The organism is Lacibacter sp., from assembly GCF_057361365.1.
This window is the reverse complement of record NZ_JBMQSG010000011.1, coordinates 403,701-461,371: the sequence shown is the minus strand read 5'-3', so window position 1 is coordinate 461,371 and position 57,671 is coordinate 403,701. Positions and strand designations below refer to the sequence as shown.

The following is a 57,671-nucleotide window of genomic DNA, read 5'->3' as shown; positions in this document are numbered from 1 at the left end:
AAATAACGGACCTCGCTCCTGAAATGGAAACCGGTTTCAACGAACTTATGACAACCGACCAAGGTGTAAGGATAAACGACGATCATAATTCATTAAAGGCGGGCGAAAGAGGTTCAACTTTAATGGAAGATTTTATACTACGGGAAAAGATAACCCACTTCGATCATGAACGGATTCCTGAGCGAGTGGTGCATGCACGTGGTTCGGCAGCTCACGGCGTATTTAGAGTATACAAAACAATGGGTGATCTTACAAAGGCAGGCTTCCTAAATGATCCTTCTATTGAAACGCCGGTGTTTGTTCGTTTTTCAACGGTTGTTGGTTCGAGAGGTTCAACTGATCTTGCCAGAGATGCAAGAGGCTTTGCAGTAAAATTTTATACACAGGAAGGGAACTTTGATCTTGTTGGAAACAACATACCTGTATTTTTTATCCAGGATGCAATGAAGTTTCCGGATTTAGTGCATGCAGTAAAACCAGAACCTCATCATGAAATGCCACAGGCAGCTGCTGCACATGATACCTTTTGGGATTTTATTTCGTTAATGCCTGAATCGGCACATATGATCATGTGGGCTATGAGCGACAGAGCTATTCCCAGAAGTTATCGTATGATGGAAGGTTTTGGTGTGCATACTTTCCGGCTGATTAATGAAGCAGGTGAATCTAATTTTGTAAAGTTTCATTGGAAGCCATTGTTAGGCGTGCATTCTGTAACATGGGATGAAGCACAAAAAATTTCAGGAAAAGATCCTGACTTTCATAGAAGGGATTTGTGGACTGCTATTGAAAACGGAGACTTTCCCGAATGGGAATTGGGCATACAGGTAGTGCCTGAAGCAGATGAACACAAGTTTGAATTTGATCTGCTTGATCCTACTAAATTAATTCCTGAAGAGTTAGTGCCAGTGCAACGTATTGGTAAGATGACACTCAATCGTAACCCTGATAATTTTTTTGCTGAAACAGAACAGGTAGCTTTTCATGTAGGCAATATTGTTCCGGGTATTGATTTTACAAATGATCCGCTGATGCAGGGACGATTGTTTTCCTATTTGGATACGCAGCTCATTCGTTTGGGGGGACCAAATTTTCATGAGCTACCCATTAACCGGCCAATAGTGCAGGTGCACAATAATCATCGTGATGGGTTTAGTCGTCAGCAGATCAATAGGGGCAAAACAAGTTATTCTCCTAATTCATTGGGTGGTGGTTGTCCTTTCCAGGCGAAGATGAGTGAAGGTGGCTTTACATCATACACCGAACGAATTGATTCAAAAAAAATAAGAGAAAGAAGCCCAAGCTTCTTTGATCATTTCAGCCAGGCTAAATTATTTTATGATAGCCAAACCGATGCTGAGAAAAATCATATCGTTGATGCATTATCATTTGAACTCGGTAAATGCGAAACTGAAGCAATACGACAGAGGATGCTTGGTATACTCTCGAAAATCGACAAAGGTTTAGCGTCCGAAGTAGCTTACAATCTTGGCTTGCATGTTCCTAATCCTCCGGAACAACCGATGAATCATAGCATACCTGCCGATGGAAAAGTAGAAGATTATCAACCGACAAAAGTTAAAAGCAGTTTGCAAAAGTCAGAAGCATTAAGCATGGCCAATACGATAAAAGACACCATACGTACCAGGAAAATTGCCATACTTGCTGCAAATGGAGTAGATGAAGATTCTTTATTGCCGGTAAAAGAAATGTTGGAAGCAGAGGGAGCAATGACAGAAATCGTAGCGCCGAAGTTAGGGGTGATAGTTGGCGAAGCAGATACAGAATTTACTGTGCCGCAAAGTTTTTTTACAACAGCATCTGTATTGTATGATGCAGTATATGTGCCCGGTGGCATTAGTGCTGCTACACTTGCAGGCGAACCTGATGCAATTCATTTTTTAAATGAAGCTTATAAACATTGCAAAGCAATAGCTGCCGATGTTAGTGCTATGCCTTTGCTACAGGAAACTTATTTCTATAAAAAGTTGCCCGAAGATCATTCAAAAGAAACTGCATTAACGGAAGGAATTATTATCCATGATGACATAAATGAACTTGCAAAACGATTTGTGGCCGCAATTGCACAGCATCGTTTTTGGGATAGAGAAAAGCCAAAGAAAGTCCCTGCCTAATTAGTAAATAGTTTTTTCGATGAATGATGTAATAATGAGTATGCTAAGGTTTGACTAAACGTTATTGTTGTTTACAATTGACCTTTTCTTCTTGAAAATGTGATGGACTAAAAACCATATACAGTTTTAATAACAGCACGATTAAAGATTTTGGCTTCAATCGAATAAATTATATGCTCTTGCGTAAAAAAACTGGGGAATAATTTGGACATATTTTTCAAACATTGATATTAACTGCCTTATCCACTCATTATCAAGCATTCATCTTTTCGAATAAATCGGATGTATTATTACTTAAATCGGTAAAAACACAACTGGTGGCACAATTTTGTATTTGTATAACATAGCTAATTCATTCTTCAAAGGGAAAACTTACCGAGTATGGACATTATTTGCTTTTGTCATTTAAGATGGAATTTTGTGTACCAACGTCCGCAACACCTTATGAGCAGGTTTGCAAAAGATAACCGTGTGTTTATTATTGAAGAGCCTGTGTTTGATGTTGAAAAATCTTTCCTGGAAAAAATTAGTAAGAGCGACAATCTGCAAATACTTGTTCCGCATTTAACTCAAGGATTATCTGAAGAAGAAAATATCAATGAACAACAAGTTTTATTAAGCAGTTGGTTTTCCGGAGAAAACATTGGCGAATATATTGCCTGGTATTATACAGCAATGTCGCTGCCTTTAGGTAATTCTTTACCAGAACCCGCATTAACGATCTATGATTGTATGGATGAACTTTCTGCATTTAAGAATGCACCGGCTGCCATGAAAGAAAATGAACAAAAACTTTTGGAGCAAGCTGATATTGTTTTCACCGGGGGGCACAGTTTGTATGAAGCAAAAAAACATTTGCATCATAATATTCATCCGTTTCCAAGCAGTATTGATAAAGCACATTTTTCAAAAGCAAGAAATATAACAAGCGAGCCTGCTGACCAGGCTGCCATACCTCATCCACGCATTGGTTTTTTTGGTGTAATTGATGAGCGTATGAATATTGATTTGTTACACCAGGTAGCAACCTTAAAACCTGATTGGAATTTAGTGCTTATCGGACCGGTTGTAAAAATTGATCCGGCAAGTTTACCATCAGCACCAAACATTCATTACCTGGGCTCACGTTCATACGATGAATTACCGGCTTATTTATCCGGATGGGATGCAGCTACCATACCTTTTGCATTGAACGAATCAACTCAATTCATCAGTCCAACTAAAACACCTGAGTATTTAGCTGGTGGTGTTCCTGTTGTATCAACTTCTATTCAGGATGTAGTTAATCCATATGCTGATGAAGAGTTGGTATTTATTGCAGATACTCCTGAAGATTTTGTTGTTGGCGTTGAATGTTCTTTCAACTTACGAAATGATCCACAGTGGATAAAAGAAGTAGATGAATTTTTAAGCAACACTTCATGGGATATCACGTGGAGCGATATGATGTCACTAATTCAAAACAAACTGGATTCGTCTTCAACAGCCGAACCGGTAAAAAAAAATAACGAATATGTTTGATTACTTAATTGTGGGAGCAGGTTTTGCCGGATCTGTGCTGGCCGAGAGGCTGGCTTCACAGGCAGGAAAAAAAGTTTTACTGATTGACAAAAGAAGTCATATTGGTGGAAACACTTATGATTATTATAACAGCGCCGGTATTTTGGTGCATGAATACGGACCGCATATTTTTCATACTAATTCAAAAGAGATATTTGATTACTTGGGAGCCTTCACTACATGGCGTCCTTACGAACACCGTGTGCTGGCGAGTGTTGATGGAATGATGGTGCCGATACCCATCAACCTTAATACAATCAACACGCTGTATGGTATGAATCTTAACAGCGACCAGGTAGATGAATTTCTTGCGTCAAAGGCTGAACAAAAAACAAGAATACTTACTTCTGAAGATGTGGTGGTAAGCAAGGTGGGGCGTGAGTTATACCAGAAATTTTTTCAAGGCTATACAAAAAAACAATGGGGGCTTGATCCCTCTGAATTAGATGCCTCAGTTGCAGCACGCATCCCCACACGCAACAACCGTGATAACAGGTATTTTACTGATACTTACCAGGCGATGCCTTTACACGGATACACAAAAATGTTCGAAAATATGTTATCGCATCCAAACATAAAAGTGATGCTTAACACAGATTATAAAGAGATTGAAAAAATGATTCCGTATAAGGAAATGATTTATACTGGTCCGGTTGATTATTATTTTGATTATTGTTACGGTAAACTTCCATACCGTTCGATCGAATTCCGTTTTGAGACAATGGAAACAGAAGTTTTTCAACCAACCGGTACAGTGAATTATCCTAATGAGCATCCTTATACAAGGTCAACTGAATTTAAATATCTCACCGGTCAGAAACATGCAAAAACAACAGTGGTATATGAGTATCCAAAAAGTGATGGTGATCCATATTACCCTGTGCCAACATTAGAAAACGCAGAGCTTTATAAAAAGTATCAGCTGCTTGCAAACAGCATGAAGAATGTTTACTTCACCGGAAGACTGGCGACGTATAAATATTATAATATGGACCAGGTGGTGGGACAATCGCTGAAACTTTTTAAAACTTTGATTAATCAAACTAAAACCGAGCGACCTGTCAATGGAAGCAAAGTTACTTCATTGCACTCCTGAAGTTTGGGCTGGAGTGGAGTGCACAATAAACCGGGTTCAAAGTAATTACTTTGATCAATTGAATATGGCGGGCCATTACGAACGGCCTGCTGATATTGAACGGTTTGCTGAATTGGGTATAAGCAAATTGCGTTACCCGGTTCTGTGGGAAACGCATGAGCCAGAAGAATCAATAGAAATTGATTGGAGTTGGACCGAGCAACAATTACATTCAATTCGCAAAAATAAAATTGTTCCTATTGTTGGTTTGGTACACCATGGTAGTGGTCCGGCATTTACAAATTTGCTCGATAAAGAATTTCCGCTCAAGCTTTCGAAATACGCTGCAAAAGTTGCTGCAAAATTCCCCTGGATAAAATATTATACACCCGTTAATGAACCGCTCACAACAGCAAGGTTCAGCGGCCTGTATGGTTTTTGGTATCCTCATATGCAAAGCGAATTAAGCTTTGTACAAATGCTGGTGAACCAGCTAAAGGGAACAGTTATGTGCATGGAGGAAATTTGGAAAGTAAATCCATTTGCAAAACTTGTACAAACCGAAGATCTTTCTAAAACACATAGTACGCCAGTTCTTGGTTACCAGGCAAAGTTTGAAAATGAACGTCGTTGGTTAACAAATGATTTGTTATGCGGCAAAGTGAATGAAAAACATTTTTTCTGGAAATATTTTATTTCATTGGGAATTGATAAAGCAGATTTGCAGTTCTTTTTAGAGCATCCTTGTCCGCCGGCTATTATTGGGTTTAATTACTACGTCACTTCGGAAAGATGGCTCGATGAGCGAATTGAAAATTATTCACTCTTTACACATGGCAGCAATGGCAAACATGTATATGCAGATACAGAAGCTGCAAGAACGGGAACCAGTATTGGTTTAGGTGAATTACTGAAGGAAGCATGGCAACGTTACCATCTTCCACTTGCAATTACAGAATGTCATTTAAGTTGTACAAGAGAAGATCAGTTGCGGTGGTTGAAAGAAACATGGGATACTTGCTGTGATTTGAAAAGACAGGGAGTGAATATCAGGGCAGTAACTGCATGGTCTTTGCTGGGTGCATATGATTGGAACAGCCTGGTAACATGTAATAACAACTATTACGAATCAGGTGTGTTTGATGTCAGCAACAATCAATTAAGAGCTACTTCATTGGGGAAAATGATTCATTCAATTGCAACAACAGGAGATTTTGATCATCCATTGTTTGCGGGGAAAGGGTGGTGGCAGAGACAAGAATTGTTTGCAAACGCTGAAAATAAACCGATGTCGAAAAAGATATCTCCTTTAATGATTATCGGTAAGACGGGCACACTTGGAAATGCATTTGTAGAAATATGTAAGATGCGTTCCATTCCATATGTAGCTGTTGGCAGGGAAGATGTTGACATTTTAAATGAGCAAAGTATAAACGCATTAGTGAATGAATACCGGCCATGGGCAATGATCAATGCAACAGGTTATGTGCGGGTTGATGATGCTGAGCAACAAAAAGAAGAATGTTTTGCTATCAACACAACTGCAGCATCTCTGTTGGCGAAAGTTTGTTATGATCATGACATTCGGTTTATGAGTTTCTCATCTGATCTCGTTTTTGATGGTGAAAAGCGAGCGCCGTATCATGAGGATGATCAGGTGTTACCGCTGAATATTTACGGCATCAGTAAGGGGCAAGCGGAGAAAATGATCATGACGGAAAATCCATCAGCACTCATCATACGTACCAGTGCATTTTTTGGGCCCTGGGACAAATACAATTTTGTGTATGCCGTGCTTGATGCTATTCAAAACAATCAACCTTATTATATGGCGGGTGATGTCATCATATCACCCACTTACGTTCCTGATCTTTGTCACAAAGCAATGGATCTTTTTATTGATGAAGAAAAAGGAATTTGGCATTTGTCGAATGAGGGTAATGTAACATGGGCAGAGTTTGGCGGCATTATTGCGGAGAGAAGTGGAAGTAAAAAGCATCAACTGATTTCGAAACCTCTTGCAGAAATGGGATGGAAAGCGCAGCGACCTCTTTACAGCGTTTTACAAAGCGATAAGGGTATAAAGCTTCCTCCATTGCACAATGCATTGGATCGGTTTTTCGAAAGCAGGCTTGCATAAAACGTTGTACAAATGGCAGGAAATAAATTCATGTTTGCCACTGGCATTGAAAACAGTTATCCCACAATTGTTTTGCCCGATGGTAAAACAAAACGAGTAGATGAAATGGAAAAGACAGATCATTATGCCCGATGGCAGGAAGATCTGCAATTAGTAAAAGATGTGGGCATCGAGTTCTTACGCTATGGCCCTCCCTACTACTCAACTCATTTGGGCCCCGATCGCTACGATTGGTCGTTTGCCGATGAAACATTTAACAGGTTAAAAGAACTACATATTACGCCCATTGTGGATCTCTGCCATTTTGGTGTGCCTGATTGGTTAGAGAATTTTCAAAACCCTGACTTTCCTTACTACTTTGCGGAGTATGCACAGGCATTTGCACAGCGTTTCCCTGATCTGCAACTCTACACGCCGATCAATGAAATTTTTATTACGGCAATGTTCTCGGCTCAGTATGGGTGGTGGAACGAACGACTGCGTTCAGATGAAGCGTTTGTTACTGCACTTAAGCATTTGTGCAAAGGCAATGTAAAAGCAATGAAAAACATTTTGAAGGTGCAGCCCGATGCTACTTTCATTCAAAGTGAATCATCAGAATATTTTCATGCAATGGATCCGCTGGCAGTTCCACGTGCACGTTTCCTCAATCAAAAACGTTTTCTTTCGCTTGATCTTACTTATGGTTATCCATTGAACGTAACCATGTATGAATATTTGCTGAAGAATGGAATGACACGCCAGGAATATGAATGGTTTATTCATAACCAGGTAAAGGCAAAATGTATCATGGGTAACGATTATTATGTTACCAACGAACATCTTGTTTTTCCGGATGGGCATACACAGGCAGCGGGAGAAATATTCGGTTACTATGTAATCACTAATCAATATTATAAGCGCTACAAGTTGCCCATCATGCATACGGAAACAAATATTAAAATGCCCGCATGCAAAGAATGGTTACTGAAACAATGGGCAAATGTCCACCGGTTAAAGCATGATGGAATTCCTATTGTTGGATTTACATGGTACAGCTTATTGCACCAGGTTGATTGGGATTCGGCCTTACGCAACGATGCGGGCAATATCAACGAGCTTGGCTTGTTTGATCTTGACCGCAAAATAATGCCCGTAGGTGAGGCGTATAAAACGCTTATTGATCACTGGAAAGATATTCTCAATGAAGAGGCCTATGGCTTAGTGTTCGATAACTGGTGATGCTAATCAACGAAGAAATACTTTTTCTTCCCTGATAATGTCTGCTGTAAATCTTGTAAACAGATCGAAAGCTTCTTTGCTGTTTGTTTCCCTATCGGCAGGCTTTTCGGTAAACGACTTTATGCCTTTTGGAATCAGCGATTTAGGTTGTTTGTCTGCACGCACTTGGTTCACTTTGTCTTTCATTTCAAGAGAGTTTAAAATGCATCACGAGGTGAGCATTGATTAGAAAATGATGCTTTTAAAGGGTCCTGATCATATGAAGGATATTATTCTACTTCAAGAAACATGCCGTTGATAGCGCAAAAGAACGCTCAGGCGGGCCAAAGGCGTCACTACAAATTTGAGTTAAAGAAATGTAAACAGCTTACAGCAAGCAGTTTATGACTTTTCCCCGTCCGTACTATTTTTCTTCGAAACAGTTTTCTGCTTCTGGTTGTGCCAGGTGTCAACTTCGTCGAGCGAATGCGAAGAGTGTAGATTTGTTTCCTCCTGGGCTTTCTCGGCCAGCTTAATGTAGAATTTTTTCATGAGCAGGATTTCCTCTTCGGTGAGGTCTTCAATATCAACCAAACGGTTGCTGGCTTTTTCATTACAGGCAATAAGTTCATTCAACTTCATTTGTATGGCAGCGGTATCCTTGTTTTGAGATTGCTGAATGATAAATACCATTAAAAATGTGATGATGGTGGTGCCCGTATTGATCACCAGTTGCCAGGTGTCTGAAAAATCAAACAACGGTCCGCTGACAGCCCAGATAATAATCACCACAAAAGCTGAAATAGATGCAAATGGGCTTCCGGTCTTTCGGGTGATCCAACCTGATATTTTATTAAACAGTCGGGCAGTGGCCAGCTTTTTTGGTGGAATGGAACTGCTACCGGTTTTTTTTTGCGTTTGATTTTTCATGCTCATGTGTTTACGTTTTACTTTCAATTGGGTTTTAAAAAGGCCAGGTGTCAACCCGGCCTTTTATGCTATACATTTCTAACTGTTTAAAAGTTATGCTTCTTCTTCTGCGGGTTCTTGCTCTGCTTCCCAATTAATATTGTTTTCAGCAATTTCAGAAAGCAAACCATCTGTTTCTTTTTCTTCTTCTAATGTAGAGTTCAAAATTTCAGCAATATCGGTTTTGCCCATGGTGTTTGCCAGGCTTACCAACGTGCCATAAGCTGAAATTTCATAGTGTTCTACTTTTTGTGCTGCCATAATAATACCGGCATCTCTTGTCATGCTACCAGGATCTGTTTCTTCCAGGATTGATTGACCTTCTTTAAGCAGACCTTCCATACCATCGCACTTTTTTGCTTGTGCTTTTTTATCCATTATTTCAAACACTTGTTCTAAACGTGCAACATGTTCTTCAGTTTGTGCTAAATGCTCATCAATTGCATCCTTCAGTTCCTGTGTGGTTGCTGCTTTACTCATTTTGGGCAATTCCTTCACCAAATGTTTCTCTGCCCAATAAATGTCTTTCAATGCATCATGAAACAATTTTTGAAGTTGAGAGTTTGATTCGGCCGCTGCCTGTCCATTTGACGATGACCGTTTACTCTTTGCTGCTGTCGGTTTTTTTGATTTTGCTGTAGGCATAGCTAATGTTTTAATTGTTTTTATAGATTGTATGTTAAGAGAAACAAAGCACATGCCATCTCTTACTCTGTTACAAATATGAATTTTCTTAGGTTTTTACAAAGATGCTGCAGTAGATATTGCACAGGGTGTCGAATTTTATAATGCATTACATCGTTTGAAAAAAACTGTTTTTGCTGATGCAATACAAAGGGAGAATCATGGTTTGGCAAAAATGAAAATCGAAAAGATCACAGTGTTCGGATGATGGAATTTTTTGATCATCACCGGAAAAGTAAAGAGGCTTCTGATTGGTTGAAAAGCGGAATCGACCGCTTGAAACTGCCTGATCATTTGGAGAACCGGGCCTTTTAATTTCTCCGCAAACGTTTTCTAACCGTGATGTATTGAAAATCATACCGGTTTTTTATTGTTGTTAGGCTATAAACCTCGGAATTTCACTATTTTACCGCCCAATTGTTGATTATGAAGATTCAATTCTATCTGCGTTTTTTTACGCAGTATGGCCAAAGCCTCTTTGTGTCGGGAAATTGTGAGGCACTTGGCAATAGCGACCCTGCTGCTGCTTTACCCATGCAATACTTAACAGATGAATTCTGGACGGTAAGTATTGATCTAGGAAAAGATTTCGAAAACGTTCTCCAGTATAATTATATTCTTAAAAATGAAAAAGATGAAGTGGTTGTTGAATGGGGTAACGACAGGTTAGTGGATGTAATGAAGTTGAATGTAGATGAATTAACGTTGATCGATACCTGGAACCATGCAGGTGAATTTGAAAATGCTTTTTATACACAGCCATTTACCAATGTGTTGCTTCCCCTGCACAAGTCACCCAAACAAAAACCGCTGAAAACCACAACGCATATCTTTAAAATAAAAGCTCCTTTATTAAAAAAACATGAAGTGCTATGCATCTCCGGCAGCAACGAAACTCTTGCAAAGTGGAGCAGCACTGACCCGGTGATCATGCAGTTGGAAGATAACTGGTGGACAGCAAAACTGGATTTCTCCAAAGAAAGTTTTCCTTTTGCATACAAATACGCTGTGTACAATACAAAAACAAAAAGTTTTGTTTTTGAAAACGGTAACAACCGTATCCTTTACGACAGCTATGGCAAAAAGAAGATCACATTATTACACGATGGGTTTGCGCAATTGCCGAATACAACCTGGAAAGCTGCTGGTGTGGCCATTCCGGTTTTTAGTTTACGTACGCAAAAGAGTTTAGGTGTTGGTGAGTTTACAGACATCAAAGCGTTGGTTGATTGGGCAAAGAAAGTGAATATGAAACTCATTCAGATTCTGCCCATTAATGATACTACTGCAACGCATAGCTGGCAGGATTCGTATCCTTATGCCGCCATTTCAGCATTTGCATTACATCCTATTTATCTCAATATTGAAACGGTCGCCGGTAAAGCCAATCATCCTGTTGTTAAATCATTAAAAAAGAAACAAAAGGAGTTGAATGAGCTCGTGGATATAGATTATGAAGCAGTAATGAAAGTGAAATGGGCTGCGGTAAAGGAATTGTATGCAGAGCAAAAAAAAGCATTGCACGAAGACACATTGTTCTTCGAATTTTTTGATTTGCATCGCCATTGGCTGGTGCCTTATGCAGCGTTCAGTTATTTGCGTGATAAATATAAAACGCCTGATTTCAGTAAATGGAAATCTCATTCGGTATATGATGAGCATGCCGTTCAGGAGCTGGTTGATCCCACTACAAAGCATTACGACGAAATAGCTTTGTATTATTTTATTCAATATCATCTGCATTTGCAATTGCAATCTGCAACGGCTTATGCGCATGTAAATGGTATTGTTGTGAAAGGCGATATTCCTATTGGTATATATCGCAACAGTTGTGATGCGTGGGTTGAGCCTGAACTTTACAATATGAGTATGCAGGCGGGTGCACCGCCCGATGATTTTGCAGTGAAGGGACAGAACTGGGGTTTTCCAACTTACAACTGGCAACGCATGGCCCAGGACGGTTTTAAATGGTGGCGTCAGCGTTTTGAGCAAATGAGTAATTATTTTGATGCATTTCGCATTGACCATATTCTTGGTTTCTTCCGCATCTGGAGTATTCCTATGCATGCGGTAGAAGGCATACTTGGATATTTTGTTCCTGCTACGCCTGTTCATATTAACGAATTTGCACAACGTGGAATGTGGTTCGATTACCAGCGCCTTTGTCGCCCATTTATTAATGATGATGTGTTGAGTGAATTAATGGCTGGCGATACAGAAACATTAAAACCATACTTGAATGATATAGGTGAAGGACGGTTTGATTTGAAAGAAGAATTCAACACGCAACGAAAAGTAGAAGCACATTTTGCAAAGCTTGAAGCAAATGATCATAACGATTGGTTGAAACATGGTTTATACGATTGCATCAGCAATGTCATCTTGTTTGAAGTGGAAGGAAGTCAGTCGCAGCAGTTTCATTTCCGTATCAGCATGAGTTCAACTTCATCGTTCCGTTATCTTGATGCTGATTCAAAAAGAAAACTTGAAGATCTGTACGTCAATTATTTTTATCGCAGGCAGGACGATGCATGGCGTAAAGAAGCATTGGCTAAATTGCCCTACCTGAAACGATCAACCAATATGTTGGTGTGTGGCGAAGATCTTGGAATGGTGCCCGACTGTGTTCCGGATGTGATGAATCAATTAGGAATGCTGAGCCTGGAAATTCAACGCATGCCGAAAGATCCTTCGAAACAATTTTTTCATCCTTCCACTGCACCGTATTTAAGCGTGGTTACGCCAAGCACGCATGATATGAGTACCATACGTGGATGGTGGGAAGAAAACAGAACACTTACGCAAAAATTTTATACGCACGAAATTCGGCAGCGGGGTGAAGCACCTTACTATTGCGAGCCATGGATCGTACGTACAATTATTGCACAACATTTATATTCACCTGCTATGTGGAGCATTTTTCAAATACAGGAATTGCTTGGTATGAATGGTGAACTGCGTAGAGAAAATCCAAATGATGAACGCATCAATGTTCCTGCAAACCCCAAACATTACTGGCGCTACAGAATGCACATTAGTTTGGAAGACTTGTTACATCAAGAAGAATTCAACGAAGAGCTGAAAGAACTGATTGTGGCGAGTGGGAGAGGATGAAGAAAGTCGGTGGGTTCTAAGTTTTGAGTTGTTAAGTTTTAAGTAGTAGGTTCTAGCTTCTTTGTCTTGCCTTAAACCTTCTGCCTTCTACATTAAACCGTGTAACTTGCAGCTGCTTATTCACCTTATACCTTTTACCTCATACATTTTTTTGATGCCTTTACAAGTACGTTATAAAAAAACTGACCTTCCCTTTCGTTATCCGTTTACAATTTCAAAAGGAACAAAAACACATCAGCCCGCACTCATAGTTGAACTTGAACATCGTGGTGCCAAAGGCTATGGCGAAGCTCCTGCAATTGCTTATTATAATTTGCCCGTTGATAAAATGGCGGAAGACCTTGATCGCAAAAAAATGTTTGTAGAAAAGTTTGCGTATACCGATCCTGGGCGTTACTGGCATTACCTGCACCATTTATTTCCGCAGAATAATTTTTTAGTGTGCGCACTCGATATAGCCAGTTGGGATATGTATGGAAAACTTAGAAACAAGCCGCTGTATCAATTCTGGAATTTAGATGATAACAAATCGCCAATCTGCGATTATACAATTGGAATTGATACAATAGAAAAGATGGTGGAAAAGATGCAGGAAAAACCATGGCCCATTTATAAAATAAAAGTGGGCGTGCCGGGTGACGTAGAACTGGTAGCTGCATTAAGAAAACATACCGATGCTGTTTTTCGTGTAGATGCAAATGCGGGTTGGTCGCTGGAAGAAGCGTTGGAAAAAATTCCGCAGTTGAAAGAGTTAGGTGTTGAGTTTATTGAGCAGCCGCTTGCAAAAGATAATTGGGAAGGAATGAAAGTGCTGTTCAACGAGTCGCCTTTGCCATTGATTGCTGACGAAGCCTGCGTAGTTGAAGCTGATGTAGAGAAATGTCATCAATACTTTCATGGCATCAATATCAAACTTACAAAATGCAGCGGCATAACGCCTGCAAAACGAATGATTGATAAAGCAAGAGAGCTTAATATGAAGATCATGATTGGCTGCATGAATGAATCAACCATTGGCTCAGCTGCTATAGCACATCTTGCTCCATTAGTTGATTATGTTGATATGGATGGTCCGTTGCTCTTGGCTGAGGATATTGCAACGGGATTAACTTATACGAATGGTAAAGTAAGTGTAAGTGAAAAACCCGGACTCGGAATTACAACAAACTTGTTTGAATAAAACAAATGCCGGGCTATTGCCCGGCATTTTATCTTGTAAGACTTTTTCAATCTTAATGTTCACTTTCCCACACTAATGCGCTTGCGCCAAGAATAGCAGCATCTGCTTCCTTCAGATCACTAAAGATTACTTTTACTTTGTTTTTGAAAATAGGGAGCAGGTTTGCTTCCATGGCCTGCACAGTAGGCTTTAAAATTAAGTCGCCTGCTTTGGTTAAACCACCAAAGAGAATGATTGATTCCGGCGATGAAAACATCACAAAGTTGGCGAGTGCTTCACCTAATACTTCACCGGTAAATTCAAAAATCTTGTTCGCAATTGCATCGCCCTGTATGGCACAATTGTAAACCGTTTCGCTTGTAAGATCATCTATAGAATAATTTCGCAACAAGCTCGATGTTTCAGGTTCGTTGGTGAGAAATTCAATGGCTGTTTCTCTAACACCCGTTGCAGAAGCATATGATTCTAATGAACCACGCATGCCTGTTCCTTTATGCAAACGGCCACCGGGTTTTACAATTACGTGGCCAAGCTCACCGGCAAAACCATCATGACCAACGACAATTTTTCCATCAATCACAATTCCACTGCCCACACCGGTACCAAGCGTAATAGTGATAAAATGTTTTAAGCCTTTTGCAACGCCATACATCATTTCACCCATTGCTGCGGCATTTGCATCGTTAGTGAGTTTGGTAGGCAAGTCAAATTTTTTCTCTATCAGTTCGGCCATTGGAATAATGCCTTTCCATTTAAGGTTTGGAGCATATTCAATTGTGCCGGTGTAATAGTTGCCGTTAGGTGCGCCCACACCAATGCCTTTAAATTTTTCGTTGCCGCCATGCGATGCAATCAGCTTCGTTAAGTTCGCATGTAATTCCTCAATAAAATCTTCTGCATTTTCATGTGCATCGGTACGCATGCGGCCCTGCTCCAGGATGTTTCCTTTACGGTCAACAATTCCGAATTTTGTATTTGTGCCGCCAATGTCAATACCTACTGCATAATCTTTGATCATAATTCGTTCTACTTTATTATAGCAAATATTTTTCCTGTTGATTAGTGCCCGCCACCACCTTCAAGTTTGTCGTAGTCGATGCCCTGCGATTTCAAAATCGATTTTGCTTTAATAGCATAAAATGCGAGGTAAGCAAAACATGCCACACCAACCAAATACGACCATTGAATACCAAGAATTGCGTCATCGGCTACCACACCTTGCAACAAGCTGATGATACCACCACCCATGATCATCATGATCAAAAAGCTTGCGCCTTCATTCGTGTGTTTACCAAGTCCTGCAATTGCCAGCGTAAATATACAAGGCCATAAGGTACTGCAGAACAAGCCAACGCTGATAAATGCATAAACACTTACCATTCCATCAGCCAACATACCAATAAACAAGGCAGCGATGCCCATCAATGAATAAATGAGTAATAAACGTGCAGGACTTCCTTTACTCATAATATCGCCCACGATCATAAATACAATAACGAGAGCATAAATAAAGAATTTAGAAAGATCGTGCTGAGCAATGGCGTTTACCAACAGGAATACACCAAATGCAATGTAAGGCATCAGGAAACGGAGAATTTGTGCCGTACTTTTTGTAACACCAAATGCACCCGTTGCCGATGTCCAACGGCCAATCATTAAGCTCGCCCAGAATAAGGAAACATAAGGAGCGATCTGATCTGTAGGAGTGTTGAGATGTTGTTTCATAAACTCCGGCAGGTTTGATGCAGTTGACACCTCAACACCAACATATACAAAAATGCCGATCATACCCAACACAAGCTGCGGGTATTGCAATACACTTTTCTTGTGTACTACTTTCGATGTATCTTCTGCTTCAGAGCTTGCAACAGCATCAAGGTCGATCTTATTAGGAACCGAAGACATTCTGAAAATAACGGCTGCTATCAGGAAAGCTGCTCCCAGTATCAGGTAAGGAGTTTTGATACTTTCAATACTGGCGGCATTGGATGCGCCAACAGAACCAAATATTGCAAAGCTTACGATCAACGGGCCAATGGTTGTACCAAAGTTGTTTACGCCGCCTGCCATGCTTAAACGTTGCGATCCTGTTTTAGGATCGCCCATTACAATGGCAAGAGGATTTGCAGCAGTTTGTTGCAGAGAGAAACCAAGACCAACAATAAACAAGCCGGTTATCATTAATCCGAACGATGCATTTTCAGCAGCAGGATAAAATAAAAGCGTTCCCAATGCAGAAATGATAAGACCTAACGAGATACCGTTTTTGTAGCCGATCTTATTCAGTACATCGCCACCCATTGCTTTCGATACCAAAAAATAAATTATTGAACCAACCGTGTAAGCAACATAAAATGCAAACGATACCATTTGCGATTGCCATTGTTCAAGATTGAGTTTCTCTTTAAAAACGGGGATTAAGATGTCATTTGAAGCAGCTACAAATCCCCAGAAAAAGAACACGGAGATGAGTACCCCAAATTGAGACCATTTTGTTTGCTGAGACATAAATCAATTAGTAGTTGTTTGTAAAGGCTGAAAGTATGCAAGAAATTGCTTTGCGAAAAATTATTTATTGTTTTTTGGTGTAAGCAAAAGTCCTTCCTATATTCAATGCAACAAATAGTTATAATCTCTTGCCAATGGAAATTCTTCATGTGAGTGCCGAGTGTTATCCAGTAGCCAAAGCAGGCGGTTTGGGCGATGTGGTTGGTGCTTTACCTAAATATCAGCAGGACGCAGGTCACCAGGCAAAAGTGGTAATGCCCATGTATAAAACCAAATTCCTTCTCAACAATGAATGGGATGTGGTGCACAAGGGTTATACAAATATTGGCGATTACTTCTTCGACTATACCATCATAAAAGAAAAAACCAACTTGCTTGGCTTTGGTCTTTACCTCGTTGATATAAACGGATTACTCGATCGGGAAAAAATTTATGGATACGATGATGATGTGCAACGTTTCACTGCCTTCCAGGTGTGCGTTGTTGATTGGATAGCTTCCTGGCAGTTTAAACCAGATGTGGTGCATGTGCACGATTATCATGCAGGGTTAATTCCCTTTATGATGCAACATTGTTACCGGTATAATCAACTTTCTTCCATTCCAACTGTATTAACAATACACAATGCACAATACCAGGGTTGGATGACCTGGGAACAAAGTACTCTTCTTCCGCCTTATGATGAATGGAAACGTGGAATGCTGGAGTGGGGTGCCAGTATCAATCCATTGGCAAGTGCCGTTAAATGTGCAAGTAAAGTAACAACTGTAAGTAACAGTTACATGGATGAGCTCAAGTACATGAGCAATGGATTAGAAGCTTTGTTTGAATATGAGAAAGGTAAATGCAGCGGCATCTTAAACGGAATTGATACAGAAGTATGGGATCCGGAATCGGACAAGTATATCAAGCATGATTATTCACTTAAAACAGTTGAAGAGGGAAAAGCAAAAAACAAAGCCCAGTTGTGCGAAACCTTCGGACTCGATATCAATAAACCTTTGTTTGTTTTCATTGGTCGTTTGGTGGGAGAGAAAGCAGCAGATCTGTTGCCCGGTGTAATTGGTGATTCGTTTTATTACATTGGAAGAAGAATGAATTTCCTCATTCTTGGCAGTGGTGAACCCGAAGTGGAAGCAAAGCTCAACGGCATGACAACCATTTCACAAAATGATTATAGTTGTTACATTGGCTATAACGAAGGATTAAGTCACCTGATGTATGCTGGTGCTGATTTCTTACTGATGCCGAGTCGTGTTGAACCCTGTGGTTTAAACCAGATGTACTCCATGCGATACGGAACAGTACCCATGGTTCGCAACACCGGTGGTTTGAGAGATACTGTAAAAGACATCCTGCTACCGGAAGGTTACGGATTGGTGTTTGATAATGCATCAGTAGGTGATGTTTGCAATGCCGTGTGGCGTGCATGTGAATTGTACAATAACAAAGAGAAATTTACTGCTGCACGTAAACGAATGATGCAGCTCGATTTCAGCTGGCAATCCAGCGTTCAACAATATCTTGCTTTATACCAAAGTTTGCGATAATTTTAGAACAAGACCCTTACACTTAAATTAGTCATATGAGTAAATCAGCTGCAAAAAGTACATTGGCTGTTATCCTTGGTGGTGGCGCCGGCACACGTTTATATCCGTTAACAGCAAGTCGTAGTAAACCCGCAGTTCCTATTGCAGGTAAATACAGGTTAGTTGATATTCCCATTTCAAACTGTATCAATTCGGGCATTAACCGCATGTTTGTGTTGACACAGTTTAATTCTGCTTCGCTTAACAAACACATCAAGAACACGTATCATTTCAGTATGTTTAGCAATGCGTTTGTTGATATTCTTGCAGCTGAACAAACGCCTGACAACTCTGGCTGGTACCAGGGAACCGCTGATGCTGTTCGTCAATGTATCCGCCATGTGCAGCAACATGAAGCAGATTATGTTTTGATTCTTTCCGGTGACCAATTATACCAAATGGATTTTCAGCAAATGATCGAAGATCATGTGGCAGGTGGTGCCGACATCAGCATTGCAACCATTCCTGTTGCAGAGCGTGAAGCACCTGAGTTTGGTATTTTAAAAGCTGATGATAAAAGCTGCATCACGTCATTCATCGAAAAACCAAAGAAAGAAATACTGGGAGAATGGGTGAGTGACACGGGTGAAGACATGGGGCGCATGGGTCGCATCTATCTGGCATCAATGGGTATTTATATTTTCAATAAACAATTGTTGATCGATCTGTTGCAGGAAGAATACAAAGATGCTACCGACTTTGGTAAAGAAATCATGCCTAAGTCGATTGAAAAATACAAAGTGGTAAGTTACCAGTACGATGGTTACTGGACTGATATCGGTAATATCTACTCTTTCTTTGAAGCGAATCTTGCATTAACTCAGGAGATACCTGATTTTAACTTGTTCGACAATACAAAACCTGTTTACACACGTGCACGTATGTTGCCTCCTGCAAAGATTAGTGGTACTACGTTGGAGAAAACAATTATTGCGGAAGGTTCAATTATTCTTGCAAGCCGTATTGAAAACAGCGTGATTGGTATTCGTACACGCATCGGTCATGGTACAACTATCGTAAGCTGTTATCTCATGGGTGGCGATTATTTTGAAACATTAGATGAAATGAATCATGCAACTGCTCGTGGTATTCCAAAGATAGGAATCGGCGAACGTTGTTACATTAAGAATACGATCATTGACAAGAACTGTCGCATTGGTAATGATGTGCGCATTAACGGCGGTCATCATTTGCCTAATACCGATCATTCTCTTTACACAGTGAAAGATGGAATTGTGGTGATCAAGAAAGGCGCTATTATTCCAGACGGATTTGTGATATAACCTTTCTCACCCGGGAAGAGGTTAATTATACTACTATTGATTATGAACCTAAACATCATCTTCTGTCCGGGACAGAAGATGATTTACTGTTATGCAGAATGTTTCTGTTTCGAAACCCAAATTAAGTCTTGTTGAGATCGTCAACATGAGTGTTGGTTTTTTCGGGATCCAGTTTGGCTGGGATTTACAACGTGCCAACATGGGACGTATTTACGAAAACCTTGGTGCCAACCCCGATGAAGTTCCCATTCTTTTTCTTGCTGCTCCTTTAACTGGTTTGCTTGTGCAACCCATCATTGGTTATTTGAGCGACAATACCTGGCATCCGAAATGGGGACGCCGTCGTCCGTATTTTATGATCGGTGCTATATTAAGTTCCATTGCATTGATAGCAATGCCGCACAGCAGTGCATTGTGGATGGCTGCTGGTTTGTTATGGGTGCTTGATGTGTTTGGAAATGTTTCCATGGAGCCTTTTCGTGCATTTGTTACCGATAAGCTGCCCGATTCACAAGTGAACAGGGGCTTTATCATGCAAAGTTTAATGATTGGTTTAGGTGGAAGCATCGCATCAGCATTGCCATGGATCATGCGCAATGTGTTTCACCTTGAAAATACTGCTGCACTTGGTGAAATACCACAGAATGTAAAATGGTCTTTTTATTTAGGTGCGTTCTTTTTTCTTTCAGCTGTATTGTACACGGTGTTTACCACAAGGGAATATTCACCGGAAGAGATGGGTATTCAAAAAGATGAAGAAAAGAAAGGTGGAATTGCTCACGGTGTAAATGAAATTTTACATGCGCTAAAGAATATGCCCAAACGCATGCAGATCGTTTCATTAGTACAGTTCTTCACATGGCCTGGTTTATTTCTCATGTGGTTTTATTATACCACTGCAGTTGCGGTAAATGTATTTGGCGGTAAAGATGCAAGCGATCCCGTATATGCAGAAGGGGCCGACTTTGGCAGCTTAACACTTTCTTATTACAGCGTTGTAACATTTCTGTTTGCATTAGTGTTGCCCTTTATTGCCGACAGGTTTGGAAGAAAATTAACTCACTCTCTTTGCCTGCTTGCGGGTGCCATTGGTTTAATAAGCGTGGCATGGGTCCAAAATAAATACATGCTGTATTTAAGTATGACGGGTGTAGGTGTTGCCTGGGCAAGTATTTTAAGCATGCCGTACGCAATGCTCAGTGGTTCGTTACCTAAAGAGAAAGTGGGCATTTACATGGGCATCTTCAATTTCTTTATCGTATTGCCCGAAATCATCGCTTCGCTTGGCTTTGGTTGGTTAATGCGCAATGTATTAAACAACGACCGGTTACTTGCTGTACAAATTGGTGGTGGGTTAATGATTTTAGCAGCCATCATCTGTTTTCTTTTTGTTCGTGAACAACGTCAGCGTGTTTAGTTTTTTTGCCTTATTATTCTTTTGATCTATTAAGATTTACATTATGAGAAAAACATTTTTAATATTCAAGTTACTGTTAACAGCAGTAACTTTTTCTTTTGCACAAAGCAGTTATGAACTTTATCCATCTAACTGGTGGGTAGGTATGAAGTATAACAAAATCCAATTGATGATCCGTGGCAATGATGTTGGAAAGCATAACGGCTTCGCTATTACTTATCCCGGTGTTACACTTAACAAAGTAAATAAGTTCAGTAACAGCAATTACGTTGTGTTAGACATCACGATAGCGCCAAGTGCTAAAGCCGGAACTATCGGCATTCGTTCGAAAAATGCAACGGGCAAACAATCAAATTTTGAATTTGATCTTGTTCCACGTCGTAAAGGAAATGGAACGGCATATGCAAACGGAGCTACTTCATCTGACCTGATGTACCTCATCATGCCCGATCGTTTCAGCAATGGCGATGCGTCAAATGATCGTGTGCCTGGCATGTTAGATCAAACACTTCGTAGGGATACGGTTTTCAATCGCCATGGCGGTGATTTGAAAGGTATTCAGAATAAACTCGATTACTTAAGTGATCTTGGAGTTACAGCTTTGTGGTTGAATCCTGTTATTGAAAATAATATGCCTGAGCGTACAGAGCATGGTTATGCTTTTACGAACCATTATCGCATTGATCGGCGTTTGGGCGGCGATCAGGCATATAAGCAACTAATCAATGCTGCTCATGCAAAAGGGCTAAAAGTAATACAGGATGCAGTGTACAACCATGTTGGACTGCAGCACATACTTTTTAAAGATCAACCCGATAGTACCTGGTTTCATCGCTGGCCGAAGTTTACGCAAACCAATTATAAAGATCAGACTCTCTTTGATCCTTACGCTGCCACCGAAGATAAACGCATCATGAGTGATGGATGGTTTGTGCCCTCGATGCCCGATTGGGATCAAAGCAATCCTTTTGTTGCAAACTTTTTAATTCAACATGCTGTGTGGACTGTGGAAGAATACGGCATTGATGGCTGGCGCATCGATACATACGCTTACAATGATCTTGCGTTTATGAATCGTTGCAATAAAGCCTTGTATGATGAATATCCTAAGATCAGCATCTTTGGAGAAACATGGGTGCACGGTGTGCCTAATCAAAGTTTCTTCTGTGAGAACAACTATACGATCAAATATAAAAGCAACCTGCAGGCCACAACCGATTTTCAAACGTTATTCTACGGAATACAACCAGCCTGCAATGAAAAGTTTGGTTGGACAGAAGGTGTAAATAAACTCTACACCACAACAGCGCAGGATTTCCTGTATAAAGATCCTATGCGCCAGGTAATCTTTTTAGACAATCATGATCTGCCACGTTTCTATTCAGTAGTGGGGGAAGATACAGCGAAATACAAGATGGCTTTCGCATGGATGCTTACTTTCCGTGGTATTCCTCAAATGTATTATGGCAATGAAATTTTAATGACGGGTTTAACTTCACCGAACGATGGATATGTTCGACAAGATTTTCCTGGTGGTTGGGAGGGAGATAAGACGAATAAATTTACTTCCGCAGGGCGCACAGAAAAAGAAAATGCAATCTTTAATTATATTCAACGACTGGCTAATTTCCGTAAAACATCATCTGCTATTAAAACGGGCAAGCTCATGCAATTCTTGCCAATCGATGGCGTTTACGTTTACTTCCGTTATGATGTAAAGGAAACGGTTATGTGTGTGATGAATACGAATGCAGAAGCAAAGACAATTGATCTTACACGTTTCGCAGAAAGATTAAAAGGTTTTCAAATTGCAAATGATGTAGCGGCAGGAGTTCAGTTTACGCTAGAAAAGAATTTGCAACTAATGCCCGTATCGAATTTAGTATTGGAACTGAAATAACGAAGTCTTTTATATTTTTATCTCAATAATCAAAAACCCTAAAAAACAAAAAATGGAAAATCAAGAATCTAACTTCAACCTGTTCGACTGGTGGAAAAAAGTAGTATTTCAAAATTACGCCAACTTCAGCGGCCGTGCCCGCAGAGCTGAGTATTGGAATTTTGTGCTGGTAAATATCATCATCTACATTCCCCTGTATATTGTGATTATTGTTGGCGGTGTCAACAACTCAGACTTGATTGGTTTTACCGGAGTGGGCATTATTGGCCTCTTCGCACTTGCAATGCTTATTCCCAGTCTTGCAGTATTGGTACGCCGTCTGCATGATCTGAATAAAAGCGGATGGAATTTCCTGATTTACTTTATTCCAATTGCCGGCCCGATTATTATGCTGGTATGGTTATGTACAGAAGGAAATAGTTATCCGAATAATTATGGCGATGACCCAAAAAATCCAGGCATACCTGAATTGGAATTTACGGGGAAGTAATAACGAAGTTGTTGTATATGCAAAGCGGCAGAACGAAAGTTCTGCCGCTTTATTTTGGATCAATCATTGCATTCTATAGCATACTATTCCACAAAACCTTTGCACCATATTTACCCCATTCGCTCATGGCCTTGTTCAAATCTTTTTCATAGCTGGCCCATGTTGCTGCTTTCCCTTTTTGTTTCGGCGTAAGTGCAGCTGCTGTTGGTTCTTTTAATTCAACTTTTGTTGCAAACCACGTCATTTGTAAACGGGGTACTGCAAGCCCAAGTATCATTCCTGGTAAACCACCAAAACTTTCGGGCCCGCTGCTAACAGTAATTTCTTCCGTGTAAAACGCAACAATATAAACCGAATCTGAAATAATGGTTACTGCCTTGCGGCATTCAAACCCGGCAATAGTTCTTGTTTCATTTGTCATGCGCCATTTGTAATTACGCATACTGTCTTTCACCAGGTAAGTCTGTTCAAATATGTCACGCTGCAAAGCAATTTGCCCGGTTTTAACATCCTTTACAGTGATATCGGTTTCACTGGGCTTTCTTCCCCAAACATATTTTCCTGATGGATCTTCTTTCATCATTTTGTAAACGCTTTTTTCTTCATTGAATTCCATCACATACGTTTCCGTTACCATTTTCGGAAATGATTTTTTCATTTCAGCTACCCAAGGGCTTCCATCATCTTCCTGGTCGTAGTAAGAGAATTGATTGCTGCGTTTTTCAAATTCAATTCGCCCGGTGCTAATAAATTTCACCTGTGCCTGAGCAATAAAAGATGCAACTGATAAAAGGCTTAACAAGAAATATTTTTTCATATTTATCTGCATTGATAAGGTTAGAAATTAGAAGGTGATCCGTTCTTGGTAAAATTCCAGGTGAAGCTTAGCAACCAAAAACGACGGATATTCTGGAATGTGTTTTCAGAAATGAAGTTGCTGTTGATGTTTCTCCTGATACCGAGGTTTTGATTCAACAGGTCATTTACGGATAGTTTTACTTCAAATGCATCTGTTTTACTAAATGTGCGACGTAGAGAGCTGTTTAACAGAAATACATTTCGTTGGTTAGCGAATGTTGAAGTTTTTTGATAAACATTCAATTCGCCGTTTAGATTGAAATATAACTTTTGTTTTTTGAATTTCGTTTCAATGTAAGGGTAGGCGTTTACGCTCCAGTATTTTGTAATAATTCCTTTGTTAATGGAAGAACGTGAGTTGTTATAACGTGGTTCAATGTTCAGATTAAAGCTGAGCCATTTATCGCTCCACTTGCCAAGGCCCAGGCCTGCACCAATGCTATAATTGTCACTGACATTTCGAATGCCATTCACTTCATTAATGAAACGACTTACGTTGCCATTCGCATTAAAGTTGAGGTTTACTCCTTTGTACACTTCAAATCCGTACATGGTCCAAACATTACCATTGTAATTTCCATTGCTGTTAATGGTTTTATTGGTCCGTTGTCCTGTGAGTACATTCAGTGTATTTGAATTAGTGATTGCATTATTCACAAAAGAGAAATTTCCTGATAGATAAAAATTCCTGCTTTTAATGATCTTGTAATCATTCATGTTGATCGAAAAGTTATGACGGAACGCTTGCTTCAGATCAGGATTGCCCACTGTTATGTTCAAAGGATCAATGTTGTCAATAATAGGATTGATCTGTTGTAAAGTTGGATTTTGCGTGCTGCCGTTATAAGATAAAGTAAAGCTTTTCTGCTTCTTTGGTGAGAATCGGATGCTTGCTCTCGGCAACAAATTGGTAAAGGCAATTGTGCGAACTTCTCTTTTATTCAATTCTTCAAGATTGAAATTCGTGCGACCAACCCCTGTACCAAATGAAGCCACAATTTTTTTACCATTATAGCGGAATGAAAACCCACCGCTATGATCAGTAGTGCGGAATAAGAAATGATTACTCAATGTATCTACGATATCCGTGTGTTTATCATTAGGAGTGGGACGTTCAAGTGTATTGCGTTCGGCATCATTACGACCGAAACTATTCTTATAAGTTAATTCAAGATTCCAGGTTTTGCTAAGCGGTTCGGTATAAATAATACTATTCTGTATTGTTTGCTGGCGCTCGTTGTTTGTTTTTTTCTGATCAATATCCAGCTCACCCGTTTGTGCCCCGGTGTTGTCGAAGAACTGGTTGTTTGAAAAGAGAAAACCGTCTCCGATTTTTGTGTTATTGCTGAAGTTGCCAGTATAACTAATGGTACGCCCCGCCTTTTTTAAACGCTTGCGGAAACTTAATTCCGAAGTGAAATCACGGTTGTCCGTTTGGGTATTGGTTGTTCGGCTTTGTTTGTTGATCATATTTCCGTCGTCACCAAAACTCTCTCCACTGAAAATGTTTTCTCGTTGACCGGTTACAAATGATCCGTTTGCTTTAAATTTCAAACTGCTGCTTGAATCGATATTCCAATCATAGATTGCATTCAGTTTGTGCCTTCGGCGGTGGGTATTAAATACTTCAGAAGTTGTATTGGTAAAACTGCTGTTCTCTAAAATACTTTGTGTAATGCTTCCGTTACGACCCGTTACATTTTGATCATTGAATTGGTAACTTCCGTTAATGCTGTTTTTGTCTTTATTCCATTTGTTGATATAGGAAAGGCCGCCAGTTGTTGCTACCGGTAAACCCTGGCCATTGGCAAATTCATCACCACCATCATTCCAGATCATAATTCCGCCATCCTCCATCACCATCATATTGTCGTTCGAAGAACTTCCAAAGTTGCGCTGCTCATTCCAGTTAAGCCCTTCAAATGTTGTGTTATTATGAATGATGTAGCCAGCAATTTTTTGTTTTTTCTTAAACGAATTGATCATTGCTTTACCAGTACGGTAATTGTCGAAGTCGGTACCTGCTTCAATTTTCCCGAAGTATCCTTTCTTTTTATCATCCTTTAATTCAAGATTAATTGTTTTTGTTTTCTGTCCGTCATCAACACCTGTAAATTCGGCTTGCTCACTTTTCTTATCAAACACCTGCACTTTATCTACAATGTTTGCACGAAGGTTTTGCGTAACAACTGCAGGATCGTCACTAAAAAATTCTTCACCATCAACCAATATTTTTTCTACTTTTTGTCCTTGGGCAGTTATCTCACCTTTTGAGTTTACCTGTAAGCCAGGCAAACGTTTTAATAACTCCTGCACATTTGAGTTTGCATCAACCTTAAAACTATCTGCTTTATATTCTGTAGTATCACCTTTAATTCGGATGGCGCTTACTTTTTGTTGTACAATGATTTCTTCCAACAGCTTGCTTCGGGGAATAATTGTAACAGTTTTGTTTAACGCAACATCCCCATTAATGTCTACTTCATCAACATACTCCGCATAACCCGGATAGCTGATCATAAAAATATATTTCCCTTGCGGAATATTCTTCAGTTCAAAAAAACCTTCCTCGTTTGTGCGTGTAAACTTTGCAAGAATGGAATCTTGTGTGCGGATGAGGCTCACAACCGCATGACTGAGTTTTTTTCCCGAACTCGTATCGGTAATGTATCCGGAAATTTTGTTTTGCTGACTGAATGATTGGAAAGAACAGAACAAGCAGATACTGATAAGCAGTAAGAGTTTGGGTGATTGCATGGTGTTGGTTAAGGGATGATGAAGGTTTTGGTTTTAATAATTGACCGCTATATTAGAATCTTTTTATTACAGATAATGTATGAAAGATGTTAAAGTGTTATATTTCCATACAAACGGCAACTCATTTTTTTACAAGTGTGCTTATTGATAAATAACTGTTAGCATTCAACATAAAAACCAAAGCCAATGGGAACTGTGCAGAAATACGAAGACCATCATTTCATTGATACTACAAAGCCGGTTTGGAATTATTCCCGTTTTGAGGGAGATGATATCGCCAATTTCCAAAATGGAACGAATTATCGTTGCGATGAATTATTTGGTTCGCACCTGATGGAAGTGATGGGTACAACAGGATATTATTTTGCGGTGTGGGCACCCAATGCCACTTTCATTTCCGTGTTTGGAAGTTTTAATGATTGGAATAAAGAAAGTCACCCGTTATTTGTTCGTCTCGATAGTTCAGGAATATGGGAAGGCTTTATTCCCAATCTTAAACAAGGCGAATCGTATAAATATCACATTCATGGTTATGCCGGGCAGAAATTAGATAAGGGTGATCCTTATGCTAATTATTGGGAAGTGCGACCCAACACTGCATCAAGAACATGGCAACTCGATTACGAATGGCAGGATACAGCCTGGATGGAGAAACGCAAAGAACATAATAAACTTGATGCACCATGGAGTGTGTATGAAGTGCATCTTGCCAGTTGGATGCGTCCTGATAAAAACAACGAAGAGATTTATCACTCTTATGATTTCTTTCGTGACAAGTTGGTGAACTATGTGAGAGAACTGGGCTTTACGCATGTAGAGTTGATGCCAATTATGGAACATCCGTTTGATGGCAGTTGGGGTTACCAGGGAGCCGGTTATTTTGCACCAACATCCCGTTACGGAACACCGCAGGAATTTATGCAATTAGTAGAGGCATTCCATAATGAAGGCATTGGTGTTATTCTCGATTGGGTGCCTTCTCATTTTCCTTACGATGCACATGGATTGTTTATGTTCGACGGCACACATACCTACGAGTATGCTGATATGCGCAAAGGCTATCATCCCGATTGGAACAGCTATATCTTCAACTATAAACGTGGAGAGGTAAAATCGTTCCTCATCAGCGGTGCCATGCATTGGTTCCGGAAATATCATATTGATGGAATAAGAGTGGATGCTGTTTCATCGATGTTGAAACTGAATTATTCCCGCACGGCAGGGCAGTGGGAGCCCAATGAACATGGGGGCGATGGAAATCTTGAGGCCATTGCATTTATCAAGGATTTGAACGAAACCATCTTTCGTGACTTCCCCGATGTGCAGACCATTGCCGAGGAAGCCACGGATTGGCCCGGCGTCAGCAAGCCAACATTTGGTGATGGCTTAGGTTTTGGCATGAAGTGGATGATGGGATGGATGCATGATACGTTGAAATATTTCAAACAAGATCCATTCTATAGGCAATACCAACAGGATCAGTTCACTTTCAGCATGATGTACTATTACGACGAAAATTTTATGTTACCCTTGAGTCACGATGAAGTGGTGCATGGGAAAAGCCCGATGTTATATAAAATGCCCGGCGATGAGTGGCAGAAATTTGCCAACCTGAGATTAATGTATAGCTATATGTTCACGCATCCGGGAGGTAAGTTGCTATTCATGGGCAACGAATTTGGTGCAACAAGCGAATGGAATTACAAAAGCGAACTGCAATGGGACTTGCTCCAGTTCGATTCGCATAAAGGCGTACTGGAATGTGTAAAGACACTTGCCCGTTTGCTGAAATCAGAGCCAGCGTTGTACGAAAATCAATTCAATAAATTCGGGTTCGAATGGGTGGATCTTAACCATGGAAAAGAATCGGTGATGGTTTACAGGCGCAAGGGCAAAAAACCTGACGACGATATTGTAGTGGTGCTCAACATGACACCGGTTGTTCGAAGAGATTGGAAACTGCACCTACAAGGCAAGAAAAATTGGACGGAGCTTTTCAATAGCAATGATCAGAAATTCTGGGGTACGGGGGATGTGTTTAACCCGGAAATTGACATGCGGGTGGTGGACGAAGAAGCTGGCTGGTACGAGCTAAATCTGCATTTGTCTCCTTTGGGTGCAATTTTGCTAAAGTAAACACTTAGTTACGTAAAAAATGGCAAGATTTATGCGAGTAGAAGTACGCTTGTAACTAAATTTATAATCTCTAATTTTACACAATATCCAAAATAGAAATCCCATGAAAACCCGGTTAATTATTGCCGCTACTTCACTACTTCTTTCCTACGGTGCACTTGCACAGAACAGGGACAGTTCCAACGCCGTTTTACAAAGAGCCATTACCGCCAAACAGGAGCGTCGTATCCAATTGGCTATCAATCTTTTTGAGCAGGCTGTAAAGTACGACACCTCCAACATTGAAGCCCTTAAAGCAATGGGTGAATATGGTATGGAAAGTAAGAACTATCGCCAGGCAGTTGATGCCTACACACGCTGGCACAGGCTGGAACCCAACAACGAAGCAACTTTTCAACAGCTGGCAAACCTGTATTTCAATCTTGGCCGACATAAAGATGCTTTAGAATTTACGTCAAAGTGGGAGAAATTGCATAAGGATAAACCCATGCATTATATCTCAGGTATGTGTCATTACTATTTAGAAGATTATCCACAGGCCATCAACCGCTTGCTGCATGCAGCTGAAACGGACACTTCAAATGCCGTAATGTTTTATACTATTGGCCGTAGCTATCTTGAAATGGAGCGCTACAAACAAGCGATTCCTTATTACCAGAAAGCAGCGAATGCCGATCAGAAAAATGCACGCTATCTCTACGAAATGGCAATGGTTTATTATGCCATACCTGATGACAAAAATGCAATTGCAACATTTGAGCTTGCAGCACAACGTGGCTGGCAACAAAATGCTGATTTCTTTGAAAGCGTAGCTTATTGCTATATGAACCTTGGCAATTTTGCTAAGTCAACCGAAAACCTTGAGAAGTCGTTGGAGAAACGTCCACACAGCTTAACAGTTCGCTATGCATTAGCTGAATCGTTGTACAAAGGGGGGCGTTACAAAGATGCCATCGACAATTGGGATATGGTGTTGCAAACAGATAATAAAAACGCAAGAGCTTTATATATGATTGGTATGGCCTATCAAAAAATGGGTCAAAAAGATAAAGGCATGGCTCTTTGCGATAAAGCAATTGAAATGGACCCATCTCTAAATAGTTTGAAGCAGAAGAAAATGGACATGGGTATGTAAGATTTTTTTGCGATTCCTTATAGACAACGGGCTGCAATTCTTTGCGGCCCGTTTTTTTATTCTACACATTTGTGGATAGATGAACGACTGTTGAAACATCAAAAAATCAATAAATTTGCCGTTTATGGCAGATGTAAAACAGGTGCGTGTTGCAATATTGGATATGTATGATGGCGTTGCCAACCAGGGCATGCGTTGTATACGTGAAATACTCAACAGCTTTGCTGATATGAATGTATTGGATCTTAGTTGGGATGAGTTTGATGTGCGGGGAAAATGTGAAGTACCTGATCCATCTGCTTACGATCTTTTTATTTCCACAGGTGGGCCCGGCAGTCCTCTGGAAAGTGAAGGAACTGTATGGGAAAACAAATTCTTTCAATGGATTACAGAAGTAAAAGCATGGAACGATAATTCGCTCAATGAACAAAAGAAACCGGTGTTCTTTATTTGTCACTCTTTTCAATTAGCCTGCCGCTATTTTACTGTTGGCAATGTTTGCAGTCGCAAATCAACTGCCTTTGGTGTTTTTCCTGTTCATTTTATTGGTAACGCTTCCGATGAAGTAATTTTTAACGGATTGAGAGATCCTTTCTACGCAGTGGACAGTCGTGATTACCAGGTGATACAGCCTGATCATAAACATCTTCGTGAAATTGGAGCCAGGTTGCTTTGTATTGAAAAGGAACGTCCGCATGTGCCATTTGAACGAGCTATAATGGGTGTACGATTTAATCAATACATGATCGGCACACAATTTCATCCTGAAGCCGACGCTATTGGTATGAGCATGTACCTGCAAAAGGAAGACAAAAAGAAAACAGTGATCGATAATCATGGATTTGAAAAGTGGAAGAGCATGATCGAACACCTGGAAGATCCTGATAAAATTCTATTGACTTACTCTCATATACTTCCCAACTTCCTGCACCACGCTGTATTTTCAATGGATGCAGTAGAAGCATAAAGTCTTTCTGATGTAAATAAAATCTGATACTTTTAGAAGACAAATCATCTTCTATGGTTCCGTCTATTCGCAAGGCATTTAACAGCAGCTTTACCGTTGAAAAATATGAAGCTTTCTTAACAGATCTGCACAGTAAACATCCGGGTGAAATTGAATTTCATGTTTGCGAAACGCCTGTGTTTATTGACAAAGAATTTAAACAAAAACTGATAGATGCCTGTGAAGGTATTGTCGATATCATATGCAGTGACAATTTTTTGAAGATGACCGAGCGTGCAATTCCTGCAGGCGAAAAAGTGCCGAATGAAAATAAGCAGTCACACATGATCGCTTTTGATTTTGGTGTTTGCATCAACGAAAGTGGTGAGTTGGAGCCACAACTCATCGAGATGCAGGGCTTTCCAACATTGTTTGGTTTCCAGGTTTATTATCCGGAAGTTATTGAACGACATTTTTCTATTCCATCAAACTATAGTCAGTACTTAAGCGGATACACGAAAGAAACATACATTGATATGTTGCGTAAACTGCTCATAGGAAATTTGCCAACTGAGAATGTAATATTGTTAGAAATAAAACCTGAAGAACAAAAAACACGCATCGATTTTTACTGCACCAAAGATTACACAGGAATTGAAGTTGTTTGCTTGACAAAACTGATTCAGGAAGGGAGAAAGCTTTTCTATTTTAAAGATGGAGTAAGAATAGAGATCAAACGAATTTATAACCGTATCATCTTTGATGACCTCAAAGCCAATAAAGAAAAGCTGGGCGATGTGGTAGACATAACACAGGACTTAGATGTAGAGTGGGTGCCACATCCTAACTGGTTTTATCGTATCAGCAAATTCACATTGCCGTTTATTAACCATCCTTATGTGCCGGAAACTTTTTTCCTGAATGAGATCAAACAATTGCCATCTGATCTTTCAAATTATGTATTAAAGCCTTTGTTTTCTTTTGCGGGACAAGGTGTGATCATTGATGTAACACAGGAAGATATTGATGCAATTAAAGATCCGGAGAATTTTATCCTGCAACGAAAAGTAAAATATGCTGATGTTATTGAAACGCCCGATGATCATGCAAAAGTTGAAATACGTATGATGTATGTGTGGCCCGATGGCGATGAAAGACCGCATGCTGCTATTAATCTTGCACGCATGAGTAAAGGGAAGATGATTGGTGTACGTTACAATAAAGACAAAACATGGGTAGGTGGGAGTGTGGCGTATTTTGAAAAATAAAAACCCGTCGTGCATGCGCATCAGACGGGTTGAGTATTTATAGGTAATTAATTAAGTTCCACTTAAAAACTCTCGACCTATATAATCAACTACTGAAGGAAGACTTTTCGTTTCTTCATATATTTTCAATTGTCTGTCTGCACCTGTTCCTTTGTTCAACATTTCAGGAATATAATTGATGGCATGGCGGCAACCTAAATCATCTACAACATCATCAACAAAATCGAGCAGTTCGTAAATCAGTGCACGTGTATTGGTTTCTTCTTCCTTACCAAAATCAATTAAATAGCCATCAATACCGTAGCGACTAGCTCTCCATTTATTTTCATTGATTAAGGCACGTTGATACTGTATGAAATTCATGTTTGTATTTCGCAGCTTGTAAAGCTTGGCAGTAATGGCCTGGAACAATGCAGTGATGGCAATAGTTTCTGCAACCGTCATTGGTACATCGCAAATACGAAACTCGATGGTGTTAAAGAATGGATGCACACGCAAATCCCACCATATCTTTTTCGCATTGTCAATGCAATTTGTTTTGATCAGTAACGAAACATAATTTTCGTATGCTTCAATACTATCAAATGATTCAGGAATACCTGTGCGGGGAAATTTATCAAATACTTTTGTACGAAACGATTTGTAACCCGTCATCCTTCCTTCCCAAAAAGGAGAGTTGGTGCTTAATGCATAGACATGGGGTAAAAAATAACGTGCACTGTTTGCTAAGTGAATCGCCATTTTCCTGTTCTCCATACCCACATGCACATGCAAACCAAAAATGAGATTGCTACGTGCTGCTTCCTGCAGTTCATTCACAATTTGATTATAGCGAACATGATCTGTAATTAACTGATCCTGCCAATGACTGAACGGATGCGTTCCACTTGCACCAACTGCCAAACCAAGATTGCTGGCAATGCTACTAATTGTTTTTCGCAGTAACGATACATCGGTAATTGCTTCATCAATATCCTGGCATATATCAGTGCCCACTTCCACAACAGCCTGGTGCATCTCAGCCTTTACTTTATCCCTGATAACTTTTTGCCCTTCGCTTACAATCTTCTGTTCATGGCTTTTTAATTCCCTTGTTGTGGGATCGTACACCATGTATTCTTCTTCAACACCGAGTGTGAACTGTTTATAATTAATGTTACCCATTTTTGATAATCGGATTAATAAAGCGGTTGTTTATTTGCACCACGTTTTACATATTCGCCCCAGGTTAAATTATCCGCACCTTCTTTTTGTTCCAGTGCACGTTCAATTGCATAAGATGCGGCAGCTTCCACCACCCAATCAAAATTTTCTTGGCCAACACTTGCAAGATCAGCATCGGGTGCGGGGTTGCAAAAGTCGATGGCATAAGGAACGCCATCTCTTAACGCCAGTTCAACAGTATTGAAATCGTAACCGAGATAATTATTAATGCGAAGTACAATATCGGTCATCATTTCTAACTTTTCAGGCGACGGTTGAAAATCTGCAACGTAACGAAGATGATGTGGGTTGCGTGGCTCGTAACTCATGATGCGCACATGCTTGCGACCAATGCAATAGCAACGGTAATATTCTTCAAATACAATTTCTTCCTGCAGCAACATCACCAGTTGATTTGTTTCAGCATGCTTGTCAAAAAAATCTTCTGCATTGCGAAGCTTGTAAACATTTTTCCATCCACCACCGGCAAATGGTTTCATGTATGCGGGAAAACCAATATAGTTGAACATACCTTCCCAATCCATCGGGTAAGCAAGGTTGCTGAATGATTCATCGCTTGTATCATCGGGGCGTTCTTTCGATGGCAGGATCACTGTCTTTGGAACGGGCACATCAATTTGTGTTGCAAGACAGTTATTGAAAAATTTATCGTCGGCACTCCACCAAAAAGGGTTGTTGATAACAGCTGTTCCGGTGATGGCTTCGTTTTTTAGATAGGCACGATAATGCGGCACATCCTGCGAAATACGATCGAGGATCACAGCATACCCGTTGTTGACACCTTGCACTACTTTTTTAATAAGTACAGGTTCGGCCATAATGCCGGGAACGTTCTTACTGTTGATTCTTTCCACAAAAGCAGTAGGAAAGGAGCGCTCTTTGCCATGAAGAATACCGATCTTTTTCATTTGTTTATTTTTTATTGGTTTTAGCCAAATAGTCTATCAACAAAACATAATCAATGCAGTTATATAAATTGCCTGATTATTTTTTATAGACATTTCATGTTAAGCATTTAAAGTCTTGAAATGAATATTGAAGTAGCGTAATCTCTTAATTATTGCTTTAATATAGTACACAATTCGGTAAGATTAACTTGCGCCGGAAAATAATTTTAACTGCATTTCCTTATTTTTGAAAATATGCTTAAGGAGAAAATGAAGCACGTGGTATTTGAATCGGTGCTGTTGAAGTCGGAGTTGCTGGAACGGGATGTAAAAATTGATTTGTATCTCCCTACATCGGTGCATGATCCATCCGAGCTAAGTTTGTTGCTCATTAATGATGGACAGGATCTTTCCAAAATGCCTTTTCATGAAATGCTCGAGGAGCTATATGTGCAGAAAAGAATAGCACCGATTTTCTGTGTGGGCATCCATTGCGGAGTTGATCGTAAGATGGAATACGGCATTGCAAAGCAGGCCGATTACCTGGGCCGTGGTGCAAAAGCAGGAGCTTATACTTCTTTCATATTCGACGAGTTGCTTCCTTTCTTACGCAGTCAATACAATGTTCCACAGTTTAAAGAAAAGTCATTTGCTGGTTTTTCTTTAGGTGGATTAATGGCCATGGATATTGTTTGGAATTATCCTCATGAGTTTAGCAAAGTGGGTGTTTTTTCGGGTTCGTTCTGGTGGCGACAAAAAGCGTATGAAGATGGGTATACCGATGATGCGGATCGAATAATGCATAACCAGGTGAGAGATGGCATTGTAGCGCCATGGTTAAAGTTTTTTTTACAAACGGGATTGCTTGATGAAAAGCTGGATCGTAATAATAACGGCGTTATTGATTCAATTGATGATGCCCTTGATTTGATAGCAGAATTAAAAAAGAAGGGATATACTGATGATGCGATCCGTTATCTTGAAATGGAAGATGGTAAACACGATGTACCAACATGGGCCAAAGCTTTTCCTGATTTTTTGGAGTGGGGTTGGGGCAGGTAGGGATGTTATTTTTTAAGGCATATAAAAAGAAAAAGCGGTTCCAGAGAAACCGCTTTTTCTTTTTATTCTAAGTAGTCATTAAAATATGTAACGAAGACCTACCTGTATACCCCATGTGCTGGATGTAGAATAGTTAGCCTGGTACACTTTTGATGCGCCTTTAGGATCAAAAGTAAACTTAGGATCAGTTCTGCTGAATGCTTCGTTTCCAGTGTTGTTAGTAGAAGAACCACTGGTTGGAACACCCAAAATCGGAATATCCTGGAAGCCTGAACCATAAGTATAAGAATAACGGTAGCCCCATTTGCTATTCAACAAATTCAGGAAGTTAGTAAAATCAGCATTTGCTTGTAAAGTGTGTTTCTTACCTGCAATGGTGAAGATAAAGTCCTGAAGAATTCTCAGGTCAAGAGAATGTGCCCACGGTAACACTGCGCCGTAACGATCCATATACCTTCCTTTATTATTTTTCAGGTAACGATCATTCTCAATGAATTTGAAGAATGCATCAGATTGTTGTGCTGCAGTATAGGTATTTGTACCCACTTTAAAACCTTCAACAAATTTAATTTCAGAAGGATCTTTCGGAATGTAGATCATGTCGTTTGTTGCAGCATCTCCGTTGATGTCAGCCGAATAACGATAAGAGTATCTCTCCTGAGCAGCACCTGAGTAGAACGCACTGAATGTAGTTGCGAAGTTTTTGCCGTATTCAATTTTCTTCGATACTGATGCAACAATGCGATGAGGAACAGCAAAATTAGATTGACCAAGTTCCGGATTATTAGGATTGCCGGCAATGTTGTTGGTCGTCCAACCGCTACCTGATTGATCAGATGAACCAATAGCAACATCTGTAGCCATTGTAAATGTATATGCAACTGCTGCTTCAAAGTTTTTAGCAAATGAACGTTGCAATCCCGTTGTGAACGCTGCGCTCCAACCTTTATTTGTGTTGTCAAGAACAGCCATACGATCTACGTTTGCATTTAAACGACGATTGTAATAAGGACGTTTGTCTGCAACTCCGCCGAGAGGTCCTACCAATGTTCCAAGATTTGCATTTCTGAAATAAACGTTGTTCAACATTTTTGTGTAGATACCTTCTACAGTGAGAGTTAAATTTTGCGCCAGCTTCTTATCAACAGCAAGGTTTGTTCTCCAAACCTGAGGCATTTTGAAATTCTTATCTACACCGCTATAAGTAACACTTGAAGAAGTAGATGTTCCTACTGCTGGTGGAGTAGTTGGGATATAGGTTGTTCTATCGGTGTTGTATTTGATAGAAGCAAGTGCTGCACCCGATGCCTGGTAAAGGCCACGGATCACACCATTATCACCCACCTGGTTAACCAGCCAGATAAAGGGTATACGACCAGTAAATATGCCAGTACCACCTCTTACTACTGTATTTTTATTTCCCATTACATCATAAGTAAAACCTGCTCTGGGTGAAAAAAGCATTTTAGAATCGGGCCATTTGCTTACATCAAACTGCTCATTTTTACCATTTTCATCCTGGAACACAACAGCTGCAAGGGCAGGGTTCTGTTGTGGCTTGTAAGGATAAAATGGTTGATCAACCCTTAAACCATAAGTGATCTTGAATTTTTCTGATACAGACCACGCATCCTGAACATACACGCCTAATTGGTTAAATTTCGCTTCAGGTACTTTAATGCTTTTAGGATTTGTTGGATCGTATGCTACTGCAAATACAGTAGGTGCGCTTTGAGCAATAAAAGCAGCCAATGATGCGTAACGATAATAAGCAGGACCGCCAGCACTTGTAAATGAGTTGTTGAAATACATTTTTTCAAAACTTAAGCCTGCAGTTAAACTGTGCTTGCCTAAGTTTATTGTAACGTTATCAGCAAAATTCCAAGCCTGGTCGTCGATGCTGTTTTTATAAGAAAACAGATCTGTACCAAATGAAATATAAACATTTGTGGGACTTCCATTATCCATAATATCAACAAATGGTACATTGATATTTGGGTCACGTTTTAACTGGTTACTTGTGTAAGAAACGAGAAGCTGATTGTTTATTTTGGAAGACAATGTTGAGTTAAGCTCGGCAACGCCAGATGTAACTACTACATTGTTTTTGAAATTTGAAGATTGGTAAGCCATACCACTTGTTCTGCCACCTCTTCTGCCATTGCTTGTGCCACCGCCACTAGGCAATGAAATACCAGTTGTACTTGTGTTATTGATCTGGTCATCATCATCAGTTTCCGACCTGTTAAAACGCACGGTAAACTTGTGATTTTTTGTGATGTTCCAATCGATTCGTGCAGTTGTTTTAAAATTCTGCGTTTCGAAATTGTAGTTTTCGTATCCACCTGTTTCAATACCGAAATTGGTTTTAAGGTATGTACTTAAGGCATCAAGGTCGGTAGCTAATACCGGAGTAACCTGTGGATTATTATCATTTACACCTGGACGTTTAGCAAACCACGTTTGGCCCGGGCTGGTACGTTTTTCAAACTCTGCGTTAACAAAGAAGAACAATTTGTTTTTAATAATTGGACCGCCAATGCTACCGCCATAGATTTGAGTTTTCCTTGGTTGATTCGCAACTTTGGTACCTAACACTTTTGTTCCGGTAAAAGATTGATCTCTATAAAAAGAGTAGGCAGTACCATACCAGTTATTAGTACCTCTTCTTGTTACGGCATTAATACCGCCTCCGATAAAGCCCGACTGACGAACATCGTAAGGAGCAATATTTACCTGTATTTGATCAACCGCATCAATTGACACAGCACCTACAGCACCACCTGGAACCAAACCGTCGCCACTGCGACCGAAGTTGTTGTTAAATAATGAACCATCAATGGTAATATTATTGTAGCGGTTGTTCATACCGGCAAAACTGTTACCGTTTGACTGAGGCGTACCCCTGGTTACTGCGGTTAAGCTGCGGTTTACGTTTGGCATATTATTAATCTGCCTTCTTGAGAAGTTTGTTGCCGCACCTGTTTTTTCTGTGCCTGAAGCTCTTGATCCTGAAACCACGATTTCAGAAAGCGTTACTTCCTGGCTGCTTAACACTACCGTCGATACGTCAAACTTGTCACCGAGTGGAACAGTAATGTCATTAATTGTTACTGGCTTAAAACCCACATAGGTAACTGTGAGTGTGTAAGGACCGCCAGGAATAATATTCACAAGATCAAAGCGACCTTCAGAACGGGTTCTTGTGGTATAAGTTGTGCCAGTTGGAACATGCGTTGCATTCACTGTGGCCCCACTAAGAAAGGCGTCTTTGTCATCTTTTATTGACCCGGTAATACTACCTGTGGTTACTTGGGCAGTTGCAGCCATGCTGAGTAAGATGGTTACAGCCGCCAGCAGTAGTTTTCTGATTTTTAGCATACTTGTATAGTTTTACGTGTGCAAATAAACAACAATCTTCCCTATGGAAAGCAAACAAATATTAACATTTCGTAAAGAAAGACAAGGGCTTTCAAAATGTTGCTGCAAGGCCAAATAATATCGTTTAAGAGTGGGGATGATTTGTGGAAAGCCTGTTGTTTTCAACTAACTTTGCGGCCTTAAATTAATTGAATGCTTCATACTATTGAAAGTGCAATCGAGGATATACGTAATGGCAAAATGGTGATTGTAGTAGACGATGAGGATCGTGAAAATGAGGGCGATTTTATAATTGCTGCCCGTCACACCACGCCGGAAGTGATCAACTTTATGAGCAAAGAAGGGCGGGGGCTGATTTGTGCCGCCATTACCGACGAACGTTGCAATGAACTTAAGCTGGAGCCAATGGTTTCGTCCAATACGTCGCTTCACGAAACAGCTTTTACTATTTCTGTTGATCTTACCGGGCCCGGCACCGGTACCGGCATTTCAGCCCAGGATAGAGCCAAAACCGTTCAGGCACTTATTAATAAGGATACTAAACCAGAAGATCTGGCCCGCCCCGGCCATATTTTTCCTCTTCGTGCAAAACCGGGGGGTGTACTCCGCCGCAGCGGACACACAGAAGCTACCATTGACCTTGCACGCCTAGCCGGTTGTGAACCAGCTGGTGTGTTGGTTGAAATCATGAATGAAGATGGAAGCATGGCTCGTCTTCCTCAACTGGAAATAATTGCAGAAAAATTTGATCTGAAAATTATATCCATAAAAGATCTTATCGAATACAGGTTAAAGACCGATTCGTTGATCGAAGAAATTGTTCGGGTTGATATGCCAACTGCTTACGGACACTTTAAACTGATTGCTTTCCGTGAAAAGGAAACAAAGCAGGAACATCTTGCATTAATCAAAGGAAATTGGGAAAATGATGAACCTGTGCTGGTACGTGTTCACTCATCTTGTTTTACAGGTGATATTCTTGGTTCACTTCGCTGCGATTGTGGTGATCAGTTACATAGTGCCATGCAAATGGTAGAAAAAGAAGGGAAAGGTGTTGTGTTGTATATGAACCAGGAGGGAAGAGGCATTGGCTTGTTCAATAAACTCAAAGCATACAAACTACAGGAAGAAGGATTAGATACCGTTGAAGCAAACCTGCATTTGGGTTTACCAATGGATGCCAGAGATTATGGTGTGGGAGCACAAATTCTTCGCACGCTTAATGTTACCAAGCTGAAACTCATCAGCAATAATCCAAAGAAGCGTGCTGGTTTATTGGGTTATGGTTTGGAAATCGTAGAAACTGTTCCGGTAAGAATTACTCCAAACGAACACAATCAAAAGTACCTGGAAACAAAGCGTGATAAATTGGGTCACGAAATTCTGAAGTAAGATCAGAATTCAAAATCTCTCACGTAAGAGAAGCTGATACCTGTGCGGTTGGCTGCACGCCATTGCACATCATACACGCTTCTGTAAAAACCAATCAAACGCAATTTGCCATCGGGAGTAAGCAACCATTCCAATGTAAAATCGGGGGTGAGCTGGTTGTTATTAGCGATCGGTGTGTTCTGACCAGTGTTTACCAATAAAGATCCACCCGCTTTCAAAATCAATCTTCCATTTAATAAACGTTTTGTTACGCCAAACCTGCTGGTGCCTCCAAAGTTTTGTGTTTCGGCATCAGTTCCTGAAATTAACCCAGGTGTAAATGTTACATAAGGATCGAGATTCAATTTATTAATCCCCGGAATATTTTTTAGAATAATACCAAGGCCCGATTGCACCTGCTGTGCAAGAAACTCAGTTAATGTTCCTGCTACACTTGTTCCAATGCCACCGATCGCATTCGCAGCACTTGCATTATTACTCAGGAATTGATTAAACACCAACAATGAAAACACCTGGTTATTCAATTCATTCGGGTTACTATACATGCGTTGAAAGCCACTAATCGTGATGGGATTGGTACGACAAGGATGACCTTGCGGTAACTCAAAGCGGAACGAAATAACAGGATTTGATAATGAACCTGAAAGATTGCTGATAACAGTTAATGAGTTTTGTTCATTGGTGCTGCAAAGATCTGCAGGCAGAGCAACTCTGTCAATTTCATAACGTGCATCAATATTAATGCGTGCATTGTATGGATCACCATTCCATTCTACAACACCGTTGTTGATGAGGAACTGCTTTTTAATCAGAGCTTGCCAGTTAAATGTGTAACGTCCACTTGTAATATTGTAACGGCCCTGCATAGACGTACCATCAGTAGTTGAAACACGAATATTTAAGTTGCCAGTTCCCTGGCCTTCAATAATATCATTTGTTGTTTCATCAAGTATCAGATAGATCTTCGCCAGTTCATTGGGAAACACATCAAGATCAACCGTCATTTCCGATGACTCCCTGATATTCGATTGAACCTTCATTTCTTTACCATACTGGCGGAACACAATAAAATCGGCTGTGCCTGTTACACGTGAATCGGAGGTAGGCAAATAAACTTTAGAACTGTCAGTTGGTGTTCCTCTTAATCGCATAACAATATTATCGACATCGCCTCTTATAGTACCGCTGGCATCTGCTACAACCTTCCCATAAAAAAGACTATTGTCTTTTTTTGTTGTATTCAACACAAGGAAGCCTCGCTTTGTATCATTAGCATGAAACTCCATATTGAAAGACATCTCTTTAAAAAATTGATGTTTCATTTTGCCGGAGAAAGTTGCTTTTCGGTTAGCAGTGTCTGTAAGTATGATGCTGCCAAAATCAATTTCACCTTCCTTAAAAACGATCTCCGTTCCTTCGTTCATTTTATAACGGCACTTGGTGTAATCAAGAATGAAAGATGCATCGCTTAATTTTACATTGCCTATAAGGTCGGGAGCCGTAGCCTTCCCTTTTACATTAATCACACCATTGGCAACTCCTTTCATATCGGTCATGATAACCGATAGATATTTTTGAAGTATGCTTAATTTTAAATTCTTAGCATCAATCACCTGGTCGATAGTGGGATTCTTTGGATCTTTTAGATTGATCTTGCCGCTGCTTAAAAATTCATACAATGGATTATCAGAAACAATGTTTGAATTGATTTCACCGGTTTCCACATTATAATTGCCGGTAATTTTTACTACACCAATTGAATCGTTATTAAAACGAAAACGTTCTGCGCTAAGATCAGCATCGATTCTTACTTTGCCGTAGGGGTTTACAATATTCACCTGGCCTGTAACCTGTCCTTCAAGCCTTGGATCTTTCAGAATGTAAGGCATCACATCATCGATCTGTACTTTATTCAGTTCAATCACAAAATCTTCCGTTGAACCGGTTTCTGAAAACTTTGTATATGCCTTGATCGATTCATTGCCCGATTCAAGTTTTATACTTTCCGAATGGATCATTTTTTTACCAATGAACAGATCACTCTTATCTTCAATATTCCAAACCTTATCATTGATCACCAAAGTGGATGGTTGAAACACAATTTCAACACCATCTCTTGTTGTCTTCACTTTTGCATTAAGATTTGCATCTTTTAATGTTTGCGATGCTCTTGTGCGAATATTAACCGAACCTGTATCATTTGCTGCCGATACTGTGAAAGTTGTTTGTGGTAAGCTAAGACTGTCGTTAAGCCTTATTTCGTTAATGGCGCCGTTTAAGTTTAGTTTATTGTAATCACCTGTGGCAGTAATTGCAATGCTGTTGAAGCCAATGTCTTTGTATTTAAATTCAGGTACATCGGTTTGCAGGCTGAATGTATTTTCATTGGTGCTGATGCGACCTTTAATTGTACTATTATCAAAACCTTTCACTGGAATGTTCAACATGTCGATGTATTCGGCAACATTCCTTGTGGCAATATCAAATGTAAAATCCTGGTTCTTTACTTGTTTCTTGGGCTGCGGAATGTAAGCGGGGAAATAAATATTAAGGAACGACAAAGTTGTATTTGGCAGATCAAGGATATTGAAATTGCCTACAACATTTATATCTGCTTCGTTACTCCTTGCCGTCAATTGTTTTTTGCCATCAACAATAACAGAAGAGAGTGAAAAATAATCAAATGAAAGCTGGTTAGAATCATTCGTTAACACTGCATTCTGAAGATTTGCAGTGCCGAGAAAATCATCAATTGTTCTTCCTTTAAAATCGAGATTAACATATGCTTTTAAGCGAAGAGGCGCTTTCATTAAACCAAGCTCCTTGAAATTGATATTGTATACATCGCCTGTAACATTGTAAACAGGTGTGTCTTTACTTAAGTTAACAATACCTGTAAGATTTACACGAAGATTGCTATCATTTACAACAAAGGCGCCATCAAATTTTCTTTTTTCATAAATGCCTTTTGCATTAATGTTTTTATAAGTATAGCCATCAATATAGATCGCTTTAATATTTCCGTCAACTTCGGCAAACATTGTCTTCGGATTAAAACCACGACCTTTTATTGAACCATCCATTACAATATTTCCAAACAATTCATCTTTTATAAATGTGCCTAAAGCAAAGCCACTTGTTTTAATCTTACCAGAATAAATGGGTTCGCTTTTTTCAGGAAGCTTTAGGTTGAGATCGGTCACTACAGTGCCAAGATTTGTTTGCAACGTGCCATACGTAACAAAGTCTTTAAAGAAACCGGTATACGACCCGGTAAAGTTGAGGTAACTGATCTTTGAAATAGCAGGGTAGGTGATTTTGCGGATAGGTGGATAAATTGCAGCCGCATCTTCGTAAGACGTTTGCAGCCTGTTTGCTTTCAAATCAAGAAAAGTATTGTTCACATCAGGCAAACCATCCATGGTAAAGTTGCCATCAATAACAGTTCTGGTAAGTGTACGAATAACTATATCTGTTCCCTTTAGGTGATCAACTGTTCCTCTTACTTTTCCTTCAATTGTTATTTTATCGTTCCAGTCTTTTAAAACAGGAGCAAAAAAAGCAATATCATCACTATGCAATTCGCTGTTTTTAAACTCGCCTTCCATTCTAACATGAGTGATGAATTCACTCATGTCATGTTCAAATTGTTCGAAACGCATTGCAAAGAAATCAGTGAGCTTGCTTTTGTTGGTGCGTGCAGTCAAGTTTCTAAACTCCATGCCTTGCGGATAAAACAGGAAATCGGCATCGAGTTGTTTTACTTCAAAGCCGCTACGCTCTTTTGCAACAAGCTGAATATTGGCAGTTAAACTATCGCCTATAAACCGCAGGTCTTTAAACTTACCGTTGATGTTTTTGAACTGCAGATGAGCGCCATCAAAATATTCAAGCGGCGCTCGCTCGGTTGCATTGTCAATTTTAAATTCACCATCATTGATCTCAACATTCTTAGCTGTCATTTTCCAACCGGCTTCATTCCAATGCTGCACAATAATATCTCCCGTGTGATAGCTGCTATCGGGGCGGGGTAAACGCCGGGCTCTTTTGCCCGTATAGCTGTTAATAGAAAAATAAGGCGAAGTGATGTGTATGGTTTCAGCTTCAATGATCTGTTTGGGCAGATCAAATGTTTTTAGATCCACCAGCATATAAACCAACTTGCCCGTCATGGTTTGTCCCCGCCAATCATCTTTTTGAACAATGGTGATACTCCTGAGCTCAACCTTTTTCAAGTTGAGTTCTGTTTGTGTTTTTTTGCCCGCCGTTTTATTAGGAGATGAAAAGTAATCGATCAGGAACTGGTAATTCCAGACGCTATCGGAACGGTAAGCATATAAATGCGTTTGTTCAAGACCGATATAATTCAATTCGATTTTATCATTCAGGAAAAACCAGTCGGTGAGATTTCCGGTGAGGCGGCCGATATACGCAAGAGTATCTTTGTTACGGTCTTTTACCAGAACACCTTCAATCAGCGCTTTGTTGAATAAAGCAAAATCAACATGTTTTACTGACACTTCTGTCTTTAGCTCACTTGCCAACCACTTCGCAGCCTTTCTGCTGAGCATGTTTTGTACGGGAGTTGTTTGAATGAGCAGCCACACTGCAACTAATAGCAGGAACAGGACAATTAAAATGCGGGTTAGTATTTTTAAGATTTTTCTAGCCAAGGTATTTGATGTGTAAAAATAACCATTCGGCCTGTTACGGCAAATTCAATACCACTATTAACAAAACAAAAATTGCAATTTCGTATGGCAAGGTCCTTGTTAAAACCCGTAAAATCTAGTGGAGAATTTCCTGAACGTGTTTTTTTATGTTTGATGCGATCTTTTCCATTGGCAGATCATTGGCATCGCTGCCAAAAGGATCTTCAATTTCTTCAGCTACCAATTCAAGACTGGCCAATACATAAAACACAAATGTAACTACGGGTATTACATAATAGCCCATGGTAAATACATACCCGAATGGCAGCGTCATCACGTAAAAGAAAATGAATTTCTTGATGAACACGCTATATGAAAAGGGGATAGGGGTATTCTTTATTCGTTCACATGCGCCGCATATATCAGCAAATGATTGTAACTCGGCGTTAAGAATAATCAGTTCATCGCCTGTGATCTTGCCCTGCTGATGTAACAGATGCACCCGTTTGAACAGCTGGGCTGAAATCTGGTTAGGGATATGTTTCCCCTGGTCAATAGTTTTTAGCAGGTGACCATGATCATCTTCATCAAACAATGCGGTTTTGGTCGATTCCTGTTGGAGATGATTCATTAAACCATAGGCATAAAATGGAATGCTGCTGCTGAAAAATGTGCGGTTATTTTTATCATCATCTTTCAAAATAGCCGCCAGTTTTATGGACAGGTTGCGACTGTTATTTACTAGTGCACCCCAAAGTTTACGACCTTCCCACCAGCGATCATAAGCAGTGTTTGTACGAAATACAAGCAACATGGAAATTGCAAAGCCTAACAGGCTATGCATCATGGGTATGTTCTTGAGATGATTGTTGTCGGAAAGGTTAAATACTTCCACTTCAAGTACCGCAATAATTGCAGAATACGCTGCAATGCCCAACAGTAAAGGCGCCAGTTTACGAATAGTATCCGATTTATGCAACCGGAAGATGAACGTAAACCATTCTTTAGGGTTATACCTGATCATAACAGTAATTAGTAAGCGACAAATGTCTTACTTTTTCTTTCCGAACCAATATCCAATTCCTGCACTGATTGCCCGGTAGCGAAGGTTGCCTGCGCCATCTGTATTGATCATATTGCCCAAACCATGGGAGTAGTTAAGTAGTAAGCGAAGTCCGTTTGTTGTTTCGTAACCTAAGCCAAGATGATATTGCGCATCGAAACGACCATAGCGGGCAAAGCCATAATGCAGGTCTCGGTCGGCAGGCGTGCCACCACCATCTTGTTTTACCTGTTTACCCAGCAAACCAAAACCTAATGAGGGACCTGTGCTGAGGAAGAACGTGTTTTCGTTTTTATCAGGATGCTTGAACTCGATTTGCACAAGTGGCATCACCCTGAACTGTAACTCACTTATTTTGCTGTACTCATTCGGTACTAATGTTTTCGCTTTCATACCACGATAGTTAAAGTCAACCTGTGGCGTAAAATATAACCGGTTATCAAAAGGAACTTTCATCATTACACCAACATCGCCACCATGTGTAGGTTCAGTTTTTGAAAGCGTAAAGGGAGCAATTATATAACTGTAGCTTCCTCTTAATCCATAGTATATTTTTCCAAGTCCTTGCGATTTTGAAACAGTTGAAATAACAGTGCAGAAGGTAAGCAGTAAGAAAAACGATTTCATTTAATTATTGATTTAGTGATTGCCAAACATTTTAATACAGTTCTATTAACTGAGCAAGTCTTTCAAGATCGGATCTTAAATGGAGGGCATTCACCACGACCCGGTTCACGGGATCGCTTTCAGGATGAGGATAACTGAAGGAGGAAATGATAACGTTGTTCTGTAACAGGTACGGGGCAATGCCTTTTTTCGCTACTACAAATACAGGAGTTCCTTCACCGGCCACAAATGTATAGTTTGTTGTGATTTTTTGCAAGTATTCAATGTTTTGCAGCAATATTTCCTGTTGCTGAGCAACTATTGCCGATGCTTCGGTCCAGGCATAAGCCAACGAGGGCATGAGTGGCGTGCTGGTTGCATAGTTCACATGTCTGCGCACAGCGGCTATCCATTTGCGTGAGCCGCAAATAGCGCCACCGTTGATATGAAATGATTTGGATAGGGAAAAGTTCAGGAGCAATTCAACATGCGGAGGCAATTGGAAGGTTGCTGCAATTCCTTTGCCTGCCTTTCCTAACCAACCAATACCATGTGAATCATCGATGATGAGTGTGATGTTGAAATAGGAAGGAGTAGCGTGGATAAAAGAAAAATCGTTGATGTGGCCGGGAGTGGGGTTGATGCTGTCGGCAACAACTGCAAATTGAAATTCACCAGCAGCATTACGTTCATCAAGGAATTGCTGCCAGATTAATGACTCTTTTATTTTAATTATACCGGGCAATGCCGAGGAAGATGGATGCGTATGGGGTAAACAATACACATTCATTTCCCGGCTCACAACATCAACTGCTGTTCGTGCCGATAAAAAACCCGAAGAAAAAACCGCAGCCTCTTCAGCCGATGTAAATGCAGCAAGTTGATCCTCCATTTTTGCATAAAGATCAAGTGCCGTATTAGAGATGCGTGATGATGGATAAACCACACCATACAGATCAATACCTTTTTTTACCAAGTGGGTAAATTCTTTATTCAATCCTAATCCTAAATACGAGTAACCTGAAAAGAATAGATGTTCTTTTCCATTGATCAATGTTGTTCTGCCTGGGGCTTGTGATAAAGTGACCATCAGGGTTTTTGCATTTGATCATTGAATTGTTGCGACTGGCCTTTAGGTAGCGACAGACTTTGCCATTCGTTATCTTTTATCATTCGGCCAATGTAAACGATTTGTCCAACATGATAGGGGTAATGTGCCAATTGACGATTCAATGCATCAATAACAGAAAGCTCTTCACTTCTGATAGTAATAGTTTTCAGAAAATCCTGTTCAGTGAGATTTTTTACGGCATTTAAATAACAGTTCCAACCTTCTTCCCATTTTTTCAATAATGCATCTTTGCTCAGTTGCTGTTCTTCAAATTCTGTATCACGGTTGCGCCATTCCTTTTCTCCATCTTCAGTTAAGAAGTTGGTGAAACGACTCAGCATGTTACCAACAAGATGTTGCATGATGATGGCAATGCTATTACTCGCTTTATTTGGCTGATAATGAAAATCGGCTTCGCTTAATTGTGCAAATGTTTTATCAGCAAGTTCCTTGTAATAAGTGCTGCGTTTGATGTAAGATGATAAAAAGGTTGATGCGAGTGACATGAGAAAAGATATGAGTTTATAAGTTCTGAGTTCTAAGTTTTAAGTTATGAGTGAATGCTGCTGTATAGGTCTTGTTCTTTATTCGTACTTCTCACTTCGTACCTCGTACTTTGTATTTTCCTAGTATCCTTCTGCATGATCATCTCCACGATTATCTGCAACAGCTTCCACAACTCCGTTTACAATTTTAATTGCTTCAAAGCGACCAATATTTCCACGCTCTACAATTTTATAACCTATCTGTTCAAGCTTAGTCCTTAATTCCAGGGGAAATGCTTTCTCCACATAAACAACATCAGGCAACCATTGGTGATGAAAACGGGGTTTCCATACTGCATCTTCAAGACTCATATTAAATTCAAGCGTGTTCAACAACACCTGGTAAACCTGTGTAGGAATAGTTGTTCCGCCTGGTGAACCAATAACGAGAAATGGTTTTCCGTTTTTCAATACAATCGTCGGCGTCATGGAACTTAGCATGCGTTTGTTTGCTGCAATTGCATTTGCTTCGGTTCCTAATGCACCATACATATTTGGAACGCCGGGTTTAACACTGAAATCATCCATTTCATTGTTCAAAATAAAACCAGCACCGCCAACAACAGTTCTGCTGCCATAACTACCGTTAAGTGTAGTGGTAACTGAAACTGCGTTTCCCATTGCATCGTAAACTGAAAGGTGAGTTGTTTCTTCGCTCTCCGGGTTGATAGTGCCATGTTTGGTTGTTTCACTCTTTCCGGCTTTACCCAATTCAAAATCGCTCATACGTTGCTGTAAGTATGCGGAAGAGGTGAGTGTTTTAACAGGCACTTTTACAAAATCTCTGTCGCCCAAAAATTCTGCCCGGTCGGCATAAGCCCTTCGTTCTGCTTCAACCATTAGCTGTACTGCCTGCCATGAATGAAAACCATACTGTGCAAGATTCCTGTTCTCTACCATACCCATCATCTGTTGTATCAGGATACCTCCGCTGCTTACTAACGGCATACCAATAATTGTATAATCTTTATACTTCGACTGCATCGTTACACGTTTGGCTGTTTTATAATTTTTCAAATCAGCCAAAGTAATCATGCCATTTCCACGTTTCATTTCAGTAACGATCAGTCGTGCAGTTTCACCTTCATAAAATCCTTTCTGCCCAAAATCACGAATGCGTTTAAGTGTGTTGCTGAGTTCTTTTTGAACGAGTGTGTCTCCTTCTTTCCATCCGCCATATTTTACAAACACAGTTGGCTTTGTGCTATAGCGCAGGAACTCACACATTATATTGTTTAAATTTCTTGCTTCGGCTGCAGTAAGTACAAATCCTTTTTCTGCAAGATCAATAGCTGGTTGTATTAATTGTTTAAACGGAAGTTTTGCATAAGCATGTGCCGAAAATAAACCTGCCACTGTTCCTGGTACACCTGATGCCAGATGCCCGTTTTGACTAAGATCGGTTTGCGCATTTCCATTTACATCAATATACATATCCCTGCTTGCAGCTGCGGGCGCTTTCTCCCGGTAATCAAGAGCAACCTGTTCACCTTTACTTGTTACTGCCAACATAAATCCGCCACCACCAATATTGCCTGCACCTGGATAAACTACTGCCAATGCCAATTGGGTTGCAATAGCAGCATCAAATGCATTGCCTCCTTTTTTCATAATCGCAATACCCACTTTACTTGCCAGCGGATGTGCACTTACTACGGCAGCCTTTGCTTCCGTAGCTTTCTTTTCAATGGTATAATTATAAGGATTGTATTGCGCCAGCGAAGGAATTGCTGCAATCAGCAGAAATGAAACAACCAGTTTTCTCATGAACCTAATTTTACCGAAATTAATTTTTTACGGCTAAAGTCCGCTTATCTTAGAATTAATTTCAACGAACTGAATGATAAGCGGCTGATTTTATGTTTTTGCTTGTTTTAAATTGCAACCTTTAATTCTAATTATGAGAAAAAATCTTTCCCTGTTTTTTGCACTGTGCATCTCTATAGCAACAATGGCACAGGTGCAAAGCCCTGAACAATTTCTTGGTTATAAGATCGGCACACGTTATACTCCACACTGGAAAGTGATTAGTTATTTTCAGCATGTGGCAGCTAACGCTCCAAAAACTGTCAAGCTGCAACAGTATGGACAAACAAATGAAGGTCGCCCTTTGATGGTTGCTTTTATTTCGAGTGAAGAAAATATGACTAACCTTGAAGCAATCCGTGTGAATAATTTACGCCTGGCAAATCTTACAAAAGATAAAGCGGCGCCAAATGAAAATGCACCGGCTATTGTGTGGATGAGTTATAATGTTCATGGTAATGAAACGTCGAGCAGTGAAGCAGCCTTAATGACGATATATGCATTAGTTGATCCTTCGAATACAAAAACAAAAGACTGGTTGAAGAATACAGTGGTTGTGATGGACCCATGTATTAATCCTGATGGTCGTGACCGTTATGTAAACTGGTTTAATTCGGTTGTAGGTGTAAACGCCAATCCACGTATGGATACCCGTGAGCACCGTGATCCATGGCCCGGTGGAAGAACCAATCATTACAACTTTGATTTGAACCGTGACTGGGCGTGGCAAACACAGGTGGAAAGTCAGCAACGATTAAAATTATATAATCAATGGATGCCACAAATTCATGTGGATTACCATGAACAAGGGATCAATGAGCCTTATTACTTTGCACCTGCTGCAGAACCTTTTCATGAAGTGATCACACAATGGCAACGTGATTTTCAAACAACCATTGGTCGTAACCATGCGAAATATTTTGATGCGAATGGATGGTTGTATTTCACCAAACTCCGCTTCGATCTTTTTTATCCTTCTTATGGCGATACTTATCCAACTTATAACGGAGCAATTGGTATGACCTATGAACAGGGTGGTGGTCCTGCAGGTGGCGCAACTGCTTTAACTGAGGAAGGAGATACGTTGACTTTATTAGATCGGGCAACGCATCATTTCACCACGGGATTAAGTACTGTTGAAATATCTTCAATCAATGCAGGTAAACTCATCTCAGAGTTTCGCAAATATTTTAATAAAGGTGTAAGTAATGGTTTTGGTGAATACAAAACATACGTTATTAAAAACGGTGCAAAAGATGCGGATCGTATTGCAGCATTAACACAGTTGCTCGATAAGAATGGAATTGAATATGGCTCTACATCAGGTGCAGGTAAAGGCTATAATTATTTTACAGGTAAAGATGAAAGCTTTAATATAGCGAATGGCGATTTGGTTGTGAGCTCTTTTCAGCCACGCTCTGCAATGGTGCAGGCATTGTTTGAACCAAAATCAAAACTCAGCGATTCTGCAACGTATGATATCACTGCCTGGAGTTTGCCGTACGCTTATGGATTACAAGCCTTCGCTTCAAAAGAGCGTATCAACACAAGTGCCTATCAAAAACCTGCGCAGGTAAATAATTCTTCAGCCGATGCATATGCCTATGTTATTAAGTGGGAGAGTTTGCAAAGCGCAAAAGTAGTTGCTGATCTGCTTGAAAAAGGAATTACACTTCGCTATAGTGAAGTGCCTTTTGAAACTGGTGGACAAAAATTCGATCGTGGAGCCATCATCGTAATGAAAACAAGTAACCAATCTTTCGGAACAAATTTGTGGAAGCATGTTGCGGATGCAGCGAATGCTGCAAACGTAAAAACATATCCTATAGCTACAGGCTTTGTTGATGCAGGTGGTGATTTGGGAAGTGATCTTGTGTCGCCATTCAAATTCAAAAATGTTGTGTTGCTTACAGGTGAAGGTGTAGGAGGTAATGCAGCAGGTGAGATCTGGCATTTCTTCGACAAACAACTTCAGTATCCACTTTCATTGGTGTACGCAAATGATATTAGCAGGATTAACTGGCAACAAACTGATGTGATCATCATGCCTGATGGTAATTATCGTTTCATGGGTGATAAAACTTCAACTGATCAATTGAAAGATTGGGTGAGCAAGGGTGGTAAGCTCATTGCTCTTGAAGGAGCGGCCGCAGCATTTACAAGATTGGATTGGGGATTGAAATCGAAGAAGACAGATGAAGCTTCAAGCAAAGATCCTTACGATCCATTACGTTCTTTCGAAAACCGTGAGCGTGACTATGTGCGTAACATTACGCCAGGCTCTATTTATAAAGTAGAGCTTGATAACACACATCCGTTGGCCTTTGGTTATCCCAATTACTATTATACATTGAAGATGGATGATAACATTTTCGACTTCTTTAATAACAATGGCTGGAACGTGGGAGTGATCAAGAAAGATGGTCAGCTTGCCGGTTTTGTAGGCTCTAAACTTAAAGACCGTTTGAAAGATGGATTGTTGTTCGGTGCACAGAATATCGGACGTGGGTCAGTGGTTTATCTCACTGATAATATTATGTTCCGCAATTTTTGGGAAAACGGAAAGCTGATGTTGTGTAATGCGGTGTTCTTTAATTAAGGTATTGAATAAATAATGCGGAACCCCGGAACTTTCCGGGGCTTTTTGTTTTGTGCAGGCTGACGCTTGTTCGCAAAGTTTTCCACATTCCTGCAAGTTGTTGAGAGTTTGTGCGGTTTTTTGCAGCTATTTAGTACATTTATTCACGCCAAAAACCAAACCGATTGCTTAAAAAAGAACGACATGCCTTTATCATGCATCAGCTAAACCTGCATAACAAGGTTTTGTCGAACGACCTATGTCAAAGCATAAATGTGTCGGAGGATACGATTCGCAGAGATCTGCAGGAGCTTTCAGCAGCAGAGAAGTTAATTAAAGTTCATGGTGGTGCCTTATCGCTTTCGTTTAATGAAGTCCAATTTTCAACTGATCATTTATATTCTCCGGAAAAGAAACGCATCATTGCTGAGAAGGCAGTGAAACTGGTGAAGAATGGAATGTTTGTTTTAACCAGTGGTGGTACAACAATTGTTGAAATGGCAAAAGTGTTACCGCACCCGTTAAAGGCAACGTTTATTACAGGAAGTATACCGGCGGTAAATGAGTATTTGAAACACCCTTCAATTGATGTGGTGATGATTGGCGATAAAATTCTGAAAGATTCAAAGATCACTTGTGGGTCAGAAGCCATTAGTAAAATAAAACAAGTAAATGCTGATATCTGTTTCATGGGCATTAATGCAATGGATGCAACGCATGGTGTTACAGAAAATGATTGGGAAGTAGCCAACCTGAAGAGGGAGATGATCCAGGCTTCGGGCAAACTTGTTTGTCTCACAATATCCGAAAAACTAAATAGCAGTCAATCGTTACGTATTTGCGGTTTAGATAAGGTTAACTATCTCATTACAGAACTGGATGCAGATGATAAGAATTTAAAACCTTACCGTGATGCAGGCGTTACCGTTTTATAAAATTGTATTCATTAAACAACCAAAATAAACTTAGATCATGAGAAAAATCTTGAAGTTCAAGGAAAGGCTTTTGCTTTTCTTTTCCTGGTTGCCTTTTCTGGTGCTGGCACAAGAAAAAACAATTACAGGAACCGTTCTATCAGAAGATAACACCCCTTTGCCAGGCGCAACTATTACGGTAAAAGGCACTAACAAAACTGCAGTAACTACTGCTGCCGGTAATTTCTCTATTAATGCGGAGCAAGGAGCAACGTTGGTTGTAAGTTTTGTGGGATACGAAGAGCAGAGTGTTAGAATTGGCAGCTCCACAACGATAACAATTAAATTGAAATCAACTGCAAATGCGTTGGGCGAAGTTGTTGTAACAGCTTACGGCATCAACAGGAACAAAAAAAGTCTTGGTTATTCAACACCAAAAGTTTCTGGAGATGAAGTGTCAAATACGCAACGGGAAAATTTTCTTCAGGGCTTAGCTGGAAGGGTTCCTGGGCTTTCTGTAAATGCAACTTCAGGTGATCCGGGAGCTTCTTCACAAATTGTTCTTCGTGGATTTGTTTCGCTTAGTGGTGACAACTCACCATTAATTGTTATTGACGGTTTGCCTATTGATAACTCAGTATTCAGCCAAAGTACACTTGTTGCTACAGGTACCCTGGGCACAAGCAGAGATCAGGATTATTCCAACAGGGGAATAGATATCAACCCCGCCGATATTGAAACCTATACCATTTTGAAAGGGCCGGAAGCAACAGCACTTTATGGCAATCTTGGTGCCAGCGGCGCCATTGTAATTACAACAAAAAAAGGAAAGGCAGGACGGGGCACTATTTCATATACAAACTCGTTTCGTTACGAAAAACAGATCAACTTTCCTGAAGTGCAACAGGTATACAGCCAGGGAACTGGCGCAGGCATTCCTAACACGAGCGTTCGAACTTATTTTGGACCGAAGTATGCAAGTGGGCAGAAGATCTATGATAACATTCATAATTTCTTTCAACCGGGTTTCGCACAAAAACATAATCTGGTTTTTGAAGGTGGTGCAAACGGATTTACCTATCGTTGGTCCAATGAATATTCAGATAATAAAGGAACAATTCCCACAACTAGGTTCACCCGTTTATCATCAAGAATTTCAGCTACAGCTACAATTTCGCCGAAGCTCAATTTGTCTACCACCTTTAACTACGTTAATTCATATAACAAAAAAGCAAACAAGGGTACAAGTGGATATTTGATGGGCCTTTTGAGTTTCCCTTCCCGCTTTGATGTAAGTGTTTACCAGGATGCCTTCGGTAACCGTAAACTCACTAACAGTGACATTTACAATGAACCCGATAATCCATTGTGGGATGTAAACAAAAATCTTAATGAAGATAAAACACAACGGATGCTGTCAAATACTACCCTAACATTTAAGCCTCTTAAATGGCTTACATTAAACGGTACCATTGCGGCAGATATCTCTTCTACAAACGGCGTAACAGTGTATCATACCCAATCGTTTAAAGGCTCAGGATCGAGCAGCACCCCAACCGGTGGACGAATATCAACTTATAACCAGGTAGCTCGTATTTATAACGGTTCTTTTGTGGCTACTGCCATACATAAGTTTAATCGTTTCAATAACACTTATATTCTTGGATACAATTTCACAGATAACAATTACACGACAAATGCGCAACTAGGCGAGAAGTTTTATGATCCTAATTTTTACAGCATAAATAATACGCTTACTACTACTCAGAGAAACAAACTTTCAATTAACAGGTTTAGAGGATTTGGTGCTTTTGGTCAGGCGGTGTTGGGTTATGAAACGTACCTGTACTTAACATTAACAGGAAGGATGGATGCATCTTCCCGTTTAATGCCAAACAATCCTTATTTCTTTTATCCTTCGGCAAGTCTGGCTTTCAACTTTACCGATCTGTCTATGTTTAAAGATATTAACTGGCTAAGCTCTGGTAAGTTGAGATCATCACTGGCATATACAGGTAAAGAACCCAGAGCATATTATGGAACATTGTCAAGGCTTGTGCCCGTAACATCTACTGGCGGCGGTTTTAACTACGACCTTGCAAATGGTGGAAACGACAAATTAAAACCAGAGTACACAAGAAACTTCGAAGCTGGTTTAGAGATGAAATTTTTGAAAGACAGGTTAGGTTTCGATTTTACTTTTTACAATTTGCATAGCTATGATCAGATCATTCTTCCACGACTTAGTTATGGTAGCGGCTTTGTTTTACGTTTAATGAACGGAGGCGAAGTTGTGAATCGTGGCGTTGAGCTCCAGGTAACAGGAACACCAGTGCGTAGTAAGAATTTCAATTGGGACATGATCCTGAACTTTACTCGCAATCGTGGTACTGTAAAAAGTATTGCTGAAGAACTGCCAGAGTTATATGATTCTGATACATGGCTGCAAAACGGTGTAAGAAGCGCCGTATTCCCAGGTTCAAGCACTGGTGCCATGGGTGGATGGAAATTCGATAGAAATAAGAACGGTGACGTCATCATTAACCAATTAAACGGTTTGCCTTTGCTCACAAATTCCAACGACTTCTTTTTAATTGGTGACCGCACCCCTAATTTCCTACTTGGTTTCTCGAACAATTTGACATACAAAAACTTTAACTTGTCATTTCTCTTCGATTTACGTGTTGGAGGAGATGTGTATAACGCTACCGAGTACACGCTTTATACAACTGGCCTAAGTGTTAAAACGCTTGATAGGGAAGTGCCACGTGTCATAAAAGGTGTTGTAAGAGATGGTTTGGAAAACACAGCTACACCCACCGTAAATACGATGGTGGTAACTCCTTACTATAATTCATCCTACTACTCATCCACAACAAATGGCGTAGCACCTGAAATGTTTGTAGAAAAAGATATCAACGCACTTCGTTTGAGAGACATTAGTCTTCAATACAACTTCAATGAGAAACTCTTGAATCATACTAAAGTGATTAGAGGATTAAGTGTTTTCTTAACTGCTACAGATGTATTCCTGATTACTAATTATTCCGGAATAGATCCAGATAGTAATGGTAATAATCCAAGCTTAGGTGGCATGGGTGGTTATGGTATTGATCTTGGTAACATGGGCCGACCATTAGGCTTCAATTTTGGATTACGCTTAAAACTCTAACGTTAAAAATCTGAACAATGAAACGAATTCAAATAGTTTTTTTACTAAGCCTGTTACTTGCCACTGCCGGTTGTAAAAAGTGGCTGGATATTAATACAGACCCTGCAAATCCACAGATCGGAAAGGGGGAAGCACTTATTGCTCCTATTACTTTTCAGATGGCAAATAATCTGCAAAATGATTACAGGGGATTGTTTAAGTATGTACAATATTGGGGCAACCAGGCTGCCGATGTGGAGTGGGAAAAACATGGTTACACTCCGGCCAGTGATTTTGGCGGTTCAATATGGCGAATGACTTATGTAAATCTTGGGCCTAACCTCGAACTAATGATTAAAGATGGCGAAGAAAACGGTAAATGGTCTTTTGCCGGCATTGGATATGCAATTAAAGCATGGGCCTACCAGATAACTACCGATTATCATGGTCCGGTTATTTTAGATGAGGCATTTGATAAATCGAAATTGACATTTCATTACCAGGATCAGCCAGAAGTTTATGAAAGAGTGAGAGAATGGGCTGCAAAGGCTTTACAATATCTTGATAAAACAGATGACGGCGATTATACAGCTGTATTAGCTGGACCTTCAGGTGACCTGGTTTATGGTGGCAATCGTGCAAAATGGAAAAAGTTTGTATACGGATTATTAGCCCAACAGTACAGCCACCTGATTAACAAACCCAATTTTGCAACCACGTACGCTGATAGTGTTGTAAAATATGTTGATCTCTCTTTTGCTGATGCAACTGAAGATGCAACAGTATATTTTAATGCAAGCAATGCGGCTGAATCAAGCGGATGGGGCGTGAATCCGGCACTGATCACCAGTACTGCTTATGGTCGTCTCATGCAACCCATTGTCTCGCTTCTTACAGGTGGTGTGAGGGGAACGCCGGCAACAAATCCAAAAACTTCTATTGATCCTCGTCTTAC

Annotated in this window: 38 protein-coding genes (2 of these 38 cut by a window edge); 22 read left to right on the top strand and 16 right to left on the bottom strand. The window is 40.1% G+C overall.

Going from position 1 to position 57,671, the window contains the following annotated elements:
* The 5 genes from ACO1QW_RS11370 to ACO1QW_RS11350 all read left to right on the top strand — a co-directional run.
* Positions 1-2,135: the 3' portion of a catalase gene (locus tag ACO1QW_RS11370; protein ID WP_486258588.1), read on the top strand. It extends 55 nt beyond the left edge of the window; 2,135 of the gene's 2,190 nt are visible here — the last part of the coding sequence; the start codon falls outside the window, past its left edge; the stop codon is at positions 2,133-2,135.
* Positions 2,136-2,516: 381 nt separating this feature from the next.
* Positions 2,517-3,656 carry a glycosyltransferase family 1 protein gene (locus ACO1QW_RS11365; RefSeq protein WP_486258586.1) on the top strand — a complete coding sequence of 380 codons (1,140 nt, stop codon included), beginning with the start codon at positions 2,517-2,519 and terminating at the stop codon, positions 3,654-3,656.
* A complete protein-coding gene (glf, locus tag ACO1QW_RS11360) occupies positions 3,649-4,791 on the top strand; it encodes a UDP-galactopyranose mutase (RefSeq protein ID WP_486258584.1) in 1,143 nt (380 codons plus the stop codon). The genes ACO1QW_RS11365 and glf overlap by 8 nt, the downstream gene beginning before the upstream one ends.
* Positions 4,760-6,910 carry a family 1 glycosylhydrolase gene (locus tag ACO1QW_RS11355; RefSeq protein WP_486258582.1) on the top strand — a complete coding sequence of 717 codons (2,151 nt, stop codon included), beginning with the start codon at positions 4,760-4,762 and terminating at the stop codon, positions 6,908-6,910. The genes glf and ACO1QW_RS11355 overlap by 32 nt, the downstream gene beginning before the upstream one ends.
* A gap of 12 nt (positions 6,911-6,922) precedes the next feature.
* Entirely contained in the window at positions 6,923-8,131 is a 1,209-nt protein-coding gene (locus ACO1QW_RS11350) for a family 1 glycosylhydrolase (protein ID WP_486258580.1), read from the top strand.
* Positions 8,132-8,137: 6 nt separating this feature from the next.
* On the opposite strand, the gene ACO1QW_RS11345 is transcribed toward ACO1QW_RS11350, so the two are convergent.
* The 3 genes from ACO1QW_RS11345 to ACO1QW_RS11335 all read right to left on the bottom strand — a co-directional run bounded on the left by ACO1QW_RS11345 (position 8,138) and on the right by ACO1QW_RS11335 (position 9,724).
* Positions 8,138-8,317 carry a hypothetical protein gene (locus tag ACO1QW_RS11345; protein WP_486258578.1) on the bottom strand — a complete coding sequence of 60 codons (180 nt, stop codon included), beginning with the start codon at positions 8,315-8,317 and terminating at the stop codon, positions 8,138-8,140.
* A 195-nt stretch (positions 8,318-8,512) separates the two neighbouring features.
* Positions 8,513-9,046 carry a low affinity iron permease family protein gene (locus tag ACO1QW_RS11340; protein ID WP_486258577.1) on the bottom strand — a complete coding sequence of 178 codons (534 nt, stop codon included), beginning with the start codon at positions 9,044-9,046 and terminating at the stop codon, positions 8,513-8,515.
* An 87-nt stretch (positions 9,047-9,133) separates the two neighbouring features.
* Complete coding sequence (locus tag ACO1QW_RS11335; RefSeq protein ID WP_486258575.1) at positions 9,134-9,724, bottom strand: YciE/YciF ferroxidase family protein; 591 nt, start codon at positions 9,722-9,724, stop codon at positions 9,134-9,136.
* Positions 9,725-10,189: 465 nt separating this feature from the next.
* Here ACO1QW_RS11335 and ACO1QW_RS11330 point away from each other — a divergent pair, with 465 nt between their 5' ends.
* Positions 10,190-12,877 (top strand): 4-alpha-glucanotransferase, encoded by a 2,688-nt coding sequence (locus ACO1QW_RS11330; protein WP_486258573.1) that lies wholly within the window; start codon positions 10,190-10,192, stop codon positions 12,875-12,877.
* Between the two features lie 154 nt (positions 12,878-13,031).
* A complete protein-coding gene (locus ACO1QW_RS11325) occupies positions 13,032-14,057 on the top strand; it encodes a dipeptide epimerase (protein WP_486258571.1) in 1,026 nt (341 codons plus the stop codon).
* A 52-nt stretch (positions 14,058-14,109) separates the two neighbouring features.
* Here ACO1QW_RS11325 and ACO1QW_RS11320 read toward each other — a convergent pair whose 3' ends face one another.
* Positions 14,110-15,075, bottom strand: a complete 966-nt coding sequence (locus ACO1QW_RS11320; RefSeq protein ID WP_486258570.1) for an ROK family protein — start codon at positions 15,073-15,075, stop codon at positions 14,110-14,112.
* Positions 15,076-15,116: 41 nt separating this feature from the next.
* Positions 15,117-16,565 carry an MFS transporter gene (locus tag ACO1QW_RS11315; RefSeq protein ID WP_486258568.1) on the bottom strand — a complete coding sequence of 483 codons (1,449 nt, stop codon included), beginning with the start codon at positions 16,563-16,565 and terminating at the stop codon, positions 15,117-15,119.
* 134 nt (positions 16,566-16,699) lie between these two features.
* Between ACO1QW_RS11315 and ACO1QW_RS11310 the strand changes: the two genes are divergently transcribed.
* The 5 genes from ACO1QW_RS11310 to ACO1QW_RS11290 all read left to right on the top strand — a co-directional run bounded on the left by ACO1QW_RS11310 (position 16,700) and on the right by ACO1QW_RS11290 (position 23,244).
* Positions 16,700-18,115, top strand: coding sequence for a glycogen synthase (locus ACO1QW_RS11310; RefSeq protein WP_486258566.1), 1,416 nt, complete (start codon positions 16,700-16,702; stop codon positions 18,113-18,115).
* A gap of 35 nt (positions 18,116-18,150) precedes the next feature.
* Complete coding sequence (locus ACO1QW_RS11305) at positions 18,151-19,437, top strand: glucose-1-phosphate adenylyltransferase (RefSeq protein WP_486258564.1); 1,287 nt, start codon at positions 18,151-18,153, stop codon at positions 19,435-19,437.
* A 91-nt stretch (positions 19,438-19,528) separates the two neighbouring features.
* On the top strand, positions 19,529-20,854 hold the full coding sequence (locus tag ACO1QW_RS11300; RefSeq protein WP_486258562.1) for an MFS transporter: 1,326 nt from the start codon (positions 19,529-19,531) through the stop codon (positions 20,852-20,854).
* Positions 20,855-20,897: 43 nt separating this feature from the next.
* On the top strand, positions 20,898-22,754 hold the full coding sequence (locus tag ACO1QW_RS11295) for a glycoside hydrolase family 13 protein (RefSeq protein WP_486258560.1): 1,857 nt from the start codon (positions 20,898-20,900) through the stop codon (positions 22,752-22,754).
* Positions 22,755-22,806: 52 nt separating this feature from the next.
* Positions 22,807-23,244 carry a DUF805 domain-containing protein gene (locus ACO1QW_RS11290; protein WP_486258558.1) on the top strand — a complete coding sequence of 146 codons (438 nt, stop codon included), beginning with the start codon at positions 22,807-22,809 and terminating at the stop codon, positions 23,242-23,244.
* A gap of 73 nt (positions 23,245-23,317) precedes the next feature.
* Here the strand turns inward: ACO1QW_RS11290 and ACO1QW_RS11285 are convergent, their stop codons facing one another.
* Together ACO1QW_RS11285 and ACO1QW_RS11280 are read right to left on the bottom strand one after the other, a co-directional pair.
* The gene (locus tag ACO1QW_RS11285) at positions 23,318-24,061 is read right to left on the bottom strand and encodes a GLPGLI family protein (protein WP_486258556.1); all 744 of its coding nucleotides are present in this window, start codon (positions 24,059-24,061) and stop codon (positions 23,318-23,320) included.
* A gap of 20 nt (positions 24,062-24,081) precedes the next feature.
* The gene (locus ACO1QW_RS11280) at positions 24,082-26,859 is read right to left on the bottom strand and encodes an outer membrane beta-barrel protein (protein WP_486258554.1); all 2,778 of its coding nucleotides are present in this window, start codon (positions 26,857-26,859) and stop codon (positions 24,082-24,084) included.
* A gap of 186 nt (positions 26,860-27,045) precedes the next feature.
* Between ACO1QW_RS11280 and glgB the strand changes: the two genes are divergently transcribed.
* The 4 genes from glgB to ACO1QW_RS11260 all read left to right on the top strand — a co-directional run bounded on the left by glgB (position 27,046) and on the right by ACO1QW_RS11260 (position 32,344).
* Positions 27,046-28,995: a 1,4-alpha-glucan branching protein GlgB gene (gene glgB, locus ACO1QW_RS11275; protein WP_486258552.1), complete on the top strand. Its 1,950-nt coding sequence runs from the start codon at positions 27,046-27,048 to the stop codon at positions 28,993-28,995.
* A 103-nt stretch (positions 28,996-29,098) separates the two neighbouring features.
* Complete coding sequence (locus ACO1QW_RS11270) at positions 29,099-30,130, top strand: tetratricopeptide repeat protein (RefSeq protein ID WP_486258550.1); 1,032 nt, start codon at positions 29,099-29,101, stop codon at positions 30,128-30,130.
* 124 nt (positions 30,131-30,254) lie between these two features.
* Complete coding sequence (locus ACO1QW_RS11265) at positions 30,255-31,097, top strand: type 1 glutamine amidotransferase (RefSeq protein ID WP_486258548.1); 843 nt, start codon at positions 30,255-30,257, stop codon at positions 31,095-31,097.
* Between the two features lie 53 nt (positions 31,098-31,150).
* A complete protein-coding gene (locus ACO1QW_RS11260; protein WP_486258546.1) occupies positions 31,151-32,344 on the top strand; it encodes a hypothetical protein in 1,194 nt (397 codons plus the stop codon).
* Positions 32,345-32,395: 51 nt separating this feature from the next.
* Here ACO1QW_RS11260 and ACO1QW_RS11255 read toward each other — a convergent pair whose 3' ends face one another.
* Both ACO1QW_RS11255 and ACO1QW_RS11250 read right to left on the bottom strand, forming a co-directional pair.
* Positions 32,396-33,508, bottom strand: coding sequence for a carboxylate-amine ligase (locus tag ACO1QW_RS11255; RefSeq protein ID WP_486258544.1), 1,113 nt, complete (start codon positions 33,506-33,508; stop codon positions 32,396-32,398).
* A 14-nt stretch (positions 33,509-33,522) separates the two neighbouring features.
* Positions 33,523-34,476, bottom strand: coding sequence for an ATP-grasp domain-containing protein (locus tag ACO1QW_RS11250; protein ID WP_486258542.1), 954 nt, complete (start codon positions 34,474-34,476; stop codon positions 33,523-33,525).
* A gap of 249 nt (positions 34,477-34,725) precedes the next feature.
* Between ACO1QW_RS11250 and ACO1QW_RS11245 the strand changes: the two genes are divergently transcribed.
* Positions 34,726-35,517, top strand: a complete 792-nt coding sequence (locus tag ACO1QW_RS11245; protein ID WP_486258540.1) for an alpha/beta hydrolase — start codon at positions 34,726-34,728, stop codon at positions 35,515-35,517.
* 78 nt (positions 35,518-35,595) lie between these two features.
* On the opposite strand, the gene ACO1QW_RS11240 is transcribed toward ACO1QW_RS11245, so the two are convergent.
* Positions 35,596-38,898: a TonB-dependent receptor gene (locus ACO1QW_RS11240; RefSeq protein ID WP_486258538.1), complete on the bottom strand. Its 3,303-nt coding sequence runs from the start codon at positions 38,896-38,898 to the stop codon at positions 35,596-35,598.
* Positions 38,899-39,090: 192 nt separating this feature from the next.
* Here ACO1QW_RS11240 and ACO1QW_RS11235 point away from each other — a divergent pair, with 192 nt between their 5' ends.
* Positions 39,091-40,290: a bifunctional 3,4-dihydroxy-2-butanone-4-phosphate synthase/GTP cyclohydrolase II gene (locus ACO1QW_RS11235; RefSeq protein ID WP_486258536.1), complete on the top strand. Its 1,200-nt coding sequence runs from the start codon at positions 39,091-39,093 to the stop codon at positions 40,288-40,290.
* A 2-nt stretch (positions 40,291-40,292) separates the two neighbouring features.
* On the opposite strand, the gene ACO1QW_RS11230 is transcribed toward ACO1QW_RS11235, so the two are convergent.
* From ACO1QW_RS11230 to ggt, 6 genes are all read right to left on the bottom strand, one after another.
* Positions 40,293-44,861: a translocation/assembly module TamB domain-containing protein gene (locus ACO1QW_RS11230; RefSeq protein ID WP_486258534.1), complete on the bottom strand. Its 4,569-nt coding sequence runs from the start codon at positions 44,859-44,861 to the stop codon at positions 40,293-40,295.
* Between the two features lie 217 nt (positions 44,862-45,078).
* Entirely contained in the window at positions 45,079-45,966 is an 888-nt protein-coding gene (locus ACO1QW_RS11225; RefSeq protein WP_486258532.1) for a bestrophin family protein, read from the bottom strand.
* A 27-nt stretch (positions 45,967-45,993) separates the two neighbouring features.
* Positions 45,994-46,632 (bottom strand): porin family protein, encoded by a 639-nt coding sequence (locus ACO1QW_RS11220; protein ID WP_486258530.1) that lies wholly within the window; start codon positions 46,630-46,632, stop codon positions 45,994-45,996.
* Between the two features lie 31 nt (positions 46,633-46,663).
* Complete coding sequence (locus tag ACO1QW_RS11215; RefSeq protein WP_486258528.1) at positions 46,664-47,701, bottom strand: aminotransferase class I/II-fold pyridoxal phosphate-dependent enzyme; 1,038 nt, start codon at positions 47,699-47,701, stop codon at positions 46,664-46,666.
* A complete protein-coding gene (locus ACO1QW_RS11210; RefSeq protein ID WP_486258526.1) occupies positions 47,701-48,228 on the bottom strand; it encodes a DUF1572 family protein in 528 nt (175 codons plus the stop codon). Before ACO1QW_RS11210 ends, ACO1QW_RS11215 begins: the two co-directional genes overlap by 1 nt.
* 120 nt (positions 48,229-48,348) lie before the next feature.
* Positions 48,349-50,034 (bottom strand): gamma-glutamyltransferase, encoded by a 1,686-nt coding sequence (ggt, locus tag ACO1QW_RS11205; protein WP_486258524.1) that lies wholly within the window; start codon positions 50,032-50,034, stop codon positions 48,349-48,351.
* A gap of 133 nt (positions 50,035-50,167) precedes the next feature.
* On the opposite strand from ggt, the gene ACO1QW_RS11200 reads away from it, so the two are divergent.
* From ACO1QW_RS11200 to ACO1QW_RS11185, 4 genes are all read left to right on the top strand, one after another.
* A complete protein-coding gene (locus ACO1QW_RS11200; RefSeq protein WP_486258523.1) occupies positions 50,168-52,672 on the top strand; it encodes a M14 family metallopeptidase in 2,505 nt (834 codons plus the stop codon).
* Positions 52,673-52,836: 164 nt separating this feature from the next.
* A complete protein-coding gene (locus tag ACO1QW_RS11195) occupies positions 52,837-53,586 on the top strand; it encodes a DeoR/GlpR family DNA-binding transcription regulator (protein ID WP_486258521.1) in 750 nt (249 codons plus the stop codon).
* Between the two features lie 37 nt (positions 53,587-53,623).
* Positions 53,624-56,737, top strand: coding sequence for a SusC/RagA family TonB-linked outer membrane protein (locus ACO1QW_RS11190; RefSeq protein WP_486258519.1), 3,114 nt, complete (start codon positions 53,624-53,626; stop codon positions 56,735-56,737).
* A 17-nt stretch (positions 56,738-56,754) separates the two neighbouring features.
* Positions 56,755-57,671, top strand: partial view of a SusD/RagB family nutrient-binding outer membrane lipoprotein gene (locus tag ACO1QW_RS11185; protein WP_486258517.1) — the 5' portion only. Its footprint extends 655 nt past the window's final position; only the first 917 of its 1,572 coding nucleotides appear in the window; it begins with the start codon at positions 56,755-56,757; its stop codon lies beyond the right edge, outside the window.

Excerpts from the sequence above, each read along its gene's own strand:
- ACO1QW_RS11250 (WP_486258542.1), bottom strand. The coding sequence starts at position 34,476 with ATGAAAAAGATCGGTATTCTTCATGGCAAAGAGCGCTCCTTTCCTACT.
- ACO1QW_RS11290 (WP_486258558.1), top strand. The coding sequence starts at position 22,807 with ATGGAAAATCAAGAATCTAACTTCAACCTGTTCGACTGGTGGAAAAAA.
- ACO1QW_RS11335 (WP_486258575.1), bottom strand. The coding sequence starts at position 9,724 with ATGCCTACAGCAAAATCAAAAAAACCGACAGCAGCAAAGAGTAAACGG.
- ACO1QW_RS11320 (WP_486258570.1), bottom strand. The coding sequence starts at position 15,075 with ATGATCAAAGATTATGCAGTAGGTATTGACATTGGCGGCACAAATACA.
- ACO1QW_RS11215 (WP_486258528.1), bottom strand. The coding sequence starts at position 47,701 with ATGGTCACTTTATCACAAGCCCCAGGCAGAACAACATTGATCAATGGA.
- ACO1QW_RS11280 (WP_486258554.1), bottom strand. The coding sequence starts at position 26,859 with ATGCAATCACCCAAACTCTTACTGCTTATCAGTATCTGCTTGTTCTGT.
- ACO1QW_RS11200 (WP_486258523.1), top strand. The coding sequence starts at position 50,168 with ATGAGAAAAAATCTTTCCCTGTTTTTTGCACTGTGCATCTCTATAGCA.
- ACO1QW_RS11255 (WP_486258544.1), bottom strand. The coding sequence starts at position 33,508 with ATGGGTAACATTAATTATAAACAGTTCACACTCGGTGTTGAAGAAGAA.
- ACO1QW_RS11325 (WP_486258571.1), top strand. The coding sequence starts at position 13,032 with ATGCCTTTACAAGTACGTTATAAAAAAACTGACCTTCCCTTTCGTTAT.
- ACO1QW_RS11240 (WP_486258538.1), bottom strand. The coding sequence starts at position 38,898 with ATGCTAAAAATCAGAAAACTACTGCTGGCGGCTGTAACCATCTTACTC.
- ACO1QW_RS11260 (WP_486258546.1), top strand. The coding sequence starts at position 31,151 with ATGGTTCCGTCTATTCGCAAGGCATTTAACAGCAGCTTTACCGTTGAA.
- ACO1QW_RS11310 (WP_486258566.1), top strand. The coding sequence starts at position 16,700 with ATGGAAATTCTTCATGTGAGTGCCGAGTGTTATCCAGTAGCCAAAGCA.
- ACO1QW_RS11295 (WP_486258560.1), top strand. The coding sequence starts at position 20,898 with ATGAGAAAAACATTTTTAATATTCAAGTTACTGTTAACAGCAGTAACT.
- ACO1QW_RS11305 (WP_486258564.1), top strand. The coding sequence starts at position 18,151 with ATGAGTAAATCAGCTGCAAAAAGTACATTGGCTGTTATCCTTGGTGGT.
- ACO1QW_RS11285 (WP_486258556.1), bottom strand. The coding sequence starts at position 24,061 with ATGAAAAAATATTTCTTGTTAAGCCTTTTATCAGTTGCATCTTTTATT.
- ACO1QW_RS11365 (WP_486258586.1), top strand. The coding sequence starts at position 2,517 with ATGGACATTATTTGCTTTTGTCATTTAAGATGGAATTTTGTGTACCAA.
- ACO1QW_RS11235 (WP_486258536.1), top strand. The coding sequence starts at position 39,091 with ATGCTTCATACTATTGAAAGTGCAATCGAGGATATACGTAATGGCAAA.
- ACO1QW_RS11190 (WP_486258519.1), top strand. The coding sequence starts at position 53,624 with ATGAGAAAAATCTTGAAGTTCAAGGAAAGGCTTTTGCTTTTCTTTTCC.
- ACO1QW_RS11270 (WP_486258550.1), top strand. The coding sequence starts at position 29,099 with ATGAAAACCCGGTTAATTATTGCCGCTACTTCACTACTTCTTTCCTAC.
- ACO1QW_RS11245 (WP_486258540.1), top strand. The coding sequence starts at position 34,726 with ATGAAGCACGTGGTATTTGAATCGGTGCTGTTGAAGTCGGAGTTGCTG.
- ACO1QW_RS11315 (WP_486258568.1), bottom strand. The coding sequence starts at position 16,565 with ATGTCTCAGCAAACAAAATGGTCTCAATTTGGGGTACTCATCTCCGTG.
- ACO1QW_RS11350 (WP_486258580.1), top strand. The coding sequence starts at position 6,923 with ATGGCAGGAAATAAATTCATGTTTGCCACTGGCATTGAAAACAGTTAT.
- ACO1QW_RS11345 (WP_486258578.1), bottom strand. The coding sequence starts at position 8,317 with ATGAAAGACAAAGTGAACCAAGTGCGTGCAGACAAACAACCTAAATCG.
- ACO1QW_RS11355 (WP_486258582.1), top strand. The coding sequence starts at position 4,760 with ATGGAAGCAAAGTTACTTCATTGCACTCCTGAAGTTTGGGCTGGAGTG.
- ggt (WP_486258524.1), bottom strand. The coding sequence starts at position 50,034 with ATGAGAAAACTGGTTGTTTCATTTCTGCTGATTGCAGCAATTCCTTCG.
- glgB (WP_486258552.1), top strand. The coding sequence starts at position 27,046 with ATGGGAACTGTGCAGAAATACGAAGACCATCATTTCATTGATACTACA.
- glf (WP_486258584.1), top strand. The coding sequence starts at position 3,649 with ATGTTTGATTACTTAATTGTGGGAGCAGGTTTTGCCGGATCTGTGCTG.
- ACO1QW_RS11340 (WP_486258577.1), bottom strand. The coding sequence starts at position 9,046 with ATGAGCATGAAAAATCAAACGCAAAAAAAAACCGGTAGCAGTTCCATT.
- ACO1QW_RS11220 (WP_486258530.1), bottom strand. The coding sequence starts at position 46,632 with ATGAAATCGTTTTTCTTACTGCTTACCTTCTGCACTGTTATTTCAACT.
- ACO1QW_RS11210 (WP_486258526.1), bottom strand. The coding sequence starts at position 48,228 with ATGTCACTCGCATCAACCTTTTTATCATCTTACATCAAACGCAGCACT.
- ACO1QW_RS11265 (WP_486258548.1), top strand. The coding sequence starts at position 30,255 with ATGGCAGATGTAAAACAGGTGCGTGTTGCAATATTGGATATGTATGAT.
- ACO1QW_RS11300 (WP_486258562.1), top strand. The coding sequence starts at position 19,529 with ATGCAGAATGTTTCTGTTTCGAAACCCAAATTAAGTCTTGTTGAGATC.
- ACO1QW_RS11330 (WP_486258573.1), top strand. The coding sequence starts at position 10,190 with ATGAAGATTCAATTCTATCTGCGTTTTTTTACGCAGTATGGCCAAAGC.
- ACO1QW_RS11225 (WP_486258532.1), bottom strand. The coding sequence starts at position 45,966 with ATGATCAGGTATAACCCTAAAGAATGGTTTACGTTCATCTTCCGGTTG.
- ACO1QW_RS11230 (WP_486258534.1), bottom strand. The coding sequence starts at position 44,861 with ATGCTCAGCAGAAAGGCTGCGAAGTGGTTGGCAAGTGAGCTAAAGACA.